This window comes from Rhizobium sp. CB3090 (genome assembly GCF_029714285.1).
Classification (GTDB): domain Bacteria; phylum Pseudomonadota; class Alphaproteobacteria; order Rhizobiales; family Rhizobiaceae; genus Rhizobium.
In genome coordinates, this window is sequence record NZ_CP121662.1 from 2,910,001 (window position 1) to 2,965,960 (window position 55,960).

The window sequence follows — 55,960 nt, forward strand, 5'->3', positions numbered from 1 at the left end:
GCCAGCCCTTCGCGCATGTGAAGATCGCGCTCGCCACCAAGCGCGTCGCCACCGAGAGCTATCCTGCCTTCGATCCGCTGGCGATCTTTTCCGCCGATGAAAATATCCCGCCGGCGGCCAATCGCACGGGTGCGATCTATGGTTCCGATGTGGAATCCGAGGTCAGCCTGAAAACCGTGCCCTTTCCGGCCAAGGATGTGCCCTTCCCGCTTGCCGGTTCGATGTCGCTCGATGAAGTCGAGGCGAATGTTCGTTCCAACGGCTCCGTGCTGATTGACGGCAACACCCAGCTTTCCGCCCTCTATTATGTCGATCCGCGCCGCTTTGCGACCGACGACACCGATGTCGATCTGACAGCCGGGCTTGCCGCCCGCGTCGTCGAAGAGAACATGTCGGTATCCGCTCCCGAAGCGGTCACGCCGCAGACGCAGGAATTTGCCGACGACATCATTCCGGTGCGCGAAGATACGCCGATCGAGACGGCGCTTACCAATGCCGGCTACCTCAAAGCGGATGCCGGCGACATCGCGGCCAAGATCGAGCCGCTATTCGGCTCGTCCGAGCTTTCCGGCGGCGACGTACTGCGCATCGGCATCCTGCAGAAAGGTGAGCAGGCAAAGATCATCCGCGCCAGCATCTACCGCGGCACCAAGCATGTGCTGACGGTCGCTGAAAATGATCATGGCGATTTCGTTGCCGGCAGCGAACCTCCGATGCTCGATGCCATTGCTACCGCCTTCGACAACGACGCGCCCACAACCACAGCCGGCCGCGATTTGCCGAGCGTCTATGACGGCATTTACCGGGCCGCCCTCTCCTACGGCATGACCCAGCAGATGGTGGCGCAGATCGTCAAGCTGCTCGCCAGCAATGTCGATTTCCAGGCGCAATTGAAGCCGACGGATTCGCTCGAAGCCTTCTTCTCCGTCGCCGACGAAAACGGCCAGGCGACAGCCGATTCCGAACTGCTCTACGTCAACGCCAAATTCGGCGACACCGTCACCCGTTTCTATCGTTTCGAAGGTCCCGACGATCATTCGATCGATTACTTCGACGAAAACGGCAAGAGCATCCGCCAATTCCTGCTGCGCAATCCTGTCCCGACCGGTATCTTCAAGTCCGGCTTCGGCATGCGCCGCCATCCGATCCTCGGATTTGCGCGCATGCATACCGGCGTCGATTGGGCAGCCCCGCGCGGCACGCCGATCATCGCCGCCGGCAACGGTATCGTGGAAAAAGCCGGCTGGGATTCTGGCGGCTTCGGCAATCAGACATTGCTCCGTCACGCCAACGGCTATGTCTCCTCCTACAACCATCAGAGCGCCATTGCCAAAGGTATCGTACCCGGCGCAAAAGTGGTGCAGGGTCAGGTCATCGGCTTCATCGGCTCGACCGGTCTCGCAACCGGGCCGCACCTGCATTACGAACTGATCGTCAACGGCACCAAGGTCGACCCTCTGCGCATACGCCTGCCCGGCGGCAAGACGCTGGATGGCGAGGCGCTCGCCAAATTCGAGGATGAGCGCAAGCGTATCGACACGCTTCTGAGCGACGACAAGTCCAAGCAGGTTGCGAGCAAGGATTGATACAGGCCGGGAATTTCTAAGCGACATCGCGCCGTAGCAGAGCAATCAGCTCGCCAACTGCATCGTCAGCGTTCTTATAGGCGGTATCGACGACGATCTGTCGTCCGCCCCAATCGTCATAGGTTCGGTTGACGATCTCATCCCAGGACGGCTTTACGAGGCCTTCGACATCCGTCAAACGGGTTTCGGCGCGCCGGCGATGCTCGGCCTTGTCAGAACAGACGACCTCCACCTCAATGGCGCGCGTGCCGGCCCGTTTTGCGACCTGCAGCCAGGCATCACGCGTTATGCCGATGGGGTTGACCGAATCCGCGATTACCGTTCTTCCCAGTCGAAGATTGTCTTCGGTGATCCCATAGGCAACCATATAGCCGGCAGGCCCTACCTCGGCGTTTAACATGCCCGAATCTCGCAAGGCCTGCTCGATCGTGTCCACCCGAACATGCACGGCTTGCAGCCGCTCCGCCAGCGAGAGCGCGATCGTGGTTTTTCCGCTGCCCGGCAAACCGCCGAAGATAACAAGCATGATCCGCCTCCGAACATCCTCCAAAGTCTACGGCAGCATCACAGAAGCGGATTGCAGCAGCAAGACGATTGCGAACAGGTCTGAAAAACAAAATGGCGGCCCGAAAGCCGCCATCTCGTGGGTTGATGTGCTGACGCAGCTATTATGCTGCGGCGCTGACCGGTTGGCGCGGGCGGAACAGCAGCCTGTCCGTACCGCTGGTCACCTTGACTACCGATCCATCGGGCACCTGGCCGGATAGGATCTGCTCCGCGAGCGGATCCTGGACATATTTCTGAATCGCCCGCTTCAGCGGCCGTGCGCCGTAGACCGGATCATAACCCTTGTTGGCGAGCCAATTGCGGGCATCGTCGTCGAGCTCGAGCGTAATCTTGCGTTCGGACAACAAGGTCAGCAGCCGCTGCAGTTGGATGTTGACGATCGCCCCCATCTCTTCGCGCTTCAGGCGATGGAACAGGATGATCTCGTCGACGCGGTTCAGGAACTCCGGCCGGAAATGCGTCCGCACCACATCCATCACCTGCTCTCGCACCAGATCGCTGTCATCCCCTTCCTTCAGTTGGGTCAGATATTCGGCGCCGAGATTCGAGGTCATGATGATCATGGTATTGCGGAAATCGACCGTTCGGCCCTGGCCGTCCGTCAAGCGTCCGTCGTCCAGAACCTGGAGCAGGACGTTGAAAACATCGGGATGGGCCTTCTCGATCTCGTCGAACAGCACGACCTGATAGGGCCGGCGGCGAACGGATTCGGTCAGCGCGCCGCCTTCCTCATAGCCGACATAGCCGGGAGGAGCACCGATCAGCCGGGCAACGGAGTGCTTCTCCATATATTCCGACATATCCATACGCACCATCGCCGTCTCGTCGTCGAAGAGGAAGCGGGCGAGCGCTTTGGTGAGCTCCGTCTTGCCGACGCCGGTTGGGCCGAGGAAGATGAACGAGCCGATCGGCCGGTTGGGATCCTGCAAACCGGCGCGTGAACGGCGAACGGCACGTGATACCGCCTGAACGGCATCGCCCTGTCCGACGACCCACTTCGCGAGTTCGTCTTCCATCCTGAGCAGCTTGTCGCGTTCGCCTTCCAGCATCTTGTCGACGGGAATCCCAGTCCAGCGGGAGACGACATGGGCGATATTGTCGGCGGTGACGACTTCCTGCACCATGGAATCGCGACCGCCATCCTGCTCTTCGGCAGCCTGGAGATCCTTTTCCAGATTCGGGATCACGCCATAGGCAAGCTCGCCGGCACGCTGGAATTCACCCTTGCGCTGAGCAATCGCCAGTTCGTTGCGGGCTTCGTCGAGCTTTTTCTTCAGATCGGCGGCAAGGCCCAGCTTCTGCTTCTCGGCCTGCCAACGCGCGGTCAGCGCATCGGCTTCCTCTTCCAGCGCCGCAAGGTCGGTTTCCAGCCGCTTTAGCCGGTCGGCCGAGGACTGGTCGGTTTCTTTCTTCAGCGCTTCGCGCTCGATCTTGAGCTGGATGATCCGTCGATCGAGTTCGTCAAGCTCTTCCGGCTTCGAATCCACCTGCATGCGCAACCGCGCGGCGGCTTCGTCCATCAGGTCGATGGCCTTGTCCGGCAGGAAACGGTCGGTGATATAGCGGTTCGACAAGGTCGCGGCAGCCACCAGGGCGGCATCGGCAATGCGGACCTTGTGATGCTGCTCGTATTTTTCTTTCAAGCCACGCAGGATCGAGATCGTGTCCTCGACGGTCGGTTCTTCGACCATGACGGGCTGGAAACGACGGGCGAGCGCGGGGTCCTTCTCGACATGCTTGCGGTATTCATCGAGCGTCGTTGCGCCGACGCAATGCAGCTCACCGCGGGCAAGCGCGGGCTTCAAGAGGTTCGAGGCATCCATGGCGCCATCGGCCTTGCCAGCGCCGACCAAGGTATGCATCTCGTCGATGAAGAGGATGATCTCGCCGTTTTCCGACTGCACTTCGTTGAGCACGGCCTTCAGCCGCTCCTCGAACTCGCCGCGGAATTTCGCGCCGGCAATCAAGGCACCCATGTCGAGCGCCATCAGCTTCTTGTCCTTCAGCGATTCCGGCACGTCGCCGTTGACGATGCGCAGCGCCAAACCTTCGACGATCGCCGTCTTGCCGACGCCCGGTTCCCCGATCAGAACCGGATTGTTCTTCGTGCGGCGGGACAGCACCTGGATGGTCCGACGGATTTCGTCGTCGCGGCCGATGACCGGATCGAGCTTGCCCTCGCGAGCCTCGGCAGTGAGGTCGCGGGCATATTTCTTCAAGGAGTCGAAGCCCTGTTCCGCATTGGCGGAATCGGCAGTGCGACCCTTGCGAATATCGTTGATGACCTGGTTGAGCCCGACGGGCGTAACGCCGGCATTCTTCAGAGTGGCTGATGTCGATGCCGAGGGTTCCATCGCCAAGGCCTGCAACAGGCGTTCGACGGTGACGAAACTATCGCCGGCCTTTTTGGCGGCGTCTTCCGCGGTTGTAAACACCTTGGCGAGCGGCTGTGCAAGATAGACCTGCCCGTCGCCACCAGACACTTTCGGCAATTTGGCCAGTGCGGCATCATTGGTAAGGCGCGCGGCCTTGGCATCGCCGCCGGCGCGTTCGATCAGCGACGCGGCCATGCCCTGATCGTCGTCCAGAAGCACCTTCAGCACATGTTCGGGAGTAAATTGCTGGTGACCCTGCGCCAACGCATTGGTCTGCGCGGATTGCAAAAAGCCCCGCACCCGCTCGGAGTATTTTTCAATATTCATACCGGACCTCCATGAACCGCCCTGCCCTTAAAGGCGCAGACCGATGTTTGAGATTGAGCCCCCTGAAAAGGCAGACCCCGCCGCCGCTTACTAGGATTTGCGGCAAAGCAACTGGGAAGAATATGGGAGGAGTTTTGAAAAGTTTAAAGAGCAACGGAAATGAAAAACCCCCGAGGTTGATGTCCAACTTTCGGGGGTCAATTCACATACCGGCGTTGTGCAGAAGTGGAATTGGTGCTCCGCGTTTGCTGAAGCCACCTGTTCACACGAAGCAGCTTTTATTCCGACGCGGCGTCTGCCAAAGCGGGCGCTTCGCCCGATGCGGCCTCGCCCTTGCCTTCGCCATCGGCGTTGCGGCGCGGCTGGCGGCGGGGACGGTTGCTAGCGTTGCGGCGGCGCGGCTGACGCTCGGTCGCGGCGGCAGGCGTCTCTTCTTCGATCGCCACCTCAGCTGGAATACCCTCGATCACCGGCTGCGGGCCAGTGCCATCGATAACCTCCGGCTCGGGAGCAGGAACTGCGGCAACGGCGGGAGCAGGCTGTTGACGTGCCCGAGGCGCAGCCATCTGCGGCTGGTCGTCCATCTCGTTCGCATCGATATCATCGATGTCGCGGTCGGCATTGTCGCGATCATTGTAGTTATGATGCTCGTCGCGCTGATAGCGTTCCTGCATCTGCGCCTGAGCGCTGGCGATGATCCGATTATAGTGTTCAGCGTGCTGGAGATAGTTTTCCGCCATGACGCGGTCGCCGGAGCTTTGCGCGTCGCGGGCGAGAGCCGAATACTTCTCGGCGATATGCTGCGCGGTGCCGCGAATTTTCACATCGGGACCGGAGCTGTCGTAAGTCCTGGTCAGCGGGTTGGAGCCCTTGCGGTTGAAATTGTTATTGTTATTTCCGCCGCCGCCGCCGTTGTTGCCACGCCCCCGACCGCGCTTATTCTGCTGTCCTGGCCTCATAGATCCTTCACCTGAATTCTCTTAGTTGGGATGAAATTATACACGGCACCTGCCGCCGTGGCCGGAATCTTCCGAGCCAGGGCCTGCGTACCGCAAGCAAACTGCGCCTTATGCGCCTGTCTGCCGCTCGACTACGTCAGATTAACTGATCACGCATTGGGTTATCTTCAACCTTTGACACTCTTACCAGAGAGTGGTTCCCCGAGGCTGTCCAAGACAGGCGAATCGTCTCGCCTATTCCCAGCCGCCCAACGCGTGAGCGCAACCTATATTGCTTCCTCAGGAAATCCAAGCCTTTTCTTTGCGATAACAACAAGGTCCCATGAACCTGCAGCAAATTGTCGCGTCAATCATGATGTTTAAACACGAGAACTCGGTCGTTATGGCCGTAGTCCCGAATTGCGTCGATAAGAAAAAATCCTGCTCCTTCAAAAACCGAAGTCACCGTTTTGCGTTGATTATGGCCGATTTCCACTCCGACAATACCATCTCGGTACAGAAACCGTGCCGCATCTCTTGCGATCGCTCTATATGCATCCAGCCCATCAAGGCCGCCGTCGAGAGCTGCCGGAGGATCGAAATTCTTTACTTCTGGAGCGAGAGTGGAAATGACATTGGATTCAATATAGGGCGGATTTGAGACAATCACGTGAAATCGACCGTTGATGGCTTCAAACCAGCTTCCTTGCACAGTATCAAACCGTGCCGCCAAGCCGTTGCGCGCCGCATTCGCCCGCGCCGTTTCCAAAGCTTCGCCAGAAATATCGGAACCGATGCCCGTCGCTTGCGGGCATTCATGAAGTAACGCGAGACATATGGCCCCGGTTCCCGTTCCTAGATCCAGTATATGGATATTCCCATGTTGTTCCGCAAGGCGTCGCGCATATGGCAACACGGTATCGACCAGGATTTCGGTGTCGGGCCGCGGCTCCAGCGTCGCCGGCGACAGCGTCAAGGGCAGGCCGTAGAACTCCCGCTCGCCCAGGATACGGTGGACCGGCTCGTGATTGAGCCGTCGCGCCACCGCCGCGCGGGCCGTTTCCACCCGCTCCGGCGCCACCACATCCGAGCCACGGGTGATGAGCTCCGTCGATGAAAGATTAAGAAGACCGCCGACAAGAATGCGCGCCTCCGTGGCCGGATCATCGAGATCGGCCTCGATAAAGCGGGCACGCACCTCCTGGAAAAGCTCCGCGACCGTCGGCCTCTGCCCGCTGCTCATGCCTGTTCGCCGAGTTGGGCGAGCTGGCTCGCCTGATAATCCGCCAAGAGCGCATCGACCACCTCGTCGATCTCGCCTTCCATCATCCGATCGAGCTTATAGAGCGTCAGGTTGATGCGGTGGTCGGTAACCCGGCCCTGCGGGAAATTGTAGGTGCGGATACGCTCGGAGCGGTCGCCGGAACCAACTTGGCTCTTGCGGTCGGCGGATCGTTCGCTGTCGGCGCGCTGCCGCTCCATGTCAAAGAGACGCGACCGCAGCACCTGCATTGCCTTGGCGCGATTTTGATGCTGCGATTTTTCCGAACTCGTCACCACGATCCCCGAGGGAAGATGGGTGATGCGTACCGCCGAGTCCGTCGTGTTGACGTGCTGACCGCCGGCGCCGGAGGAGCGCATGGTATCGATGCGGATATCCTCGGGGCGGATGTCGATATCGATTTCCTCGGCTTCAGGCAGCACGGCCACGGTCGCCGCCGAGGTGTGGATGCGCCCGCCCGCCTCGGTTTCGGGCACGCGCTGCACGCGATGCACGCCGGATTCGAATTTCAGCCGCGAGAACACACCCTTGCCGCTGATGGTCGCGATGATTTCCTTGTACCCGCCCGCTTCGCCATCGCTGGCCGAGAGGATTTCGACCTTCCAGCCGTTATTCGCTGCGAAGCGCTCATACATGCGAAAGAGATCGCCTGCGAAAAGTGCTGCTTCGGAACCGCCGGTACCGGCGCGAATTTCCAGGATCGCGCTCTTCTCGTCGGCAGCATCCTTCGGCAGCAGCAGGATCTGGATGTCTTTCTCCAGCGTCTCGATCCGCTCCTTGACCTCCGGCAGCTCCATCTCGGCGAGATCCCGCATCTCGCGATCGACCGACTTGTCGTTGAGCATGGTTTCGAGATCGGAAGCTTCGGCGATCGCCTTCTCGTAGTCGCGAATCTTGGTGACCACGGGCTGCAATTCGGAATATTCGGAAGCGAGCTTCACATAAACGTCTGCCGACGGGCCGGCCGACATACGCGCTTCGATCTCACCGAAACGGCGCTCCAATTCGCGCATTTTTTCAATGGGAAGATTCGCCACCCCACACTCCGATTCTTCTTATTCGTTCTGGTCTACAATGGAATATTGTGGCTCTCGGCGAAGCGGACAAGGATATCGCGCATCGAGGCTTTCGGATGCGTGTCGTTCAACGCTTCTTCCATGACCGCGGACAATGCCTGGAGATCAAGGCCCAGCAGCATCGCCTTGACCGGGCCGATGGATGCCGGCGACATCGACACCGAGCGGAAGCCGACACCCAGCAGCGCCATGGCCGAAATCGTCTTGCCGGCAAGTTCGCCGCAAAGCGTCACCGGCGTCTTGTTGCGCTCGCCGGCGCGCACGATGTCGCGCAGGATGCGCAGGAACGGGCGCCCGAGCGGATCGAAACGATCGGCGACGCGAGCATTGCCGCGATCGACCGCCATCGAAAACTGGAAGAGATCGTTGGAACCGACCGAGACGAAATCGACCGCCGCCATCAGCTCGTCCAACTGCCACAACAGCGCCGGCACCTCCAACATCGCTCCGAACTGAAACTTCCGCGGCAGGCTATGGCCGAAGCGCGACAGGTGCTGCACTTCCTTCTGCACGAGTTCGCGCACCGCCTCGATCTCGGAGACCTCGGTGACCATCGGCACCATCATCTTCAATTCGCTGTCCGCCGCCGCCTTCAGCATGGCGCGCAGCTGCGTGCGCAGCAGGCCGGGCCGATCGAGCGACAGGCGAATGGCGCGCCAACCAAGCGCCGGATTCTCTTCCTCATGGGCGCGGAAATAGGGCACGACCTTGTCGCCGCCGATATCGAGCGTCCTGAAGGTGACGACGCGGCCGCCGGCCTGCTTCATCACGTTGCGGTAGAAGGCTTCCTGCTCCTCTGCCTTCGGCATGGTGGACGCGATCATGAACTGCAGTTCCGTGCGGAAGAGGCCAATGCCTTCCGCGCCGGATTCGGCAAGCTGCGGCAGATCGACCAGCAGACCGGCATTCATCAGCAGCGAAATGCGCTGTCCGTCCTTGGTGACCGGTTCGACCGCGCGCAGCGCCCGGAACTGCTCCTGCCGGCGGGCGCGGAAGCGCACCTTTTCCTCGTAGGAGCGCTGATGATCGGCCATCGGCCGCAGGTGCACATGGCCGCCATCGCCGTCGATGATCACGGCATCGCCGTTTTCGGCAAGTGCCACCACGCCCGCCGCCTGGCCGACGACCGGAATGCCCATGGCGCGGGCGACGATGACGACGTGGCTGGTGACCGCGCCTTCTTCCAGCACCAAACCGCGAATATTGGCGCGGGGATAGTCGAGCAGCTCGGCAGCACCCATGGCGCGCGCAAAGATGATCGCATCGTTCGGGAAACCTTCGGCGGCGGTGCGGCCGGAATAGCCGATCAACTGCCTGAGCAGCCGGTTCGCCAGATCCTCGAAATCATGCATGCGCTCGCGCAGGTAAGGGTCGGTCAGGCGCATCATCCGCGCCTTGGTGTCGCTCTGCACCTTCTCGACCGCGGCTTCCGCGGTCAGGCCGTTGCGGACAGCCTCTTCCAGCTTGCGCACCCAACCCTGGTCGTGGGCGAACATGCGGTAGGTTTCCAAGACCTCGCGATGCTCGCCTTCCATGGAAACGTCGCGGCGCGACAGCATGTCGTCGATCGAAATGCGCAGGGAACCGAGCGCATCCGCCAGCCGGCGGATTTCCTTTTCGGTATCCTCGTTCAGAAGATTGGTGACGACGATGCGGGGCTCATGCAGCACGACATAGCCGAGGCCGATACCTTCATTGTAGCTGTCGCCATCGATGGTGACCGAGCGGGTAAGATCGAGTTCGAGGCCCGGCTTGGTGATCTTCTTCAGCTCGCCGGTTGCGATCATCTCGGCCAGCACCATCGCCGTCGTTTCGAGCGCTTCCAGCTCCTCCTCGCGATAGTTGCGGCTCGCCTTGTTCTGTACGACGAGAACGCCTAGCGAGCGGCCGGTACGCAGGATCGGCACGCCGAGGAAGGAGTGATAGACCTCTTCACCGGTTTCCGGCAGGTAGCGGAAGGCGGGATGTGACTGCGCGTCGGAGAGATTGAGCGGCTGGGCGGAAGCGGCGATCGTGCCGACCAGGCCCTGGCCCATCTTCAATTGCGAAAGGTGGACGGCTTCTTTCTTCAGACCTTCGGTGGCGTAGAGCTCGAGCACACCATCGGCGCGCAGCACGTAGACCGAGCAGACTTCGGCGACCATATTGCTGGCGATCTGGCGGACGATCCGGTCAAGACGCTCTTGCGGCTCCAGCGGCTCCGCCATGAGTTCGCGCAGCCGCTTGAGCAGAACGCGTGGACCGCCGGATAGGTCTCTCATTGCGTCTCTAGCTCCCGAAATCAAGATGTCATGCCTGACTTGCCCACGTCAGGGCCGGCCGAAACTCACCTCCGTCGCGGTCCCTCGTCAGCAGTCCTGAATCAACTCTTATCCAGACCGTAGCAGGAATGCAAAGTCCTGACTGCCAGTTCTGCATAAGGACCATCGATCAGGATGGAAATCTTGATTTCCGACGTCGTAATAGCCTTGATGTTGATGCCTTTTTCGGCAAGTGCCCGGAAAGCAGTCGCAGCAACGCCAGCGTGCGAACGCATGCCGATGCCGATGACGGAGACTTTGACGAGACCTGATTCGTTTTGGATGACGTCGTAGCCGATCTTGTCCTTGTTTTCGCCAAGAACGCGCAGCGCCTTTTCGACATCGCCCGAAGGAACCGTGAAGGTCATATCGGTCTTGGAACCGTCCTCGGAAATGTTCTGGACGATCATATCGACGTTGATGTGGCTTTCGGCCAAAGGCCCGAAGATCGCAGCGGAGACGCCCGGCCGGTCGGCGAGACGGCGCAGCGAGATCTGGGCTTCATCCTTGGCATAAGCAATGCCGGTGACTACTTCCTGTTCCACGATTTCTTCCTCGTCACAAATCAGCGTTCCGGGCGGGTTCAACAGATCGCCCATGCCCGGAGCATCGGGATCCTCGAAAGATGAGCGCACGAAGGTGCGAACCTTAAAGACCATGGCCAGCTCGACCGAGCGCACCTGCAGCACCTTGGCGCCGAGCGAGGCCATTTCCAGCATTTCTTCGAAAGCGATCTTCTTCAGACGCCGCGCCTTCGGCTCGATGCGCGGATCAGTCGTATAGACGCCGTCGACGTCGGTATAGATATCGCAGCGATCGGCCTTCACGGCCGCGGCGATCGCCACCGCCGACGTATCGGAACCACCGCGGCCGAGCGTCGAGACGCGGTTGTCGGGGCCAAGACCCTGGAAGCCGGCGACGACGGCCACCTGACCCTCTTGCATGCGGCGGACCATTTCACCGCCGTCGATTTCGAGAATGCGCGCCGCACCGTGGGCGTTGTCGGTTCTGATCGGGATCTGCCAGCCCTGCCAGGAGCGAGCATTGATGCCCATCGCCTGCAGCGCGATCGCCAGCAACCCGGAGGTCACCTGCTCGCCGGAAGCGACGACGGCATCATATTCACGGGCATCATAGATCGAGTGGTCGGCACCTGCGACCTTGGGCGTATTCTGCACCCAGCCGACCAGCTCGTTGGTCTTGCCGGACATGGCGGAGACGACGACTGCGACCTCATGGCCCGCGTCGACCTCGCGTTTCACATGGCGGGCGACATTCTTGATCCGGTCCAGATCCGCGACGGATGTCCCGCCGAATTTCATAACGATACGTGCCATGTGCCTCTACCAGTACCAGTACCAGCGCCGGGCGGCCGATACGCTACGAGCCCGGCATGCAAAATCGCCCCTCCGGTACATTAGCCGGAAAAGCTTGATCTCAATGGGGGCGTCTCTTAACGAGTTTGGAAGGCGGGTGCAATAGCAGGGTCAGTCGCCTTTCCAGCCTCCGCTCCCAATACTCTACTTTCAGGCTCGGCCTGCGCCTGTTTCGGAGCGCGCTCTCGTTGGCAATGAAGGAGAGCCGATCTACTTGCCATATTAGAGCGGATGCTCTATATCACGTTTTGGAGCAGACGCTCCATAATTATTTGCCTCCAAGCAGGTTGCGAGAACTCTCCCATGGCAAGACCCCGGCAATTCGATGAGGACAGCGTTTTGGAAGCAGCGGGCGAGATATTCTGGTCGAAGGGTTATGAGGCAACCTCCACCCGCGATCTGACCGACCGCATGGGGCTGACGCATGCGAGCCTCTATAATGCTTTCGGTGACAAGCGCCGCCTCTATCTGAAGGTGCTGAAGCACTATCTCGACCGGAACCTGCGCAGCCGCATCGCGCGGATGGAGGCAGCCTATTCGCCGGGCCTCACCATTGTCGGCTACTTCCAGGAAGTCGTCGAGCGTTCCCTGGCCGATACCGAACATCGCGGCTGCATGCTGGTCAACACGGTCCTTGAGGCGCGTTCCGATGATCCGGAAATGCGGCGCGTCGTCGCTGACGAGACGGCCGAGATCGAGGCCTTTTTCCTTCGGTCGGTCGTTGCCGCTCAGGCAAGCGGTGAAATTCCGGCAAATCTGCCGCCTGACGACATCGCCAAATTGCTGCTCTCGGTACAGTTCGGTTTGCGCGCCCTTGTCCGCGTCCATCCCGAGCGCGAATTGCTGAACGGTATCCTGAGGCCGGCAATGGCTATGCTGACCTTGCCCTGGCCGCTGCCCGAAAGCAGGCCGGACGGGTAAGCTTCCGGCACAGAACTCTTTCTCCACGAAACATCGAGCCGGACGCGGCAAGACCGCTCCGAACAGAGAAGCTGCACCATGTCTGCCCCTCTACGCCATTCGAACGCCTCTCACGCCGTCGCCGAACCCGCGCCCCTCACCGCTGCAGCCTGGTATGCCACTATTGCCGGCCTCTGCGGGAGCCTCGTCGCGATCGGTCTCGCCCGCTTTGCTTATACGCCGCTGATTCCGCCGCTCATCAGCGCGCATTGGTTTTCGGCTGGCGATACGGTGACGCTGGGTGCAGCCAATTTTGCCGGATACCTTGCCGGCGCGCTGCTCGGCCGGCCGCTGGCTGCCGGTCTCGGCAACCGTCTGGCGCTGCGGCTGCTGATGGTCGCCGCGACTGCCGCCTTCTTCGCCTGCGCCTTTCCGGTCTCCGTCACCTGGTTCTTTGTCTGGCGCTTCCTTTCCGGTCTTGCCGGCGGCTCCATCATGGTGCTCGTCGCGACCACCATCCTGCCGCACATTCCGGTCTCCCGCCGCGGCTTCGTCAGCGGTATGATTTTCCTCGGCCTCGGTCTCGGCATCGCCGCCTCGGGAACACTGGTGCCGACACTGCTACGTCTCGGTCTTCGTGAAACCTGGATCGGCTTGGGGGTCCTGTCGCTCATTCTGACCGCCGTCAGTTGGTTCGGCTGGCCGGCGACCAATCCGCCACTGCCTGCTACACATGCCACCACCCACCGCCATCCCGCCGCAAAGGCCGAATGGTCGCTGCGCATCCTCTACGGCCAATATGCCGCCAATGCCCTCGGGCTCGTGCCCGTCATGGTGCTGCTGGTCGACTATGTCGCCCGTGGTCTTGGTCGTGGTGCCGATATCGGAGCGGCCTGCTGGGTGCTCTATGGCGTTGCCGCCGCCACCGGCCCGGTACTGACGGGCTATGCCGCCGACCGCATAGGCTTTGCCTCGGCCTATCGCGTCGCTCTTTTGCTTCAGGCGGTCGGAGCTGCCATTCTGGCCGCATCCGGCAATCCCTGGCTGATAGGCTTTGCCACAGTGCTGCTCGGCATCTTTACACCGGGCATCGTGCCATTGGTGCTCGGCCGCATCCAGGAAATCCTGCCGCACAGCCACGTCGCCCAACGCGCCGCCTGGAGTCGGGCAACGACGGCGTTCGCTCTCTTCCAGGCGCTCGGCGGCTACGGCTATTCCTATCTCTTCATCCATACCGGCGAAAACTACAGCATCATCTTCCTCTGCGGCGGGGCAGCGCTCGTCCTCGCCTTGCTGGCGGATGTCCTGAACGGCGTGAAGCGCAGCCGGAAACATCGCGCGCAATGAAAAGCTGCGCCGCATGCTGGTTCCGGCGCGCTGAGGATGCGACCCATGGCCGTTGAGACAGTCCAACCCTTGACATCAGCTTCCGATCGTCCGACTTCACATCTACCAGGGCGTCGCTTGCACAATCAGATGGGTGACGCCGCGTAGACCAAGGAGCGAGATCATGACCAAAGCGGCGAAAAGCACGATCGACCAGAGCGAAGTGGATCGCTTTTCCGCGATGGCTACGGAATGGTGGAGCCCGACCGGCAAATTCAAGCCGTTGCATAAGTTCAATCCGGTGCGGCTCGCCTATATTCGTGACCATGCCTGCAGGAATTTCGGCCACGACCCGAAGAGCGGCCGGCCGCTAGAGGGGCTGCGCGTGCTCGATATCGGCTGTGGCGGCGGATTGCTGTCGGAGCCGGTGGCGCGCATGGGTGCCTCGGTCGTCGGCGCCGATCCTTCCGAAAAGAACATCGGCATTGCCTCGACCCATGCGAAAGCCTCCGGCGTTCCCGTCGACTACCGAGCCGTCACCGCCGAGCAACTGGCTGAGGCCGGCGAGACTTTCGATATCGTTTTGAATATGGAAGTGGTGGAACACGTTGCCGATGTCGAATTTTTCCTTTCGACCTGCGCTAAGATGGTGCGCCCCGGCGGCCTGATGTTCGTCGCCACCATCAATCGGACCATGAAAGCCGCGGCACTCGCCATCTTCGCCGCCGAAAACGTCCTGCGGTGGCTGCCACGCGGCACGCATCAATATGAAAAGCTTGTCCGCCCGGAAGAGATCGAAAAGCCACTTGCCGCAAACGGCCTAGACATCATCGCCCGCACCGGCGTCTTCTATTCGCCGCTGCAGGACCGATGGAACCTGTCGAAGGACATGGACGTGAACTATATGCTGCTGGCAAAGCGGGCGGAATGAAAGTGTCCTTTCCGCCAGCGATCTATCGTGTCGTCGCGTCCACATGGCGACTACTTGATCTTCTACCGAATCAAAGAATCGGTCGTAGAAGTATTGCGTGTTTTGCGCGGCGCTCGGGACTACGAGCGCGTGTTGTTTCCGGAAAGTTAATATTCACTCAGCTTGCGAGGCTCGAACCCTCAGCTTTAAAACATGCGTCAACAAATCGCTTTGACCTTCAGCGTTCTCAGCGGTTAGCCGTTTCACCCGCTCACGGTCAATCACTGTCATATTCCCGTCAGCGCCATACGGCTGCTTGAACGAAAACGCCGCCGCGCTCGGCCCTTCATCGTGAAGCCGCTCCAGCCGCTTGGCACCGTCTTTCCATTCCGGAATGACACCGCCATCCATCCACCACAGAACCAGCGCCGGCCAACGTTGTTTCACGTTCCAGTGCCGCGCATGCTTCAGCGCATCGGCGTGAACGCCGCTATAGCTGAAGGCCATGAGGGATTCGATATCGGTCCAAAGAGACAGCGAAGACGGCGCCGTCGCAAAGCCGCTACCGTCGATGAATCGCGGAAAAACCTGCTTGCCCCAACTTGCCGGTCCCGGGTCGCCATCGTAGCCGGAGCGGCCGATGAAGCCGTGGGCGCGGGCGGCTGCCTCGAAATTTGCCGCTTCCCGCAAGCGAAAACCTTCGACCGCGGGGCTGCCGTAAGGCGCGACATGCAGCCCGAAATTATACATTGCCAGATGCTTGCCGCTGGGCATCAGTTGATGTCGTCCGGCAATACCGGGATAGCGGCGATCTCGATGCCCTCTTCGACCAGCGCCTGCGCCTCATCCGGCGTCGCCTTGCCGATGATGCCTCTCGCGTCCGCCTCGCCATAGTGGATCTTGCGGGCCTCTTCCGGGAATTTCGTGCCGACGTCCTCGGTATTGGCCTTGATGGCATCGACGGCCTCTTTGAGCTTGGTCAGGGCCTCCTTGCGCGCGATATCCATGGCAAGCGTCTGCAATTCCTCCTTCTTGCGCCCCGTGGAAACCGACGGCGCCATCAGGAGTTTCGAGATCGCACCCGAATTGCAGACGGGGCAGGTCAGGAAACCGCTTGCGACCTGCCGGTCGAAATCGGCGCTTTCCGAAAACCAGCCCTCGAACTCATGGGCACTGTCACATCTCAGCGAATAGCGGATCAAGCAGCGACGCCTCCAGCCGCCGGCGTCGCGATCTTCTCCAGCGAAAACTCGCGCGCATTCTTAAGATTTGGGATCTTGTCGTGAGCGGATTTGACCGCTGCGACATCGATCTCGGCAATGACAACTGCTTCGCCCGTGCCGCCGGCCGATGCCAGGACCTTACCCCAGGGATCGATGATCATCGAATGGCCGAAAGTCTCGCGGCCATCCTCATGCGTACCTGCCTGAGCAGCCGCAATAACGAACATGCCGTTTTCGATGGCGCGGGCCCGAAGCAGGATTTCCCAATGCGCCTCGCCCGTCTGTCTTGTGAAGGCGGCCGGCACCGTCATCACCTCGGCGCCGGCAACGGCCTGGGCGCGGAAGAGCTGCGGAAAGCGCACGTCGTAGCAAATGGAAAAGCCAAGTTCGGCAAAGGGCAACGACACGATGCGCGCCTCGGAGCCGGGACGATAAACAGCGCTTTCGCGCCAGCTCTCGCCATTGTCGAGATCGACGTCGAACATGTGGATCTTGTCGTAACGGCTGAGCAGCTTGCCGTCCGGGCCGAAGAGAAAGCCGCGATTGGCGATCTTGCCATCATCGAGCGCGATCGCCGTCGAACCGACATGTACGTGGATGCCGAGTTCCTGAGCGAGCTCCGCTGCCGTCTTGACGACGATATCATTGGCTTCGTCGCGCAGCACCGCGCGCAGACCCGGCCGATCCTTCTGCACCGCTCCGGTCATTTCCGGCGTCTGCACATAGACCGCACCTTTTGCCGCTGCTTCGCGAACCAGCCGCGCCATGTCGGCGGCGTTCCTCACCGGATTGACACCGGAGCACATCTGAATGGCGGCGGCCTTGAAGGTCATTGTTCTCTCCCCATTTTGTCCGGCTCAGGCAGCAAGCAGCAGATCGAGCTTGCCCGCCTGGTCGAGCGCATGAATATCATCACATCCGCCGACATGCTCGCCATTGATGAAGATTTGCGGGAAGGTCGAACGACCCTTCGCCTTGGAAATCATCTCCTGGCGCAACTCGGGCGAATAGGTGGCGTTGTGTTCGACATAATCGACGCCCTTGGAGTCGAGCAGCGATTTTGCCCGGGTACAATAGCCACAGAATTCACGCGTATAAATGACGACGGATGCCATGATCCACTCCGAAAAAAGACAGGTTTACTGTCATATAGGATCGCCGACAGCCCTTGCAAAGGTTAAAACGGTTACGTCCGCCACGCCGGCTTTTTTCAACACGCGTGTCGCCGCGGTAACCGTGGCGCCGGTCGTATAGACGTCATCGACCAGCACGATCCGACGGCCGAAGACATCGCCAGCCCTGCCTTCCGGGATCGCGAAAGCGCCGCGCACATTGTCCTCGCGCGCCCTTGCCCCGAGGCCGACCTGCTGGGTCGTCCGCTTGGTGCGCAGCAATGTCGCCGCCAGCAGCGGTTTGCCCGAAAGCCGCGCCAAGTGGCGGGCAAGTTCCGCCGCCTGATTGTATTTGCGCGAAAAGAGCCGCGTCCGGTGTAGCGGCACCGGAATGATGGCGTCGCAGGCGGCAATCGTGCCGTCGCTGGCGCGCAGCATCCAGCCGGCCATCATCGGCGCCAGATCGGTGCGGTCGCGATATTTCAATCCAAGCACGAGATCGCGCACCACCCCGTCGTGAATGGCAGCCGAGCGCAGCCGATCGAACACGGGTGGATCGGCGATCGCCTCGGCGCTCAAAATCCCCGTGCCGAGATCATGGGAAAACGGGCTTCCCAGCACTTCGCAATAGGGCCGCTCGATGAATCGGATGCCGGACCAGCAGGCGGGGCAAAGGCTGCGATGCGCGCCCGTCAAGGTGCCGCAGCCGGCGCAAGCGGGCGGATAGATGAGATCGGCCAGTGCCGACCACGGCTTTATCAAGCCGGCCCGCAGCATCGATACCGTGATTTCGCGTCCCATCATCCCCATATGATTGACACTAGCTTTTTCCTGGCGCCTTTGCGAAGGAAAACCGCGTGGCCGCTATGCCCCATCAATGATTGCAGGAAACCGTCATGGAAATTGTCTTCGACCAATCGCTGCTCGCCGCCCGCAGGCGCCGCGCGCTTGCCCAGGGAGACCAGAAGGCGACCTTCCTGCTGGACATCGCCGCCCACGAGCTGGCCGAACGGCTTGCCGTCATCGAGCGACATTTCGACGAGGCAGTGGAACTGCACGGCGCAACCGGGATTGCCGCACGTGAGGCCTTCGCGACCGGCAAGATCGGTAGTATCAGGCGCCTCGAAAGCGAGGCCGGTTTCGCCGCGGCCGGCGAGGAATTGATCGAAGCCCCGTTGGAGGAGCTGCCGCTGGAAGCGGAATCGGTCAACCTCGTCCTGTCGCCGCTCAGCCTGCATCTCACCAACGATACACCCGGCGTCTTCATCCAGATCCGCCGCGCGCTGAAGGCCGATGGCCTGTTTCTGGCCGCGATCCCTGGCTCCGGCACACTGCAGGAATTGCGCGAGGTGCTGCTCGCAACCGAGATCGAGCTGACCGGCGGCGCGAGCCCGCGCGTCATCCCCTTTGCCGATGTTCGCGATGTCGGTGGCCTGCTTCAGCGTGCCGGTTTCACTTTGCCGGTCATCGACGCTGAGACGTATACGGTGCGCTACGACAATCTCTTCGCGTTGATGCGGGACCTGCGTGCCATGGGCATGACCAATCCGCTCGCCGATCGCAGCCGCAAGCCGCTGACGCGCGCTTTCTTCCTGCGCGCTGCCGAACTCTATGCCGAACGCTATTCCGATCCCGACGGGAGAATAAGGGCGACATTCTCGATCATCTATGTGTCCGGCTGGACGCCGCATGAAAGCCAGCAGAAACCGCTGCAACCCGGCTCAGCCAAAGCACGGCTTGCCGACGCGCTGAAGGTCGAAGAACACAAGCTGAAACAGTGAATGGATCGGACCCGGGTTCGCTGAGCTCAGTGAGCCGCGTCAATTAGCCGGCGAGTTCGTGACTGTGTCAGAGATGTAATTGAACATCGCTGACAGGCTGTTGCCGAAAGCGCCGACGCCGCTGATGATCGCTACCGACATCAACGCGGCGATCAGGCCATATTCGATGACCGTGGCACCGGTCTTGTCATGAAAAAAACGCTGTACGGTACGCATACGCTTCAAACTCCTAAAGCAATGCCGGGAAAAGTGCGAAGCGGTTTTCCCTTCGGAATTGCGTAAAAACAAAGGAACAGAGCGGGAAAGCATTCCGCTCCAGCATCTGAAAACGAGCGTATCCGGCGCCATCATGCACCCGATAGGCTTTACCAGTATAACAGTCAGCAGCCGCTGTCGGCGCCATAGCCTTGGATGATGCAGACCGAACCGGGCTCCTGCTGCAGCACGCTACGGCGGATCGTGTAACGCTTGCCGTTTTCCGTCTGCGGGATGGAGCCGGTGGTGATGTTGTCGAAATCAGGCGCGCTGGCGAGCACGCTGGACTTGGATTTGTCGGAAAGCATTGGCGTCAGGATAAGAGAAAGCGCAACCGCCGCCGTTCCGAACAGCAAGGCGATATTCAACGCGCCCGTCTTGCGCGACGAGGAATACGACTGCTCTTTTTCCTGAACAGCTTTCCAGAAATCGTCGTCCATAATGTCAAGCCTTCTTTAACGCCCACACCAACCGCTTGATTGAGCTCATTCAATGCCAGAAGGTCATAAACGATCCCTTAATATCCACATGCAAATTAAAGAGACCTAACACTCTGGGACAGTGCCCGATTCGGGTTACTGGGCTGATTCCAAATGGCTAATTTTTGTTAACCATATCTGCTGTCTGCGCCCCTGACGCGTTAAACATACGCGCGGCAGACGCCAAAGAGATCCAGCACATCATTCGACGCCAAATCCCTTTGGAGCTCACACGCAATGAAATAATTCTAATATGAAATACACCAATAAATTGATATTGATGTTTGCTCGCAATGATCTACTTTATGAAAATAGTATTATTATTAGTTGTAGAGGAGCTGATTTATGGCGGGTTGTTTAAAGTCGTCGGCGGCCTCGTTATAGCCCTAGCGGTCGTTGTAGCCATTTCGATGCTCGCCATCGGAGGCATCGGTGGCTTTTTCGCCGGACTGGTCGCTGCACTTCTAAACGCATTTCGCGGCGCCGCGATTTTTGCCTTTGGATTGATGCTCGAACATCTGGAGGCAATTCGCTGGGATTCGGCCAGACAGTCGGAAATGCTGAGGGAGTTGCTGCGGGGAGCATCGAAGGCGGATCCGTCTGGCAGAGATCCGAAAGCAAACAGCCTCGATCAACTTGAGAAATCGAAGTTCCGCTTCAGGGAAATCTGATCCTAAAGCAGATCCTGCAAGAACGGGATCAACGGCTCATCCGCCGGCGGCATCGGGTAGTCGCGCAGCGCCTGAGGTCGTACCCATTTGATCGCCTGGCCCTCCCGGCCATGCGGTATGCCTTCATAGCGACGGCAGATATAAAGCGGCATCAGCAGATGGAAGGTTTCGTAGGTATGGCTGGCGAATGTCAGCGGCGCAAGACAAGCGATCTTCGTCTGGATGCCAAGCTCTTCCTGAAGCTCGCGCACCAAAGTCTCTTCCGGCGTCTCGCCGGGCTCGACCTTGCCGCCCGGAAATTCCCATAGGCCGGCGAGCGATTTTCCCTCCGGCCGCTGCGCCAGAAGGATGCGGCCATCGGTGTCGATCAGCGCGCAGGCAGCGACCAGAATGATCTTGCGGCCGGCTTCGCTCATGCTTCACTCGCAGGGCGCCAGTAGCAATACCGATAGGCCTCACGGAAACCGAAGCGGGCATAGAGCGCCAATGCCGGGTCGTTGCAGGCACCGACTTGCAGCCAGGCGGTCCGGGCGCTGCGCATACGCGCCCACCGCAGCGCCGACGTCAGAATCTCGATTGCCAATCCCTTGCGCCGGTGCTCGGCCGCCACCGACACCGACATGATGCCGGCAAGGTCGTTGTCCTGCACGCAAAGCGTCGTTGCCACCGGTCCAGCCTCGTCATTCTCGATAACGAAAAGACCCGAGGGCGGCTTGATACCGCTCACAACCTCTGCCAGGGCAGGCTTGAGAACGGGATCGGCTTTATCCACCAACAGGCTCGCGTCGACATAGCGGCCGACATCGTGGCTCGGCAGATGATCCAGCGTATCGGGAAGTTCGAGATCGATCAGATCGGTGGTCATGACGATGGTCTCGTCGAACCGCGTCCAACCCTGGCGCTGCAACAGCTCGATCAGCATTGGCGAGGCGAGCGGCGTCTCGCGCACCACCATCGGCCGGCCATAGGCCTCGAACTTGCGCTGCGCCTTCGTCAGCCGGATATCGAGATCGCGGCTGTCGGAGGGATCGAGCGGTACGACGCAGTTCAGCCGTTTCGACGGATGGCCCGCCGTCAACCGCACCTGCCAACTGCCATCATACTGCACGGACGAGGCAGGCCATGCCCGGAAACCGACGGCTTCGAGCCTGCGCACCAAAGGCAGCTTGTTCATCGTGGACTGCGCATGCATTGGAAGGATATCAGCTCCGGTAGTCGCCATTGATGGCAACATATTCCTTGGTGAGGTCGCAGGTCCAGACCGTCGCCCGGCCATTGCCCAGTCCGAGGTCGACTTTCACAGGAATATCCTGCTGCTTCATCACATTGGAGGCTGCTTCCTCGGAATAGGAGGCATCGCGCTCACCGTTGACGGCGACGCGGACGTCGCCAAACCAGATGGCGAGCCTGTCGCGGTCGGCCATTTCGCCGGCCTTGCCGACGGCCATGACGACGCGGCCCCAATTGGCATCCTCGCCGGCGGCAGCGGTCTTGACCAGCGGCGAATTGGCGATCGAGAGCGCAATGCGCTTGGCGGCAGCGTCATTTTCAGCGCCGGTCACGGTGATCTCGAGCATCTTGGTGGCGCCTTCGCCGTCGCGGACCACCTGGATGGCGAGATCCTTCAGGAGCTCGTTCAGCGCCGTACGGAACGCGGCAAGCTTGGGATCCTCGGCGCGCTCGATGCGAGCCTGACCGTCAGCGGCGGCAGCGCCGGTGGCGAACAACATCAGCGTATCCGATGTCGACGTGTCGCTGTCGACCGTCATCGAATTGAAGCTCGGGCCGACGCCTTCCGACAGGAGGGTCTGCAATGCAGCGGAAGAGATATCGGCATCGGTGACGACGAAGGACAGCATGGTCGCCATGTCGGGCGCGATCATGCCCGCACCCTTGGCGATGCCGTTGATGGTGACCTTGACGCCATCGATCTCGGCGCTGCGGGTGGCAACCTTCGGATAGGTATCCGTCGTCATGATCGCCTTGGCGGCCTCGAACCAGAAATCGCTGGTCGCGTCCTTTGCCATGGTGTCGAGCACGCCGGCGAACTTGGTCGCGTCCAATGGCTCGCCGATCACACCCGTCGAGGCGAGATAGACTTCGTTCTCGCCGCAACCGACAGCAGCCGCTGCCGACTTGGCGGTGAGCTCGGTCGCCTGACGACCCTTGAGGCCGGTGAAGGCGTTGGCATTGCCGGAATTGACGACGACGGCGCGGGCGCTGCCATGCGCCAGGTTCGACCGGCAGAAATCGACGGGAGCCGACGGGCACTTAGAGCGGGTGAAGACACCCGCGACGGCGGCCGGCCTGTCGAAAACCATGAGCAGGACGTCGGTCCGGTTCTTGTATTTGATACCGGCGGATGCCGTGGTCATGCGCACGCCGCGCAAGGCCGGCATGGCAACGAAGGATTTAGGAGCGAGCGGGGAGACGGAACCGGACATGAGGCCACACCTGAAAGAGCATGATGCCGAAAAGTACAGGCGGTTTTCGGACTACATCATGCTCTGTTTCTTTGATTCTGGAGCGGATTCAGATTTTAGGTCGATGCGACCTAAAATCATCCGACTCCAGTGAAGGGCCCGGAAGAACCGGGCCCTGATGGTTTAACTGCTGCGACTTACTGCTGCGGCTGGGCGCCAGGGGCGACCGCGTCGTCTGCCGGCGCCTGATCCTGCTGCTTCTGCGCATCATCATAGGCCTTGCTCAGCGCCGGGTCATTGATGACGACCTTCGATTCCTGCTTGGCCTTGGCCAGGAGCTCAAGATACTTGTCGCGCATGACGAGCTGACGAACCTGATCCTTCACCTGATCGAACGGCGGCGGCGGAGCGACGCGCTTGTCTTCGACCTTGATGACGTGCCAGCCGAAGTCGGACTTCACCGGGGTCTTGGTGTAGGTGCCGACGGGCAGCGCGAAGGCTGCATCTTCGAATTCCTTGACCATCCGGCCACGGGCGAAATAGCCGAGATCGCCGCCATCGCCCTTGTTCGGATCGGTCGACTTTTCCTTGGCGAGTTCGGCAAAATCCTTGCCGGCGTCGAGTTCCTTGATGATTGCCTTGGCCTCGTCCTCGGTCTTCACCAGGATGTGGCGTGCATGAACCTCTTCCTGCTTCGGCAGGGCCGCGACTTCCTTGTCGTAGCGGGCCTTGACCTCATCGTCCTTGATCGCGTCCGCGACATGCGCCTTGAAATAGGCATTGTGCAGCTCGCGGTCGCGCAGATAGGCCATATGCGACTGGAAGTCCGGCGTCTGGTCGAGCTTTTCGGCAGCCGCATCCTTGGCGAGCAGCTTGACGTCGATCGAAGCCGAAAGTGCCGCGACCTTCTTCTGATCGTCGGGAAGCTGGCCGAGCTGCGGGTCGAGATTGGCGATCGCGAGATCGAGCTCGGACTGATGGATTTCGACATCGCCGACCTTGGCGACAACGGGATCTTTGGCGTCAGCGGCAAAGACCGGCGCCTGCAAGGTGACGAATGTTGCGAACGCAGCCGCAGCAAGTTTGTTGTAGCTCAACATAAAATAACCTTTCGGTGGTCTCGACCGGCTCAAAGTAATGAATCCGGCAGGAAAAGCCTTCAGCAGGAGAATGTGGCCTTTCTGTATCGGCCAATTCCCGTTGACATCAATCGACCCCCCTCTTATCTGTCACGCAACCTCGCGTCCAGAACAGTTTCCGGGCGTTTTGTGCTATACTCCCGATTTTTTCAGGGGCGGATGAAGCAGAAAACGACAGGATGAAATCTCAGAAAGGACCAGTCATATGGTCAGCCTAGGTGGAATTGCCCGCAAGTTGTTTGGCTCGTCCAACGACCGCCGCGTCAAGTCGTTCCAGCCGAATGTCGTTGCGATCAACGCGCTCGAAGAACAGATGCGCGCTTTGTCTGACGAAGCCTTGGCCGCCAAGACGGTCGAGTTCCGCCAGCAGCTTGCCGACGGCAAGACGCTCGACGACCTTCTTGTACCCGCCTTTGCCGTGGTGCGCGAGGCCTCGCGGCGCGTTCTCGGAATGCGACCTTTTGACGTACAGCTCATCGGCGGCATGATCCTGCATTCGAATGCAATCTCCGAGATGAAGACGGGCGAAGGCAAGACGCTGGTCGCGACGCTGCCCGTCTATCTGAACGCGCTTGCGGGCAAGGGCGTCCATGTCGTCACCGTCAACGATTACCTGGCGCAGCGCGACAGCGGCCACATGGGCCGCATTTACGGCTTCCTCGGGCTTACCACCGGAGTCATCATTCACGGCCTGTCGGATGAAGAACGCCGCGACGCCTATGCCTGCGACATCACTTACGGCACCAACAACGAACTCGGCTTCGACTATCTGCGCGACAATATGAAATACGACCGCGCCCAGATGGTGCAGCGCGGTCATAATTTCGCGATCGTCGACGAAGTGGACTCGATCCTCATCGACGAGGCGCGCACGCCGCTCATCATTTCCGGCCCGCTCGACGACCGTTCCGATCTCTATACCACTATCGACGCCTTCATTCCGCGCCTGTCGAAGGACGATTACGAAATCGACGAGAAGCAGCGCTCGGCCAACTTCTCCGAGGACGGCACCGAGAAGCTGGAAAACATGCTGCGTGACGCCGGTCTTCTGAAGGGTGAATCGCTCTACGACATCGAAAACGTCGCGATCGTCCACCATGTCAACAACGCCCTGAAAGCCCACAAGCTCTTCCAGCGTGACAAGGACTATATCGTCCGCAACGGCGAAGTCGTCATCATCGACGAATTCACCGGTCGCATGATGCCGGGCCGCCGCTATTCGGACGGCCAGCACCAGGCGCTGGAAGCCAAGGAACGGGTGCAGATCCAGCCGGAAAACCAGACGCTGGCGCAGATCACCTTCCAGAATTATTTCCGTATGTACGACAAGCTTGCCGGCATGACCGGCACGGCATCCACGGAAGCAGAAGAATTCGGCAACATCTACGGCCTTGACGTGGTCGAGGTGCCGACCAATCTGCCGATCCAGCGTATCGATGAGGACGACGAGGTCTACCGTACGCACGACGAAAAATATAAGGCGATCATCGCCGAGATCCTTGACGCCCACAAGCGCGGCCAGCCGGTGCTCGTCGGCACCACCTCGATCGAAAAGTCCGAGCTTCTTGCCGACCGCATGCGCAAGCAGGGCTTCAGCAACTTCCAGGTTCTGAACGCCCGCTACCACGAGCAGGAAGCCTATATCGTCGCCCAGGCCGGCGTTCCCGGCGCCGTGACGATCGCCACCAACATGGCCGGCCGCGGTACCGACATTCAGCTCGGCGGCAACCTCGAAATGCGCGTAGAGCGCGATCTGGAGGAGATGGAGCCCGGCCCTGAGCGCGATGCGGCGATCGCCAAGATCGCCGAAGAGATCAAGGAGCTCAAGCAGCAGGCGCTTACCGCCGGCGGTCTCTATGTCATCGCCACCGAGCGCCATGAAAGCCGCCGCATCGACAATCAGTTGCGCGGCCGTTCCGGCCGTCAGGGCGACCCTGGCCGTTCGAAATTCTACCTGTCGCTCCAGGACGACCTGATGCGCATCTTCGGCTCCGACCGTATGGACGGCATGCTGCAGAAGCTCGGCCTCAAGGAAGGCGAGGCGATCGTCCATCCCTGGATCAACAAGGCGCTGGAACGCGCCCAGAAGAAGGTCGAAGCCCGCAACTTCGACATCCGCAAGAACGTCCTGAAGTATGACGACGTGCTGAACGATCAGCGCAAGGTCATCTTCGAGCAACGCGTCGAGCTGATGGATGCGACGGATCTCTCCGAAACTGTCGGCGACATGCGCCACGAGGTCGTCGAAGATCTGGTTTCCAGGTACATCCCCGAGCGCGCCTATGCCGAACAGTGGGATGCTGACGGCTTGAAGACGGCTGTCGCCAACTTCTTCGATCTCGACATGCCGGTGCATGACTGGGTCAAGGAAGAGGGCATCGCCGAAGACGATATCCGTGCCCGCCTGACGGAAGCAGCAGACAAGGCCGCCACAGAAAAGGCCGAGCGCTTCGGCCCCGAAATCATGACCTATGTCGAGCGCTCCATCGTGCTGCAGACGCTGGATAATCTCTGGCGCGAGCACATCGTCAACCTCGATCACCTGCGCTCCGTCATCGGCTTCCGCGGCTATGCCCAGCGCGATCCGTTGCAGGAATACAAGGCCGAGGCTTTCGAACTCTTCCAGTCGCTTTTGAACAACCTGCGCCAGGCCGTCATCGCTCAGTTGTCGCGTGTTGAACTGGTGCAGCAGCCGGCCGAGCCGCAGGCAATGCCGATGCAGGCACGCCATATCGACGCCACGACCGGCGAAGACGAATTTGCGCCGCTCAGCCTCGTCAACGACAACGTCGTCGCACCGGAAAACCGTGATCCACAGAATCCGGCAACCTGGGGCCGCGTCGGCCGCAACGAGACTTGCCCCTGCGGTTCCGGCAAGAAATACAAGCATTGCCACGGGGCGTTCGAGAGCAGCGAAGTCGTTTGAGACTTCGCAGTCCCTCGGCCATGACCAAATGCCGCCTTCGGGCGGCATTTTTATGCGCGATTTTGCCTGAAGGCCGAGCAATATATGTCGGAAACTATTCGGCAGGTGCGCCAAAGCGTTTCAGCAAGAAATCGATCATGCTGCGCAGTTTCGCGGTGGGTCGACGATCGAGGGCATACAGCAAGTGCATTGGCGAGGCGACCGGCATCCAGTCGGGCAGCACCTGCACAAGGCGACCTCTGGCAAGATCCTCGGCAAGCATGACTTCCGGCTGAAGGACGATACCCGCGCCATTCAAGGCGGCGACGCGCAGTGCATCACCATTGTCGGCAGACAATCGCCCGCTTACGTCCGGCCGCCATTCGCCATCAGGGCCAAACAAATACCACTGGTCGCGGCGACGCCAGTAGGAGAGGCCGAGGCAATCATGCGCGGACAAATCCCTGGGGTGCGTCGGTGTACCCCGCCGCTCCAGATAGGCTGCAGACGCCGCCATTATTCGTCGGTATGGCTGCAAAGGGCGTGCGACCAGATCGAGCTCGGCGACGTCCCCTATGCGAATTGCGAGTTCGCACCCCTCCCGCGAAAGGTCTGGCACTCCGTTGTCCAGCATGACGTCCACACTTACGGCTGGATACATAGCGAGATAGTCGGCAAGTGCCGGCATCAGGCGATGACTTCCGAACGTAACAGGGGAGACGATGCGCAGGAGACCGCGAGGTTCGGACTGCAATTCGCTCGCGCTGGCGTCAGCCAGTTGCACATCGGCGAGCACTTGCTTGCAGCGCTCGTAATACAGACGGCCGATTTCGGTTAGTTGCTGACGCCGGGTGGTTCGATGAAGCAAGCGAGCTCCGAGGCGCGCTTCTATTGCCCGCACTTGCTTGCCTGCCATGGTGGGAGACACGCCTGCAGCGTCGGCGGCGGCACTGAAACTGCCGTGTTCAACCACCCGCACGAACATCGTCATCGCGGACAATTTGTCCATATTATAAACCTAGCGGTTCTAAATGAATGAACATAAAGCACGTTTATTCCAGGGAAGCCAGCGGCCATAGTTCCTTTGCCTCAGTCCTTCTCAATTGGAGAAGGCAACCAAACAGGAGCTTTCCAATGCCAACAATTCATCTCGAAATGCATCCGGGCCGAACCCTTGAGCAAAAGCGTGATTTCGTCCGCAAGGTCACACAGGTTGCCGCCGAGACGCTTGCTTGCCCGACGGATAGTGTGGACGTGTTGATCAGCGAGATTCCTCGCGAACACTGGGCCAAGGGCGGCCAACTCGTAGCGGATAAGGACACGCTTCAGAAAATCGCACGATGACGCGCTGACGGGTAACTGATTTTCACCTCCGTCTCTCGCGACGGACCAGCCACGGCAGCCATTGCCATCAACGTTCGAGGGCAACGAGGTCATTTAGGCTTCGCATCTTCTTGCCGATCCAAAGTGTCGCCTTCGGGCGGCATTTTATTGATGCGCCGGCACCGTCTTCGCATGCTTTTCATGTGTTCGAGGAACCGATTCTTAACCCCCTTCTGCGAAAACTATCCTTAGGTTAGATCATGTTTTAAGTATTGCGTATCGACATGGCGGTCTTTCAAACAGCAGAGAAAATGCTGCCGTCCGGGCTGCGGACTGTGCTGTCGCCGCACCTGCGCAAACTCGTGCCCCTCTTCACCGGCAATGACGAAAAGGCCGTCTCGCAGCGTATGGCACTGGTCGCTTTCGCCATCCGCATTGCCGGCGCCGCCCTTGCTTTCGTCTCGCAGATCGTTCTCGCCCGCATGATGGGGCGCTTCGAATATGGCGTCTTCGTCTTCGTCTGGGTGCTGATGATCCTGTTCGGCAATCTCGCCTGCCTCGGCTTCCCGACAGCCATCATCCGTTTCCTGCCGCAATATGATGCGAGCGGCGATCACGATGCCATCCGCGGTGTGACCGCCACGGCACGCCGCTTCGTCCTGGCAGTTGCCGGCGGATTGGCTCTGATCGGCATGGCGGCGCTCTATGCGTTCAGCGGCATGGTCGAAAACTATTATGTCGTGCCGATCTTTCTCGGCCTGATCGCCGTGCCGATGATCGCGCTTGGCGACGTGCTGGATGGCACGGCGCGCGCCAATCATTGGCCGGTCATGGCGCTGAGCCCGACTTTCCTCATCCGCCCGACGTTGATCCTGCTGTTCATGCTGGCCGCCATCCTTTTCGGCGCGGCCCATAGCGCGGTGACGGCGATGGCGGCTGCCCTTGCTGCCGCTTTCGTCACCGTCTTTTGCCAATATCTCGCCCTCACCTTCCGCCTGCGCCGCCATTATCCCAACGGCCCGAAAACGATCGAATTCAACGCCTGGCTTGCCGTCGCTTTCCCGGTCTTTCTGGTGGAAGGCGTCGGTTATCTCCTGACCAATTCCGATGTCGTCGTGGTCGGCATCTACCTCGATCCCGCTGAGGTCGCCGTCTATTTCGCCGCTGCCAAGATCATGGCGCTGGTGCATTTCATCTCTTTCGCCGTCAAGGCTGCCATTGGCCCGCGTTTTGCCGCCATCATCGCCGAGAACGATCGGGAAAAACTCGCGGCCTTCGCCACGGAAGCCGCGCGCTGGACCTTCTTCCCGGCCCTCGCTGTCGGTCTTGTCGTGTTCGCGGCCGGACAATTCCTGCTCTCGCTCTTCGGCGCAGCCTTTACCGAGGGCCAGGTGGTCATCGCCATCCTGCTTGCCGGCGTTCTCGCCAAGGCGCTTGTCGGTCCGGCCGAGATGCTGCTGCTGATGGCGGACCGGCAGATGCTCTGCGTCTATCTCTATGCCGCGGCGCTGATCGCCAATATCGGCCTCAACGTCGCTCTCATTCCGCATTTCGGCATCGAAGGCGCGGCCATTGCTGCGGCCAGTGCCATGATGGTCGAGGCCATGTTGCTGCATTTCGCCGTCCGCCGTGCGCTCGGCATCGTGCTCTTCGCCCTTACCCGTCAGCCGGCGACATCAGCTACGAACGGGGCACTCTGACCATGGCGCGCCCTCCTTTTACCGAAAGCACCGACAGCCAAGTGAATGCTCTGACGCATACGCTGGCAGCGCTGCATTTCGAGCGACCCAAGGCCGAGGCCCGCGTCGAGGTCGGACGGGCCGGCCGTGAACTCTGCCTCTATCCCGGCAAGCTCGGCTATGAACTGCAGGATGAACTGGATTTTCTCTCCAATCGTGCCATGGAGCCGAACGTCTTCTTCTCCGGTCGCTTCCTGGCGCCTGCCATGCCGCGCCTGGAGGATCGGCAGATCCGCCTCGCCCTGATCCGCGACGACAATAGCGCCCGCAGCCGCATGCGCCTCCTGGTGCCCTTTACTGTCGACAAGCCGGGTTTTGCGATCGGTCCTTCGATTATCCGTGTCTGGTCGAATTCATTCGGTCCGCTCGGCACTCCCCTAGTGGACGCCGAAGAGGCCGGCGAAACGCTCGACAATCTCTTCGAGGCGCTGACCCGGCGGGAACTGCACCTGCCGACCACGCTGGTGCTGCCGGATATCCGATTGAACGGCCGTTTCGCCCAGATGGCAAAGGCAGTCGCCATCGGCCGCAACCTGCCGCTCACTGTCGCCAATTCCTATCAGCGGCCGATGCTCGACAGCAGCGAGGATGCGCTCGCCTATCTCAAGCGAACGATCTCGAACGCGCATCTGCGCGAAATGCGCCGCCAGTGGCGTCTCCTGGAAAATCTCGGTGAGGTCGTCTACAGCGTCGCCCGCCAGCCCCGCGACATTCACCTGCGCATGGAGGAATTCATGGCGTTGGAAGCGAGCGGCTGGAAGGGTAAGAAACGCAGCGCCATGGTCACTGACCGCCACCATGCGGCCTTTGCCCGCGAGGCCATCTCCAATCTCGCCGCCGTCGATGCCGTGCGCATTCACACCATCGACCTCAACGGCAAGGCCATCGCCTCGATGATCGTGCTGATGATGGGCGGCGAGGCCTATACCTGGAAGACGGCCTATAACGAGGATTACGCCCGCTATTCGCCGGGCAAGCTGCTGATGGGCGAGCTGACCGAGTGGCATCTCGACGACGCCAACATCGTCCGTTCGGACTCCTGCGCGGTGCCCAATCATCCGATCATGAGCCGCTTTTGGCAGGAGCGCGAAGACATGGGCACGCTGATCATCGGCCTGACGCAGAACGGTGACCGCGACGTCCGGCAAGTGGCAACGCAACTGCATATGTACCGCAGCACCCGCAACATGGCGAAGCTGCTGCGCGAGAAGATATTGTCGCTTACGAAGCGCTAGACATCCGGTTTGCTTCCAGAGCCTCGGCCACCGCGCGGTCGCGCAGCAGGCGGCGGATGACCTTACCCGATGTCGTCAGCGGCAGGGCATCGACAAACTCGATCTCGCGCGGATATTCGTGCATGGAAAGCCGCGTTTTCACCCAGTCGCAGATTTCGGCGGCCAGCGCCTCGCCCGGCTCGAAGCCGGACGTGAGAACCACATAGGCCTTGACGATCTCCGTGCGCACCACATCCGGCTTGCCGACGGCGGCGGCCAGTTGCACGGCTGGATGACCGCCGAGACAGTCCTCGATCTCGCTGGGGCCGATGCGATAGCCCGACGAGGTGATGACATCGTCGTCGCGGCCGATAAAGGAAATATAGCCGTCCGCATCCTGCCGGCCGAGATCACCGGTCAACAGCCAGTCGCCGGCGAATTTCGCCTCCGTCGCCTTCTCGTCCTGCCAGTAGCCGAGGAACATCACCGGATCGGGCCACTGGATAGCGATCTGCCCGCTCTCACCGACCGGCATCTCCCTGCCATCCGCATCGACGATCGCAACGCGATGGCCGGGCACGGGCTTGCCGGTCGACCCGCCACGGCTGACGCCGAAGGCGGCGCTGGAGGAGAGAACGAAATTGCATTCGGTCTGGCCGAAAAACTCGTTGACGGTGACCCCGAGGGCGGAACGCGCCCATTCATAGGTCTCGCGCCCGAGCGCCTCGCCGGCCGAGCCGACGGTGCGCAGCTTGAGATCGTAAAGCGCCCGGGGATTGCTCACCGACTTCAGCAGCCGCAAGGCGGTCGGCGGAATAAAGGCGTTTCGCACGCCCATCTCGGCCATGATGCGGAAGGCCATGTGCGCATCGAATTTCTGCGCCGGCGAGGAGACGACGGGCACGCCGAGCATCAGGCTCGGCAGCAGCGCATTCAGCAGACCGCCCGCCCAGGCCCAATCCGACGGCGTCCAAAGTTTATCGCCCGCTTGCGGAAAACCTTCGTGGGCGAACTGCATGCCGGGAATATGCCCCGGCAAAACGCGATGCCCGTGCAACGCACCCTTCGGCGGGCCGGTGGTGCCTGAGGTGAAAATCATCAGCGCCGGATCGTCAGGTCCGGTATCCGCCACCTCGAAAAGCGGCGGATGCGCCGCAACGAGCTCGGCAAAACCGGCGACACCCTCCCCGACGCCGTCGATGCTGATCACATGCGCGAGGGCTGGCAAGCGATCGCGGATCGGCCGCAGCCGCGTGAGGCCGAACTGATTAGTGACGATCGCCGAGGTTCCCGAAACTGTCAGCCGGTATTCCAATGCTTCCGCACCGAAAAGCAGCGCCAGCGGCAGGGCAATTGCTCCCATCTTGTAGATCGCGACATGCGCGATGACTGTCTCGAAACTCTGTGGCAAAAGCAGCGCCACCCGATCGCCTGACCGCACGCCGAGCGCCGTCAACGCATTGGCAAAAGCGGCGGAACGGTCCCGCAGCTCGCCATAGGTCATCGCCAGATGGCTGCCGTCCGGGCTGAAATGCTCAAGGCAGACCCGGTCCGGCTCTCGCTCCGCCCAATCGTCGCAAACCACGCGCCCGATATTGAATTTCGCCGGAATGTCCCAACGAAAATCGCGATATAGGGCGTCATAGCTGTTGCGAGGGGGCAGTTTCATACCAAAATCCAGAAAAATGCTGCAGTGCAGCTAACACCTGTCGCGCCTGGGGTTCAAGGAAACATTTGCAATCGTCGCCTCCGCGCCCGCGGAAATCGCCGTATTTATTTAGCGCTGCTTCAAAGCCTATTGCGAATTATTGAGCTAATCGCCGAAGCTACGCTCCGCTAGTCTCCCTTCGACAACACATCCACTCTGCCTCCAGTCCGGCGGCGGAGCGTTTCCGTGTCGGACCCTAAAGATGGAGACTACCGATGGAATATGTGAAGCTTGGCAAAACCGGCCTTGAAGTGTCCCGCATCTGCCTGGGCTGCATGACCTATGGCGATCCCGGCAAGGGCACGCATGCCTGGTCGCTGAAGGAAGAGGAGAGCCGTCCGCTGCTTAGGCAGGCGATCGAGGCCGGCATCAACTTCCTCGATACGGCGAACACCTATTCCAACGGCTCGTCGGAGGAGATCGTCGGCCGCGCCATCAAGGATTTCGCGCGCCGCGAGGATATCGTCCTGGCAACCAAGGTGTTCAACCGCATGCGTCCCGGCCCGAACGGCGCCGGCCTGTCGCGCAAGGCGATCTTCGATGAGATCGATAACAGCCTGCGCCGCCTCGGCACCGACTATGTCGATCTCTACCAGATCCATCGCTGGGACTATACGACGCCGATCGAGGAAACGCTGGAAGCGCTGCACGATATCGTCAAGGCCGGCAAGGCCCGCTATATCGGCGCCTCCTCGATGTATTCCTGGCAATTCGCCAAGGCGATCTTCACCTCGCGCCTCAACGGCTGGACCGAATTCGTCAGCATGCAGAACCACCTGAACCTGCTCTATCGCGAGGAAGAGCGCGAAATGCTGCCCTTCTGCGAAGACCAGAAGATCGCGGTCATTCCCTGGAGCCCGCTTGCCCGCGGCCGCCTCACTCGCGACTGGGACGAGACGACGGCCCGCACGCAAAGCGACGAATTCGGCAAGACGCTTTACACTCAGGCAATCGACGCCGACCGCAGGGTTGTCGAAGCCGTCGGCGCCATCGCCAAGGCCCGCGGCATCGCACGCGCCCAGGTCGCCACAGCCTGGCTCCTGCAGAAAAGCGCCGTCACCGCCCCGATCATCGGCGCCTCCAAACCCGGCCACATCGCCGACGCCGTCGCCTCGCTTTCGGTGAAACTGACGCCCGAGGAGATCGAAGCGCTGGAATCGCCTTACATTCCGCATGGGGTTGCCGGCTTCAAGTGATCTGGGATTTGGCGCTGGTCAGGTTGGGCCAATGATGCCGCACCTGCTTGCTTGGCCTCTCATCCCGCATGCATCAGGGCAATCGCAGGTGCAGGATTATTGAAAAATAGAGCTGCGGCTCCTCCTTCTCCCCTCGGGGAGAAGGTGCCCGAAGGGCGGATGAGGGGGACGTGCGGCAAAGTAAGAATTCATTAAAACAATAGCATTTTTGCTCGGGGAGACACCCCCTCATCCGACCCTTCGGGCCACCTTCTCCCCGCTGGGGAGAAGGAGTAACCCTCGCGGCAAACCGGTTATCATTCGATTCTTCAACAATCTCGCATATACGATTTCCCTGCCCATGCGGGGAGAGGGCTAGGGTGAGGGGCGGCAGTCCCGAACTCTAAAGCCATTTCCTGAGCCCTTTAGAAACAAGCGCTCGGGCTTTGAGCCGCAGAGAATAACGGTGCCGCTGAATCCCCCGCAAATCGCGCAAAAGTTACTTCACGAGCCGGTCACTGTTGAGGCTTAACAAGTCAAGATTCCCCCACCCCCGAGGATGGCAATCCATGATCACAGTTCCCTTCGAAGCGCGGCGCTTTCAGTCGACCGCGGCCGACTACCTGCGCTATCGCATCCCCTATCCGGACAGCCTGATCGCCCGTGTCGCCGAGCAAAGCGGCCTGAAGGCCGGCGACCATGTGCTTGACCTCGGCTGCGGCCCGGGACAGCTCGGGATCGCGTTTGCGCGGCTTCGGGGCGCTGCCGTCACTGCCATGGACCCCGAGCCGGAAATGCTCGCCGCAGCCGAAGCCGGGGCGAAAGAAGCCGGTGTCGAGATTACCCTGCGTCAAGGGTCCTCCTACGATCTCGGGCCGGATATCGGCAGGCTGCATCTCTGCGTCATGGGCCGCTCCTTCCACTGGATGGATCGCCCGGCGACACTTGCGGCCCTCGACAGGCTGATCGAACCCGGCGGCGCGGTCGTGCTGTTCCATGACCGACAGGTGCTGGCGACCCCGGATTGGCGCAGCATCGTAGATAGACTGGCGGAAACTTTTTCGCCGGAGCGACATGAGCAGCGCTTGCTGAGGAAGAGCAAGGCATGGGCGCCGCATGAGGCAGTGCTCCTCGCCTCGCCCTTCCGCAATCTCGAGCGCATCGGCATCGTCAGCGAATATCAGAGGGATATCGACGATATCGTCGGCCGCGTCTTCTCGATGTCCTCCACATCGCCGCAAGCGCTCGGCGACAAGCTTGCCGATTTCGAGGCGGCATTGCGCGCCGAGCTGCTGGAAACGGCCCCCGACGGCAAAATCACTGAGATCGTCGAATCGAACGGCCTGCTCGCTTTCCGCGGCTGATCGAAGCGGGCTTTAACGCGAAGCGAGCTCCTGCCGGGTTGCGGCCAGAAGCTCTTCGGAAAGCGCCGGCGTATCCATGGCGCGGGCGAGAATGACCGCGCCGACCATGGTAGAGAGATCAGCAAGCGCCTTGCGCCGCCGCTCCTCCTGCGTTTCTCCGGGCGTGATCTCTTCGAGGATCGCCGCCATTCCCATCAGGCCGTTGGTGAAGGTGGACTGCATTTCCGGACCGTAGCGGCTGACCTCCTGCGTCAGCGCCGCAAAGACGCAGCCGGTGCCATGTTCGACGACATTGCGATGCGAGAGATAATGCGTGAGCAGTGCATCGCGCGGCGCTTCCGGTGCTCCCTCGACCACCTGCTGCCAGCGCTCCTGCGAGCGCGCCACCAGCGCCTTGCTGGCTTCACAAGCCAGCTCATCTTTCGATTCGAAATGGCCGTAGAAGCCGCCATGCGTCAGCCCGGCCGCCTTCATGATGTCGGCGACGCCGATGCCGTCGAAACCCTTCTCGCGAAAGAGCTCCCCTGCGACAGCAAGGATCTTCTCGCGATTTTCAGCGAATTTTTCCCGGCTCACTCTCATCAAAAAACTCCATCAGAGCATCAATAAATCTGTATTGACAATTTATATGATGGCCATCATCAATATGCAACAAATATGACAGCAATCATCTAAATGCCTTTACACAAACGTTCAAGCCGGGAGCACGGTATGGCGCTAGGAGCGGACACGGCACACCTGGACGTCTGCGATCGAGCGCTTTCGCCACCCTTCTGATCCAGACGTCAAGACACGCAACTTTATCGGAACGCACCCCATGGTTTCCACAGTCCTTGCTTCGACGCTTGCCCGGCGCAACATCCACTATGGATGGGTCGTCGTCGGCGCCACTTTCCTCACCATGCTGGTCACCGCCGGCGCCATGGGGGCGCCCGGCGTGCTCATCAAGCCCCTGGAAGACGAATTCGGCTGGAGCACATCCTCCATCTCCTCCGCGCTTGCCGTCCGCCTGGTATTGTTCGGCCTAATGGGTCCGTTCGCCGCAGCGTTCATGAATCATTTCGGTGTCCGCAAGGTCATCGTCTTCGCGCTGATCACCATCTGCGCCGGCTTCATCGGCTCGCTGTTCATGACGCAGGTCTGGCAGTTGCTGCTCTGCTGGGGCATCGTCATCGGCTTCGGCACCGGCCTTACCGCCATGGTACTGGCCGCAACGGTATCGACGCGCTGGTTCACCAAGCATCGCGGCCTCGTCGTCGGCATGCTCTCGGCAAGCTCGGCCACCGGCCAGCTCGTTTTCCTGCCGCTGATGGCGGAGCTGACGCAACGTTACGGCTGGCGCACCACCGTACTCTTCGTCTGCGCCATGATCGTCATCGCTGCTTTGGTCGTGCTGCTGCTGATGCGCGACCGCCCGGCCGACGTCAATCTGCCGCTCGTCGGTGAACTCCATGTTTCGCCGACGCCGCCCGCCACCAAGAACCTCAAGGCGGCCCTGGCCTCGCCCCTCGTCATCCTGAAGGAAGCATCCACGAGTTCCACTTTCTGGATCCTCGCCGCCACCTTCTTCATCTGCGGCCTTTCGACCAACGGCCTGATCCAAACGCATTTCGTCACGCTCTGCGGCGATTTCGGCATCGTGCCGGTGGCCGCCGCCAGTGTGCTTGCCGTCATGGGCATCTTCGATTTCTTCGGCACGATCGGCTCCGGCTGGCTGTCCGACCGCTTCGACAATCGCTGGCTGCTCTTCTGGTATTACGGCCTGCGCGGCCTGTCGCTGATCTACCTGCCCTTCAGCAACTTCACTTTCTACGGCCTGTCGATCTTCGCCGTCTTCTACGGTCTCGACTGGATCGCCACCGTGCCACCGACCGTCAAGATCGCCGCCGACCGCTTCGGCCGCGAAAAAGCCGGTCTCGTCTTCGGCTGGGTCTTCGCCGCCCACCAGCTCGGCGCCGCCACAGCAGCTTATGGCGCCGGCCTGTCGCGCACCGAACTCAGCACCTACCTGCCCGCCTTTTTCATCGCCGGCGCCTTCTGCGTGCTCGCCGCAATCCTGGCGCTGACGATCAGCCGCTCCGGCTCGACTGACAAGGCCCCGGCAATGGCCCACTGAGGCAGCGCCGCAAGAGACAAAACGGCCCATGGCGCCCGCTGCCGCCATGGGCCGAATTGCAAGCCCCGGAAAACAAGACGCATTCCTTCGCAACCCGTCTTGCGCGCCCGGCCAATCACATGTTAGACACCCGCCTCGTTGCGATCCGTTGCCCCATTGGCGGAATTGGTAGACGCGCTCGACTCAAAATCGAGTTTCGAAAGAAGTGCTGGTTCGACTCCGGCATGGGGCACCAAATCTCAGAACCTTCCTTAACTGGATATAACCCCGCGGCATCAAGGTGCTGGCAGAGAATGAAAAAGGTTCGATACCGAAGTCATTAACGTCCTCCCCCGGGTGAGGGCGGATCGGCCAAAACATCATCCTCAAACGAACGTGGTTTTTTTACTATACCCAGCCATTCTTCGTAGGCACTGTTCAGAATTTTGACTCGCTCTAAATGTGAAGAGCGATCGTTAATATTGCGAAGCGCGCCCTTGTAGCGCGCGATGTCGTCGTTGCTGGTAAGGAACGCGATTGTTTTTTCTTTTAGCTCTTCATAAAACGCTTCCAAGAACGGTCGTACGAGTCGCAACTGATCAACTTCAATGGATCGAACAAACCAATAGAAGGCCGGCACGCTTCCTGCCGATCTAAGCAATTTGTCTTTCGCGCCGAAAACGACTGCGAGCTTGTCTAGTGTCTGCTGGGCATCGAGTTTTGCTACCTCAAGCTTTTGATGTTCATTAGCAAAGTCTGTGACAACCTTATCTAGATTTACGCGTTTCGTTTCCGTAACATCGTCTTGCAACTCGAATGCCAAGATTTTCGCAGCATTATTTTGATTCTCTCCTCGGTCATCTTTATACGATGTGCATTGAACAAAGAAATCATGTTGCGCAATTTCGGCGATTACGGAGGGAACGGTTCCAATCATTGCGTTGCGCTTTTCCGGTCCTGTGAGCACGATTCCTTTATTCAGGCGCAAAAACAATTCACGAATTCTAGCCGCATCGTCTGTTACAACGTGCACCACGGGCATTGGAAATTCTTCAACTCGCTCGGCAAACGGAAATGCAATTTCTACAATATCCCTATAGTACAACCCTGCGAGCTTTAGTTTTGGATTCTCTTCCAATACAAAACTATCGGACAACGGCATTTCATTACTTAGAAAATCAAATATTGCTTGAAGTCTCTGTTTTCCATCAACCACAGCATACCTCATACCGGCAGAATTTAACTCCGACTTAATTGTCGTGAAGTCGGCAAAATAGAGCTTAGGCATATCATAGCCATTGATCATGGTGTCGATAAGCGATTGCCTATCACCAATCCTCCAAAGTCCCCCCTTGCGCTGATATGGCGGGTTCATATCAATTTGTGACCGCCGGGTAAGCCAGTAGCGTGCGGATTTGAATTGTTGGTGCTGAATCTCAAACATGTGCGCCTCCGTGGCGGCGCCTTATCTCGATGGCCAGCCCTTCCAGATCCGGAAATATAGTTGAATAAGTTATGCCATAGCTTTCCAAATCAGAAAGCATCTGGGGCTTCATACTCTTATCTATAATAAGCTTTGTAAGTATAGTTGGCTTCACACGATAATCTTGAGCGAAATTCTCCAGAGGCGCTGGTTGGGGCGCAAAAATCACAAACCGACCTTTTTGCGCGTTTATACGTGGATTGTTCATGATTCCCTGAATAGCCAATGGCTCATTGCGATTGCTTTTTTCCTTAAACGTTGGGTGATATTGCTTTACCAAGCCGTCATCAGTGGTAAAAATACGCGGCGGCTCTTTGATATCATCCAGTACTACTCCATTCCATGCCGCCGGGTCGAAGCACCATACGACTGAATTTTCCTTCGAATTTCCTGACATCAAAGCAAAGTAGAGCGCGATAAGTGGACTAGCGGTCCAGTCCAACAGCCTTGTGGGCGCTCTATAATGCTGCATTAAGAAAAGCAGATCCCATTGATCACGCCGATGCGCATCAAAAAGAGGAGATCTCCTTAAGAATTCATCGTAGACCGCACTTTCCATCGTCGCGATGTCATTTCTGTCCTCCGGCTTGCGGCCACGGTGAATGAACGGCTCGAGCAAATAGCTCTCTGCACTGTGTCCCCGATACCAAAGCTCATTTACGGCAACGCGACCTGCCCGAAACTTTTCGATGGCTTTAATGAAATCGCTAAAGCGGGATATTTTCATGAGGATCCCCTCTAATATTTCGCACAGGTTTACAACGGAAAAGCGAATAAATTTTTAATCGGTTGCATATTGGTGCAGTGAGTTATCGCGAATAACCGAATACAAAAAGGCTAAAGGCGCTAATCAATTTCCTTACCTGCGGCGCTTTGGACAACGTGTTCACCGAAAAGCATCTCACCCACCCATCACGAAAAATTTTGCCTTTCCGCCACTTCCGTCATCCCCCGACCATTTACAGCCATAATCCTCCCCCCTAAAGGTGTGCAACGCAGCAAAAGGGGGCAGAATGCTTCGTAGACTTTACGACTGGACCATGTCGCTGGCTCGCCGCAAATCGGCGGAAGTCTGGTTGGCCATTATCGCCTTCGTTGAAAGCTCGATCTTCCTCGTGCCCGCCGACGTTTTGTTCCTACCGATGTCGCTCGCAAAGCCCGAGCGTGCCTGGCGCTATGCGCTGACGGCGACGGTTGCCTCCGTGCTGGGCGGCGTTGCGGGCTGGGCGCTCGGCTATTACGCCTTCGAGGCCATCGCCAAGCCGATCCTGATCTTCTACGGCAAGCTCGACGCCTTCAACCAGATGAGCGCCGGCGTCACCTACGGGTGGGTCGTTCTGCTGCTCGTCACGTCGGGTCTGGCGCATCTGCCGCCGATCAAGGTGGTCACCATCCTGTCCGGCGTCGCCCATATCGATCTCGGCCTCTTCATCATCTCGGCCATCGTCGCCCGCGGCGCCCGCTTCTTTTTCCTCGCCTTTCTGCTGCGCCGCTATGGCGAATCGATCCGGCATTTCATCGAGAAGCGCCTGGGCCAGATCACCATGGCGGCCGCCGCCGTCCTCATTCTTCTCTATATCCTCTTCCATTATGTGCTGGCGCACTGACGACGGAGCCCTTGCATGTCTAAGACCTTGACCTCTCGCGCCGGCCTCACCTATTCCGCGCTGCTTGCTATCGGCATGATCATCGTCATCGGCTCGGCGCTCGGCTTCCAATATATCGGCGGCTATATTCCTTGCGCGCTCTGCCTTGAGCAGCGCCAGCCCTATTATTACGGCATTCCCGTCGCGATCGTCGCCGCTCTAACGGCCGTCGCTGGCTTGCCCTCCTGGATCACCCGCGCGCTGCTCGCCATTGCCGGCATCATGATGGTGGTCGGCGGCGGCATCGGCGTCTATCACGCCGGCGTCGAATGGCACTTCTGGGCCGGCCCGACGACCTGCTCCACATCCGCCAGCAGCATGACGCAGAATGCCGGCGACCTGCTGAACGAACTCAGCACCATCAAAGGCCCGTCCTGCACGGAAGCGGCACTCCGCGTTCTCGGCTTGTCGATGGCAGGATGGAATGTGATCGCGAGTGTGATCCTGGCGGCGATTGCGTTTATGGGTGTGAAAAAGGCCGGTTGATCGTCGGCAGGGCCGCGACCTTTCATGTGCCGGGCCTCTGGTACCCCCCTCTGTCCTTTTCGGGACATCTCCCCCACAAGGGGGAGATTGTAGGGAGATTGCCGCTCGCCATCACCAAAACAAAGTCCTCGGTCTCAGCGGATGCAATGTCTGCTTAAGGCGAGGGAGTGCCACGCGTTACCAATCTCCCCCCTTGTGGGGGAGATGTCACGAGAGTGACAGAGGGGGTACCGCACCCTCCGCAACCGATACGGCCGCATGCCGAGGAACATTCCTTACGGCTGCAGTTCCGTATCCCAATAGAGATAGTCGAGCCAGCTATCGTGCAGATAGTTCGGCGGAAACAGGCGGCCGTTGTTGTGCAGGTCCTGCACGGTCGGCTGATAGGGTTTCTGCGCCGGGAACATGCCGGCCTGCTTCGGTAGCTTGCTGCCCTTGCGCAGGTTGCATGGCGAACAAGCCGCGACGACATTTTCCCAGGTCGTCTCGCCGCCGTGGGCGCGCGGGATGACGTGGTCGAAAGTCAGATCGTCATGATTACCGCAATATTGGCACTCGAACCGGTCGCGCAGGAAGACGTTGAATCGGGTGAAGGCCGGATTGCGGGAGGGCTGAACGTAAGTCTTGAGGCAGACGACGCTTGGCAGCCGCATCGAGAAGCTCGGCGACGATACGGATTGATCGTATTCAGCAATGATATTCACACGGTCAAGGAAGACCGCCTTGATCGCGTCCTGCCAGGACCAGAGCGACAAAGGGTAATAACTCAGCGGCCGATAGTCAGCGTTCAGCACGAGCGCTGGCAGGGACTGCGGTGAGACTGCAATCGTCAAGGAACCCTCCTGATCGATTCGGCATCTACATCTGTATATTAGGCCGGTTGTTACAGGATTGTGAAGTCCAATAAATTCAGTGCATAGCGGCGAATCGATGAGAGCAGCCGATCAATCGATAGGCAGCGCGTCGCGCCGGGTCTTGACGGCGTAATAGGCCCAGAAAAGCCGGGCAGCGACCGAGCGCCAGGGCATCCATACCGCCGCTTCCCTGGCCAAAGCCTTGGGCAAGGGCCGGACCTCATGCCCGAAAGCCATGCCGACAGCCGCCTGCAAGGCCACATCACCGACCGGAAACACATCTGCGTGACCGCCGCAGAACATCAGATAGACCTCCGCCGTCCAGGGACCGATTCCCTTGATGGCGGTCAGCTCGGAAAGCGCCTTTTCCGGGCTTTCGGCACTCAGCGAGTGAAGGCCGAGGCCGCCGCTGACCACGGCGTCGGCAACGCGCGCCAGCGTGTCGTGCTTGATTCGCGACAGACCAAAGCCGCGCCAGGCATCCGGTTCCAGCCCGTGATAGGCCTCGGCGGTCACCTTCCCCATCCTCGCCATCATCCGCCCCCAGATCGCATCGGCGCTCGCCCGCGACACGACCTGCGACACGATGATATGGGCCAGCCCCTCGAAGCCCGGTTCGCGCAGACGCAGCGGCACCGGACCCGCCTCGGAGACAATCTGTCGCAGGCGCGGGTCGAGATCGACCAGCGCCGCCAGCCCTTGCTTGATATCGTCTTCGCCGCGGATGATGTGCATGGCTTCTCGTAGTGTGGGATTAAAATTCGTGGCAGAAGAAAGCATGAACGCGATTCCCCGTCAAAAGCCGATATTCCGTTTTGCGCCGAGCCCGAACGGCCCGTTGCATCTCGGCCACGCGCTGTCGGCGATTCTCAATCACGACATGGCGGATGAGGCCGGCGGCCGTTTCCTGCTGCGCATCGAAGACATAGATCAGGCCCGCTGCACACCCGAATTCGAAGCGGGCATATTTGCCGATCTCGCCTGGCTGGGCCTTTCCTGGGAAAAACCGGTGCGCCGGCAGTCCGAACATCTCCCGGCCTACGAAGCCGCCATACAGTCGCTCATCGCGCGCGACCTCGTCTACCCCGCCTTTCTGACGCGCGGCGAGGTGAAGGCGCGGGTCGCAGCCGGCGCCGCCAGCGGCAGCCCGTGGCCGCGTGATCCGGACGGCACGCCGCTTTACCCGCCCGACGATCGCCTGCGCAGCAAAGAGGAAAGGAAGCAATTGCTGGGCACCGGCCTCAAGCATGCCTGGCGGCTCGACATGGAAAAAGCCGTCGCCGCGGTCGGGGAGCCGCTGCATTGGCAGGAAAGCGGCGATGGCGAGAGGGGCGATATTCTTGCCAATCCCGGCGCCTGGGGCGATGTCGTGCTGTCACGCTCCGATGCGCCGTCGAGCTATCATCTCTCCGTGGTCGTCGACGATGCGGCGCAGGGCGTCACCCATGTCGTCCGCGGTCTCGACCTCTTTCACGCCACCTCGGTCCACCGGCTGCTGCAGGCTCTGCTCGATCTGCCGCAGCCGCTCTATCATCATCATCGGTTGATTCTCGGCGAGGATGGCAAGAAGCTGTCGAAGAGCCAGGGCGACACCGGCATTGCCGAATGGCGCCGGCATGGCTGGTCACCTGCGGAGCTTCGCCGCCGCATCGGCCTCTGATATTTTGTCTGCTTCTCGTCCATTCGCTTCGGGACTGCCCATTCCCTTGCGAAAGAGCATGCGCCGCACCTTGAATTTCATCAGCGCCGCATTGATCTCCGCGCCCAGGATGAAGATCACCGCCAGCATGTAGAGGAAGATCAGCACGATCATGACCGAGGCGAGGCCGGCATAGGTGGCCGTGTAATTGGCGAAAGTCGCGAGGTAATAGGCGAAAATCAAAGCGCCGAGCGACCAGAAGAGCAATGTCAGGAACACGCCCGGGATGACATCGAGCAGCCGCCGCCGTCCGGCTGCCAGCCACAGATGCAGGATCAACAATCCCGCGAGCAGCAGGAAGACGGTGCCATAGATGCGCCAACTGAAGACGACATCCAGAATATCGGCAAGCCGCGGCACCCACTCCCGCGTATAGTTCAGCACCAGCGGCACTGCGACCAGCATGATGCTGAGAAGCGCAAAGATCAAAACCGCCATTAGCACATAGCCGAGGCTCGCAAGACGGTTGAAATACCAGGGCCGGTTTTCCAGCACACGGTAGGCGCGATTGAGGGAGATGCGCAGTGCTTCGACGCCGTTGGAAGCGAAATAGGCCGCAGCCAGCACGGAGACGGTCAGCAGCCCGCCGCGCGGAATGGTCAGCACCTGCACCACCTGATCCGCCAGCGGCTTGGCGATCGCCTCCGGCCAGGTGTCGAAAATCAGATGCACCGCCGTCGAGGAAAACTGGCTGGCGCCAAGGAAGCTCGCAAGCGCCGTACCGAAGATCAGAAATGGAAAAACGGCCAGCAGCGTCGAGAGCGCCACATGGCTTGCCATGGCAAAACCGTCGTCCTCGACGAAATGAAACACCGCGTCGTAGACGACCCTGTAGAGCGTACGGACGAATATCGGCATTCCATCTCCGCTTCAGCCCGGTTCTCGTCTGCCGGTAGTCGATTGTGTCGAGTCTTTGAATATGGGAAACGACTCCCGTTTGTACAGGAATCATTCCATGGCAGATCAACGCACTATCATCGCAACGGGTTGCTCTTCCGGCATCGGCGCTTTCTGCGCCCGTGCACTGACAGCCGACGGCTGGCGGGTTTTCGCAACCGTACGCAAGGAGGCTGACCGCGCTTCCCTCGAGGCCGATGGGATCGAAACGCTGCTGATGGACTATGCCCGGCCGGAAACGATCTCCGCCCTGGTCGCAACCATGTGCGAACGGACCGGCGACCGCATCGACGCCCTATTCAACAATGGCGCCTATGGCCAGCCGGGCGCGGTCGAGGACCTTTCGACCGATGTGCTCCGCGAACAGTTCGAGACGAATTTCTTCGGCTGGCATGAGCTGACGCGGCAGGTGATCCCGCTGATGCGCAAGCAAGGTCAGGGCCGCATCGTCAACGTATCCTCCATTCTCGGGCTCGTTCCCTATCGTTTCCGCGGTGCCTACACGGCTTCGAAATTCGCGCTGGAGGGCCTGACGATCACGCTCAGGATGGAGCTGCAAGGGAGCGGCATCCATGTCAGCCTGATCGAGCCCGGTCCGATCGCCTCGCGCTTTACCGCCAATGCGCTCGCCAAGATCGAGGAGCATATCGACCTCGAACGTTCAGCCCATGCGGTCGAATACCGGCGGCAATTGGCGCGGCTGAATGGCACAGGCCCGGTCAACCGGCACAAATTGGGACCCGAAGCGGTCTATGCCGTGTTAAAATCCGCATTGAACGCCAAAAATCCACGTCCGCATTATGTTGTGACCACACCTGCAAAACAGGGTGTTCTTCTGAAAAGGTTGTTGCCGGCTGACCTTTTCTATCGTCTGATGCGCCGGTTGGATTGAAAGACGAAGGCCCGAAGCAATGTCTACCGTTACCTATATCGCCGCCATCATCCTCATGGGTCTGGTCGCGATCGTCCTCATTCGCGGCCTGTTCAACATGATGAAGGGCGATAATCCAAATCTCTCCAACCGGCTGATGCAGCTTCGCGTGCTGCTGCAGGCAATCGCGGTCATCCTGATCATGCTGACGCTGTGGCTGACCGGCGGCGGCCGCCCGGGCTGACAACGGGGTTACCATGGTCAAGCTCAACAAGATCTACACCAGGACCGGCGATGACGGCACCACCGGTCTGGTCGCCGGCCCCCGCCGGCTCAAGCACGATTTGCGGGTCGAAGCCTATGGCACCATCGACGAAACCAACTCCGTCATCGGTGTTGCCAGGCTCCATACCACCGACATGCCCGAACTGGATGCCATGCTGATGCGCATCCAGAACGATCTTTTCGATCTCGGCGCCGATCTCTCAACACCGGAAACGGACAAACCGCTCTCCTATGAGCCGCTGCGCATCATCGACAGTCAGGTCGAGCGCATCGAACGGGATATCGACACACTCAATGCCGGTCTCGAACCGCTGAGATCCTTCATTCTGCCCGCCGGCAGCCGCGCCTCGGCGCATCTCCACCTCGCCCGCACGGTCGCGCGGCGCGCCGAGCGGCTGATGGTCGCCCTGTCGCGCAGCGAGGGCGAGCGGGTGAGCCCGGCAGCCATGAAATACGTCAATCGTCTCTCGGACTTCCTGTTCGTCGCCGCGCGCCATGCGAATGATCAGGGGCGCGCTGACGTTCTATGGGTGCCGGGGAAGAATCGCTAGGCGAGGCAGACGACGTCTATAAGCAGCCCGCCTTATTGACGTTGACGTAAACGTTATTTATGTCGCTAAAAGCAATTTGCCGTTCTGCGCCATGCAAGCGTTGTAATTGGGGGAAAAACGCGTATCCATGTCGCCATTCGACAAATGGAACGGCGCTGAACAGGCCATGTTCATGAGCGCAGTGTTGAAGGAAGGAACCCATGAAAATTCTCGTCCCAGTGAAGCGGGTTGTTGATTACAACGTCAAGATCCGGGTGAAGCCGGATGGCACGGGCGTCGAGCTCGCCAACGTCAAGATGTCGATGAACCCGTTCGACGAGATCTCGGTCGAGGAAGCGCTCAGGCTGAAGGAGGCCGGCAAGGCCGAGGAAGTGGTGGTGGTGTCGATCGGCCCGGCCAAGGCCGAAGAGACGCTGCGGACCGCGCTTGCCATGGGTGCGGACCGGGCGATCCTGGTCGAGACCGACGATCAAGTCGAGCCGCTGGCCGTTGCCAAAATCCTCAAGGGCGTGGCCGATGCCGAGCAGCCGGGCCTGATCATCGTCGGCAAGCAGGCGATCGATGATGACTCGAACCAGACCGGCCAGATGCTGGCGGCATTGCTCGGCACGGCGCAGGCAACCTTCGCCTCGAAGATCGAGATCGGCGAGGGAAGCGCTCAGGTCACCCGCGAGGTCGACGGCGGCCTGCAGACGATCGAGGTCAAGCTGCCGGCGGTAGTGACGACGGACCTTCGCCTCAACGAGCCGCGTTATGCCTCGCTGCCGAACATCATGAAGGCGAAGAAGAAGCCGCTCGACAAGAAGAGCCCGGCCGACTTCGGCGTTTCGACCGAGCCGCGCCTGAAGGTGCTGAAGACCGAAGAGCCGTCCGGCCGCAAGGCGGGCGTCAAGGTCAAGTCGGTCGCCGAGCTCGTCGAAAAGCTTAAAGTCGAAGCCGGTGTGCTTTAAACCAGTCCGAACGAGGAGTTAGACATCATGGCCATTCTTCTTCTGGCTGACCACGACAACCAAAGCCTGTCCGACCAGACCGCCAAGGCGCTGACGGCTGCCGTAAAGATCGGCGGCGACGTGCATGTGCTGGTGGCCGGCAAAGCCGCCAAGGCTGCCGCCGATGCCGCGGCAAGGCTCTCCGGCGTCTCAAAGGTGCTGCTCGCCGAAAGCGACGAGCTTGCCAACAATCTCGCCGAGCCGCTCGCCGATCTCATCGTGTCGCTGGCGGCAAGCTACGACACCATCCTGACGGCTGCCACCTCGGTCGGCAAGAACGTCATGCCGCGGGTTGCCGCCCTGCTCGATGTCGCCCAGGTCTCGGAAATCATCGAGGTGGTGTCATCCGATACCTTCAAGCGGCCGATCTATGCCGGCAATGCCATCCAGACGGTGCAGGCAAGCGACGCCAAGCGAGTGATCACCGTGCGCACCGCCTCGTTTGCCTCGGCCGCAGAGGGCGGTTCGGCTGCGATCGAAGCCATCCCGGCGGTCGCCAATCCCGGCCTGTCGACCTTCGTCAAGGATGCACTGTCGACCTCGGACCGTCCGGAACTGACCTCTGCGAAGATCATCATCTCCGGCGGCCGCGCCCTCGGTTCGGCGGAGAAGTTCAAGGAAGTGATCCTGCCGGTTGCCGACAAGCTAGGGGCTGCCGTTGGCGCTTCCCGCGCTGCCGTCGATGCCGGCTATGCGCCGAACGACTGGCAGGTCGGCCAGACCGGCAAGGTGGTGGCCCCGCAGCTCTATATCGCCTGCGGCATTTCCGGAGCGATCCAGCATCTGGCCGGCATGAAGGACTCAAAGGTCATCGTCGCCATCAACAAGGACGAGGAGGCGCCGATCTTCCAGATCGCCGACTACGGCCTCGTCGCCGACCTCTTCGAGGCATTGCCGGAACTCGAAAAGGCGCTGTGATCGCGCCGACTCTCTTTCGCAGTTGCGAAAGACTGGAAAATCATCCTTTATAGAGCTATCAATCTTGCCGGGCTAGAAATAGTCCGGCAAATTTGTGATGAAAAGTATGGCGCGCCTTCAAGAACGCGCCGCCGGGGAGTTGGCAATGAGTTCGCTGAAGACGATCGGTATTATCGGCGCGGGCCAGATGGGCTGCGGTATTGCTCACGTGTCCGCCTTGGCAGGCTACAAAGTTCACATCTACGATCTGTCGCAGGATCGTATCGAGAGCGGTCTTGCCACCATCAACGGCAACCTTGCCCGCCACGTCGCTTCCGGCAAGATGAGCGACGAGGACCGCAAGGCGGCGCTGTCGCGCATCACCGGTTCCGCCGACCTCAACGACCTCGCTCATGTCGATCTCGCAATCGAAGCCGCGACCGAGGATGAAAGCGTCAAGCGCAAGATCTACGCCCAAGTCTGTCCGATCCTGAAGCCCGAGGCGATCCTCGCCACCAACACCTCATCGCTGTCGATCACGCGGCTCGCATCCGCGACCGACCGGCCTGAGCGCTTCATGGGCATCCATTTCATGAACCCGGTGCCGGTGATGAAGCTGGTCGAGCTCGTGCGCGGTATCGCCACCGAGGAATCGACCTTCTCCGCCGCCAAGGAATTCGTCACCTCGCTGGAAAAGACGATCACGGTGGCCGAAGACTTCCCGGCCTTCATCGTCAACCGCATCCTGCTGCCGATGATCAACGAGGCGATCTACACGCTTTACGAAGGCGTCGGCACCGTCGATGCCATCGACACCGCCATGCGCCTCGGCGCGAACCATCCGATGGGCCCGCTGCAGCTCGCCGATTTCATCGGCCTCGACACCTGCCTGTCGATCATGCAGGTGCTGCACGACGGCCTCGCGGATTCGAAATACCGCCCCTGCCCGCTTCTGGTGAAATATGTCGAAGCCGGCTGGCTCGGCCGCAAATCCGGCCGCGGCTTCTATGATTATCGCGGCGAAGTACCGGTTCCGACTCGATAAAAGACCCTCCCCCAGCGGGGAGAGGGTCGCGCGCCAGCGCGGGGCGAGGGGGCGTTACCGGCAAAGCCGCGCTTCTTTGCCCGATAAACTTGTCCGAATATGACGCGGCACCCCCTCATCCGCCCTATCGGGCACCTTCTCCCCGAGGGGAGAAGGAGGAACGTCAAATCCCCGCCGCAGCCTTCACCAAATTCTTCGCATCCTCGCTGTCCCAGGCCGCCGGGCCGTTCATGGCCGAGATGAGGCAGCCCTTGCTGTCGATCAGCAGTGTCACGGGTAGGCCGAAGGCGAGTCCCTGCTTCTTCAGGGCGTTGAAGACGCCCATGGTGCTGTCGCGATAGTAGCCGAGCTTGTCGATGCCGTAATCCGTGCGGAAGGCCTTCGGCTTTTCGTCGTCGCCCGTGTCGATGTTGACGGCGACGACCTCGAACTTGCTGTTGCCCATGCTTTTCTGCAGCGCGTTCAGCGCCGGCATTTCCTCACGGCAGGGCACGCACCACGTCGCCCAGACATTGAGCAGCACGGTCTTGCCAGAGAAATCGCCAATCGACAGAGGCTGGGCATCCGGACCCTTGAAGGCGATGTTCTGCAGCGAGATCGGCGTCTGTGGCGCGGCCATTGCGGCAACCTGCCCCTTGGTAAAGGGCGTCAACGTCGCGGCGCGATCCTTTGCGGTCTCGCACTGTCCGGATGAGGCCGTTTCACCAATGCCATTGCCATACCCCGCCTCCTTCACGTATACCGCTGCCGCACCCGCAATAATCCCAGCGACGGCGGCAAGCAGAACGAGTTTCATGGACGGCAGACCGAACGGCTTCTTTGCTGTCATTACATTCTCCAGGTAGGCATCTCATGGCTGACGGCACGGACACCAAATCCTCCAACCAGATGTGGGGCGGACGTTTCGCTTCCGGTCCCGCGGCGATCATGGAGGAGATAAATGCATCGATCGGTTTCGACAAGAAGCTGTTTGCACAGGATATCCGCGGCTCAATCGCGCATGCCGGCATGCTTGCCCATCAGGGCATCATTTCAGCCGAGGATAAAGACAAGATCGTTCACGGCCTGAACACGATCCTGTCAGAGATCGAGAGCGGCAATTTCGAATTTTCCCGCCGCCTCGAAGACATCCACATGAATGTCGAAGCGCGGCTCGCCACGCTGATTGGCCCGGCGGCCGGACGTCTGCACACAGCCCGCTCGCGCAACGACCAGGTGGCACTGGATTTCCGCCTCTGGGTCAAGGAAGAGCTGCAGAAGTGCGAACAGGCGCTGACTGACCTGATCGCCGCCTTCCTCGACCGCGCCGAAGAACATGCCGAAAGCGTCATGCCCGGATTCACCCATCTGCAGACGGCGCAGCCCGTCACCTTCGGCCATCATTGCATGGCCTATGTCGAAATGTTCGGCCGCGACCGCTCGCGCGTGCGCCACGCCATCGAGCATATGGATGAATCGCCGATCGGCGCCGCAGCCCTCGCCGGCACCGGCTTCCCGATCGACCGTCACATGACGGCCAAGGCGCTTGGTTTCCGCGAGCCGACCCGCAACTCGATCGACACCGTTTCCGACCGCGATTTCGCCATCGAATTCCTGTCGATCGCCGCGATCGCCGGCATGCACCTGTCACGGCTGGCCGAAGAGATCGTCATCTGGTCGACGCCGCAGTTCGGCTTCGTGCGCCTTTCGGATGCCTTCTCCACCGGCTCCTCCATCATGCCGCAGAAGAAGAACCCCGATGCGGCCGAACTCGTGCGCGCCAAGACCGGCCGCATCAACGGTTCGCTGGTGGCACTCCTGACCATCATGAAGGGCTTGCCGCTCGCCTATTCCAAGGACATGCAGGAAGACAAGGAACAGGTCTTCGACGCCGCCGAAAGCCTGGAACTGGCGATTGCCGCCATGACCGGCATGGTGCGAGACATGACTGTCAACACCGCCCGCATGAAGGCGGCCGCCGGCTCCGGTTATTCGACAGCGACCGATCTTGCCGACTGGCTGGTGCGCGAAGCGGGCCTGCCTTTCCGCGATGCTCACCACGTCACCGGCCGCGCCGTTGCGCTTGCCGAGAGCAAATCCTGCGATCTTGCCGAACTGACGCTCGAAGAACTACAGGCGATCCATCCTGATATTACAGCCAAGATCTTCGACGTTCTGACGGTCGAGGCCTCGGTCGCCAGCCGCAAGAGCTACGGCGGCACGGCGCCGTCGGAAGTGCGCAAGCAGATCGCCTTCTGGCGCGGCCGTAACTGAGAAAATCGCCGAAAATCACAATCAACAATCAGGGTGCACAAGGCCCGGAAACTTCGCTATGAAGGACTGCTTCCGCGTTTGCCGCCCAAGAGGATTTCGATGCAGATCAACATGCCGCATATCATCCGCCTGACCGTCGTGCTCTCGGTCATCGGCCTTGCCGTCGTCGGATGTGGCCGCAAGGGCGATCTCGATCCGCCAAGCGCAGCAGCAACCAAGGGCGGTGACGTCAACAAGCCGACGAAACAGCCGGGCACGGAGGACAAGAAGTTCCTCCTCGATCCGCTTCTCTAAACAGGCCTCGACCGTGAACCATTTTCAATATCGCGACGGCATTCTCTACGCCGAGGACGTTCCCGTTCCGGAGATCGCCAAGGCGGTCGGCACGCCCTTCTACGTCTATTCGACGGCAACGCTCGAGCGTCACTACCGCGTCTTCTCCGAAGCCTTCGGCGATGTCGACGCCATGGTCTGCTACGCGATGAAGGCCAATTCCAACCAGGCGGTGCTGAAGACGCTCGGCCGGCTCGGCGCCGGCGTCGACGTCGTTTCCGTCGGCGAGCTGCATCGTGCGCTGGCCGCGGGCATTCCGGCAAGCCGCATTATGTTCTCCGGCGTCGGCAAGACCGCTGAGGAGATGGATGTCGCGCTGGAAGCCGGCATCTACTGCTTCAACGTCGAATCCGAGCCGGAACTGGAAGTGCTGAACCAGCGGGCCGTCCGCGCCGGCAAGGTTGCACCCGTTTCCTTCCGCATCAATCCCGATGTCGATGCCCGCACGCATGCGAAGATTTCGACCGGCAAGAAGGAAAACAAATTCGGCATCTCTTGGGAACGTGCCCGTGCCGTCTACGGCCGCGCCGCCAATCTGCCGGGCATCAAGGTCACCGGTATCGATATGCATATCGGCAGCCAGATCACCGAGCTGCAGCCCTTCGAGGACGCTTTCAAGCTGCTGCGCGATCTCGTCGAAACGCTACGCGGCGACGGCCACGATATCCACCATGTCGATATCGGCGGCGGCCTCGGCATTCCCTACCGCGACGACAACGATCCGCCGCCGGCACCGGAAGCCTATGCCCATATCGTCAAGAACCAGTTGAGCGGCCTGAACTGCAAGATCGTCACTGAGCCCGGCCGCCTGATCGTCGGCAATGCCGGTATCCTGGTGACCGAGGTGATCTATGTGAAGGACGGCGGCCATAAGACCTTCGTCATTGTCGACGGCGCCATGAACGACCTGATCCGCCCGACGCTTTACGAGGCCTATCACGAAATTCGCGCCGTCGAGATCACCGCCGCCAATGCCCCGCGCATCAAGGCTGATGTGGTCGGCCCGGTCTGCGAGACCGGCGACTACTTGGCTCTCGACCGCGAAATGGCGATGCCGAAGCCCGGCGATCTGCTGGCCATCAGCTCCGGCGGCGCTTATGGCGCGGTACAGGCCGGCACCTATAACAGCCGGCTTCTGGTGCCCGAAGTGCTGGTCAAGGGCAGCGATTTCCACGTCATTCGCCCACGCAAGACCTATGAAGAGCTGATCGGTCTCGATTCGATCCCGCCCTGGTTTGAAGCGTAAGTTCGAAAATCCGAGCGGATTTTCGGTGGGATTCACGCGCTATGCCCGATCAAACAGCTTGATCACGTTTCGGCGAAATCCGATGAAAAAGCGGCCATTACTGCCGCTTGCCCTCGTCTTCGCCACAAAGAATGTTATCTTCCTGTGAAAGGCGTCTCGCCGGGCGCCGCGATTGCGGGCCTATGCGACGCCCCAGCGTCTCCAACGGAGAGATAGCCATCAACGTCAGATCGGGGAGAAAGCCGGACCGATGACCAGCCCCAGCAACCTCAAGAAGGGCGCTCTCGCCACCCGTCCGGCGCTGGCGCGGCTGGTTGCGGTCAAGCGTCTCTTCGCGCGGCTGGTCCTGACATCGGAACAGATCCTGCCGCTGCTGCTGGTGCCGCTCTCGATCCTGGCTCTTTTCGTCTCAGCAGCCTGGTTCGGCATTTTCCGCATCGCACCGGATGCTCTGCGTCTCGTCCTGCTTGCCGTTTTCACCATCGCCTTCGCCATTTCCGTTGTCCCCTTCCGCCGCCTGCGCTGGCCGACGGTTGCGGAAGCCGACCGGATGCTGGAGGAGCGCAACGGCCTTGCCCACCAGCCGGTCACCGTGCAGGAGGACGAGCCGGCTTTCGACACGCCCTTTGCCAGAGCGCTGTGGCGGGAGCATCAGACGCGCATGGCGGCGCGGATCGCAGCTCTGGACGCCGGCCTGCCGCGTCCTGACATCGCCCGCTACGACCGTTTCGCGCTTCGCACCATTCCGGCACTGCTTCTGGTGACGGCGTTCAGCTTTTCCATGTCCAACAGCGGCGGCTCGCTGACCGATGCCTTCACCGCCCCGGCCATCACGTCCGTCAATCCGGACCTGCGCGTCGACGCTTGGGTGACGCCGCCCTATTACACCGGTGAAGCGCCTGTCTACCTGACGGGGGGTGCCGCCAACGGTGGCGACAGCGTCAACGTACCGCAATTCTCAGAACTGACCGTGCGCGTCACCGGGGCTTCGACGGATGAGAAGGTATTGTTCCGGGCCGCCGGCGCCGGCACGGAAGCCGAGATCCCCGAACAGGCCGCGGATGCGAGCAAGCAGCCGCCGGCAAGCGGCAATACCGCCACGCCCCCGACCATTCAACCGGTGTCGAACAATACCGCCACGCCGGCCGGCGCCGGCGCCATGGTCGCCCGCACCCATGTGCTGAAGCTCGAAAAGGGCGGTAAGCTGACCGTCAACGGCAAATCATGGTCTTTCAAAGTGGTCGCCGACAAGCCGCCGGAAATCGCCTTCGACGGCATTCCACATGCGACCGCCAACGGCGCGCTGGAAATCGGCTTCAAAGTCAAGGACGATTACGGCGTCGAGGAGGCCCATGCCGAAATCGTGCCTGTCGATACCGATCCTCAGGCCACGCCGCTTTACGGTCTGCCGGAATACCGACTGGAGATCTCGCGCCGCGACCGCCGGAACGGCAAGGGGCTGGCGAACCACGACCTGACGCAGGACCCGCTTGCCGGCAAGCAGGTGCGCATCAGCCTCGTCGCCCGCGACGGCGCCGGCCAGACCGGCCGCAGTGCACCCTATGAAATGACCTTGCCCTCGCGCAATTTCAGCCAGCCGCTCGCCGCTGCCGTTGCCGAGGAACGCCAGGTTTTCGCGCTGGACACCCGTAAGATGCCGGAGGCGATTGAACTCAATCAATCGCTGACCGTCCGCCCGGACGAGACGATCCCGGATCTCGGCAACTACCTGCTGATCGAATCCGCACTGGCACGCATGAAGCTTGCCCGCGGCGATATCGCGCTGAAGGATACCGCTGATTACCTTTGGCAGATCGCGCTCGGCATGGAAGACGCGCAGTTGACCGATGCGGAGAAGGCTCTGCGTGACGCGCAGCAGAAGCTATCCGAGGCTCTGCAGCGCAATGCGTCCGACGCCGAGATCAAGAAACTGACGGACGAACTGCGCAAGGCGATGAACGCCTATATGAAGGAGCTCGCCGAGCGCATGAGGAACATGCCGGCGCAGCCGAACCAGAAGTCGGCCAATATCCTGCGCCAACAGGATCTGCAGCGGATGATGGATCAGATCGAGAATCTGGCCCGCTCCGGCAACCGCGAGGCGGCGCAGCAATTGCTCTCCGAACTGCAGCAGATGATGAACAACCTGCAGGCCGGCCGGCCGCAGCGCGGCCAGAACCAGCAGCAGGGTGAAGCAAACGATAAGATGCGTCAGCAGATGGACAAGCTCGGCCGCATCCTGCGCGATCAACAGAAGCTGATGGAGCAGACGTTCAAGCTCGACCAGGCCATGCGCGACCGCATGCAGCGCGGCGACCCCAATGAGGATGGCGACGATGCGCTGAACCAGCCTATGCCGGAGCTGAACGATCCGACACAGCCGAACATGGGACAGCAGGATCAGGGCCAACAGAATCGGCAGCAAGGGCAGCAAGGCCAGAACCAGCAGGGCCAGAAGCAGCAGGGCGACAATCAGACGGATAACATGACCGCCGATCAACTGCGCGATGCCCTGAAGCAACTACGCAAACAGCAGGATGAACTCGGCAAGCAGCTCGGCGAACTGCAAAAAGACCTGGGCTCCATGGGCATGAAGCCGAACCAGAATTACGGCAAGGCCCAACAGGAAATGAAGGGCGCCTCCGGAGATCTCGGTCGGGGCAATGGCGAAGCCGCCGTGCAGGACCAAGGCCGCGCACTCGACGCATTGCGCAAGGGCACGCGCGACATGATGAACCAGCTCATGGCGCAGATGCAACAGCAGGGTCAGGGCCAAGGGCAGCAGCAAGGTCAGGCTGGCCAGGGTAATCAAAACGGCCGCGATCCGTTGGGACGTCAACGCAGCGACGGCAATTT

General features: G+C 60.4%; 54 protein-coding genes and 1 tRNA gene (2 of these 55 running past the window's edge). 28 read left to right on the plus strand and 27 right to left on the minus strand.

From position 1 onward, the window contains the following. Nucleotides 1-1,586 carry the 3' portion of a M23 family metallopeptidase gene (locus tag QA646_RS13975; RefSeq protein WP_283056023.1) on the plus strand. It extends 364 nt beyond the left edge of the window, so 1,586 of the gene's 1,950 nt are visible here — the last part of the coding sequence; its start codon lies off the left edge, out of view; its stop codon occupies nt 1,584-1,586. Between the two features lie 16 nt (nt 1,587-1,602). On the opposite strand, the gene QA646_RS13980 is transcribed toward QA646_RS13975, so the two are convergent. From QA646_RS13980 to QA646_RS14010, 7 genes are all read right to left on the minus strand, one after another. Continuing rightward, nucleotides 1,603-2,112, minus strand: a complete 510-nt coding sequence (locus QA646_RS13980; protein WP_283056024.1) for an AAA family ATPase — start codon at nt 2,110-2,112, stop codon at nt 1,603-1,605. A 142-nt stretch (nt 2,113-2,254) separates the two neighbouring features. Continuing rightward, a complete protein-coding gene (clpB, locus tag QA646_RS13985; RefSeq protein ID WP_283056025.1) occupies nt 2,255-4,855 on the minus strand; it encodes an ATP-dependent chaperone ClpB in 2,601 nt (866 codons plus the stop codon). A 278-nt stretch (nt 4,856-5,133) separates the two neighbouring features. Beyond that, nucleotides 5,134-5,814 carry a DUF4167 domain-containing protein gene (locus tag QA646_RS13990; protein ID WP_283056026.1) on the minus strand — a complete coding sequence of 227 codons (681 nt, stop codon included), beginning with the start codon at nt 5,812-5,814 and terminating at the stop codon, nt 5,134-5,136. A gap of 346 nt (nt 5,815-6,160) precedes the next feature. Further along, the gene (gene prmC, locus QA646_RS13995) at nt 6,161-7,036 is read right to left on the minus strand and encodes a peptide chain release factor N(5)-glutamine methyltransferase (protein ID WP_283056027.1); all 876 of its coding nucleotides are present in this window, start codon (nt 7,034-7,036) and stop codon (nt 6,161-6,163) included. After that, complete coding sequence (gene prfA, locus QA646_RS14000; protein ID WP_283056028.1) at nt 7,033-8,112, minus strand: peptide chain release factor 1; 1,080 nt, start codon at nt 8,110-8,112, stop codon at nt 7,033-7,035. The genes prmC and prfA overlap by 4 nt, the downstream gene beginning before the upstream one ends. 32 nt (nt 8,113-8,144) lie before the next feature. Beyond that, nucleotides 8,145-10,412 (minus strand): phosphoenolpyruvate--protein phosphotransferase, encoded by a 2,268-nt coding sequence (ptsP, locus tag QA646_RS14005; protein WP_283056029.1) that lies wholly within the window; start codon nt 10,410-10,412, stop codon nt 8,145-8,147. 101 nt (nt 10,413-10,513) lie between these two features. Continuing rightward, on the minus strand, nt 10,514-11,788 hold the full coding sequence (locus tag QA646_RS14010; RefSeq protein ID WP_104824476.1) for an aspartate kinase: 1,275 nt from the start codon (nt 11,786-11,788) through the stop codon (nt 10,514-10,516). A 342-nt stretch (nt 11,789-12,130) separates the two neighbouring features. Here QA646_RS14010 and QA646_RS14015 point away from each other — a divergent pair, with 342 nt between their 5' ends. The 4 genes from QA646_RS14015 (at nt 12,131) to QA646_RS14030 (ending at nt 15,134) form a co-directional block, all read left to right on the plus strand. After that, a complete protein-coding gene (locus QA646_RS14015) occupies nt 12,131-12,748 on the plus strand; it encodes a TetR/AcrR family transcriptional regulator (protein WP_283056031.1) in 618 nt (205 codons plus the stop codon). Between the two features lie 78 nt (nt 12,749-12,826). Further along, complete coding sequence (locus tag QA646_RS14020) at nt 12,827-14,074, plus strand: YbfB/YjiJ family MFS transporter (protein WP_283056032.1); 1,248 nt, start codon at nt 12,827-12,829, stop codon at nt 14,072-14,074. Between the two features lie 163 nt (nt 14,075-14,237). Further along, nucleotides 14,238-14,984, plus strand: a complete 747-nt coding sequence (gene ubiG / locus QA646_RS14025) for a bifunctional 2-polyprenyl-6-hydroxyphenol methylase/3-demethylubiquinol 3-O-methyltransferase UbiG (RefSeq protein WP_283056033.1) — start codon at nt 14,238-14,240, stop codon at nt 14,982-14,984. Nucleotides 14,985-15,011: 27 nt separating this feature from the next. Beyond that, nucleotides 15,012-15,134, plus strand: a complete 123-nt coding sequence (locus QA646_RS14030) for a type II toxin-antitoxin system RelE/ParE family toxin (RefSeq protein WP_283056034.1) — start codon at nt 15,012-15,014, stop codon at nt 15,132-15,134. A 3-nt stretch (nt 15,135-15,137) separates the two neighbouring features. Here the strand turns inward: QA646_RS14030 and QA646_RS14035 are convergent, their stop codons facing one another. Genes QA646_RS14035 through QA646_RS14055 form a run of 5 tightly spaced genes read right to left on the minus strand, consistent with a single transcriptional unit; the run spans nt 15,138 to nt 18,108 of the window. Beyond that, nucleotides 15,138-15,737 carry a DUF3291 domain-containing protein gene (locus QA646_RS14035; RefSeq protein WP_283056035.1) on the minus strand — a complete coding sequence of 200 codons (600 nt, stop codon included), beginning with the start codon at nt 15,735-15,737 and terminating at the stop codon, nt 15,138-15,140. Beyond that, nucleotides 15,737-16,165 carry a DUF1178 family protein gene (locus tag QA646_RS14040; protein ID WP_283056036.1) on the minus strand — a complete coding sequence of 143 codons (429 nt, stop codon included), beginning with the start codon at nt 16,163-16,165 and terminating at the stop codon, nt 15,737-15,739. Before QA646_RS14040 ends, QA646_RS14035 begins: the two co-directional genes overlap by 1 nt. Beyond that, the gene (locus QA646_RS14045; RefSeq protein WP_283056037.1) at nt 16,162-17,019 is read right to left on the minus strand and encodes a carbon-nitrogen hydrolase family protein; all 858 of its coding nucleotides are present in this window, start codon (nt 17,017-17,019) and stop codon (nt 16,162-16,164) included. The genes QA646_RS14040 and QA646_RS14045 overlap by 4 nt, the downstream gene beginning before the upstream one ends. Nucleotides 17,020-17,043: 24 nt before the next feature. Continuing rightward, nucleotides 17,044-17,301, minus strand: a complete 258-nt coding sequence (gene grxC / locus QA646_RS14050) for a glutaredoxin 3 (protein ID WP_283056038.1) — start codon at nt 17,299-17,301, stop codon at nt 17,044-17,046. A gap of 30 nt (nt 17,302-17,331) precedes the next feature. Then, nucleotides 17,332-18,108, minus strand: a complete 777-nt coding sequence (locus QA646_RS14055; protein WP_283056039.1) for a ComF family protein — start codon at nt 18,106-18,108, stop codon at nt 17,332-17,334. Nucleotides 18,109-18,194: 86 nt separating this feature from the next. Here QA646_RS14055 and QA646_RS14060 point away from each other — a divergent pair, with 86 nt between their 5' ends. Next, the gene (locus QA646_RS14060) at nt 18,195-19,079 is read left to right on the plus strand and encodes a methyltransferase domain-containing protein (RefSeq protein ID WP_283056040.1); all 885 of its coding nucleotides are present in this window, start codon (nt 18,195-18,197) and stop codon (nt 19,077-19,079) included. 39 nt (nt 19,080-19,118) lie between these two features. On the opposite strand, the gene QA646_RS14065 is transcribed toward QA646_RS14060, so the two are convergent. After that, nucleotides 19,119-19,295: a Flp family type IVb pilin gene (locus QA646_RS14065; RefSeq protein WP_283056041.1), complete on the minus strand. Its 177-nt coding sequence runs from the start codon at nt 19,293-19,295 to the stop codon at nt 19,119-19,121. Nucleotides 19,296-19,459: 164 nt separating this feature from the next. After that, nucleotides 19,460-19,774: a hypothetical protein gene (locus QA646_RS14070; protein WP_283056042.1), complete on the minus strand. Its 315-nt coding sequence runs from the start codon at nt 19,772-19,774 to the stop codon at nt 19,460-19,462. 344 nt (nt 19,775-20,118) lie between these two features. On the opposite strand from QA646_RS14070, the gene QA646_RS14075 reads away from it, so the two are divergent. Further along, a complete protein-coding gene (locus QA646_RS14075) occupies nt 20,119-20,484 on the plus strand; it encodes a hypothetical protein (protein ID WP_283056043.1) in 366 nt (121 codons plus the stop codon). Between the two features lie 2 nt (nt 20,485-20,486). Here the strand turns inward: QA646_RS14075 and mutT are convergent, their stop codons facing one another. The 4 genes from mutT to QA646_RS14095 form a co-directional block, all read right to left on the minus strand. Beyond that, nucleotides 20,487-20,900 carry an 8-oxo-dGTP diphosphatase MutT gene (gene mutT, locus QA646_RS14080; RefSeq protein ID WP_283056044.1) on the minus strand — a complete coding sequence of 138 codons (414 nt, stop codon included), beginning with the start codon at nt 20,898-20,900 and terminating at the stop codon, nt 20,487-20,489. Next, nucleotides 20,897-21,706, minus strand: a complete 810-nt coding sequence (locus QA646_RS14085) for a GNAT family N-acetyltransferase (RefSeq protein ID WP_283056045.1) — start codon at nt 21,704-21,706, stop codon at nt 20,897-20,899. The genes mutT and QA646_RS14085 overlap by 4 nt, the downstream gene beginning before the upstream one ends. Next, a complete protein-coding gene (argJ, locus tag QA646_RS14090; protein ID WP_283056046.1) occupies nt 21,687-22,928 on the minus strand; it encodes a bifunctional glutamate N-acetyltransferase/amino-acid acetyltransferase ArgJ in 1,242 nt (413 codons plus the stop codon). Before argJ ends, QA646_RS14085 begins: the two co-directional genes overlap by 20 nt. 176 nt (nt 22,929-23,104) lie before the next feature. Continuing rightward, a complete protein-coding gene (locus QA646_RS14095) occupies nt 23,105-24,007 on the minus strand; it encodes a peptidylprolyl isomerase (protein ID WP_283056047.1) in 903 nt (300 codons plus the stop codon). 244 nt (nt 24,008-24,251) lie between these two features. On the opposite strand from QA646_RS14095, the gene secA reads away from it, so the two are divergent. Beyond that, nucleotides 24,252-26,972 carry a preprotein translocase subunit SecA gene (secA, locus tag QA646_RS14100; RefSeq protein ID WP_283056048.1) on the plus strand — a complete coding sequence of 907 codons (2,721 nt, stop codon included), beginning with the start codon at nt 24,252-24,254 and terminating at the stop codon, nt 26,970-26,972. Between the two features lie 94 nt (nt 26,973-27,066). On the opposite strand, the gene QA646_RS14105 is transcribed toward secA, so the two are convergent. Next, a complete protein-coding gene (locus QA646_RS14105) occupies nt 27,067-27,960 on the minus strand; it encodes a LysR family transcriptional regulator (RefSeq protein WP_283056049.1) in 894 nt (297 codons plus the stop codon). 125 nt (nt 27,961-28,085) lie between these two features. Between QA646_RS14105 and QA646_RS14110 the strand changes: the two genes are divergently transcribed. The 3 genes from QA646_RS14110 (at nt 28,086) to QA646_RS14120 (ending at nt 31,248) form a co-directional block, all read left to right on the plus strand. Next, nucleotides 28,086-28,295, plus strand: coding sequence for a 4-oxalocrotonate tautomerase (locus tag QA646_RS14110; RefSeq protein WP_283056050.1), 210 nt, complete (start codon nt 28,086-28,088; stop codon nt 28,293-28,295). A 263-nt stretch (nt 28,296-28,558) separates the two neighbouring features. Then, nucleotides 28,559-29,974, plus strand: coding sequence for a lipopolysaccharide biosynthesis protein (locus tag QA646_RS14115; protein WP_283056051.1), 1,416 nt, complete (start codon nt 28,559-28,561; stop codon nt 29,972-29,974). A gap of 2 nt (nt 29,975-29,976) precedes the next feature. Further along, nucleotides 29,977-31,248 (plus strand): GNAT family N-acetyltransferase, encoded by a 1,272-nt coding sequence (locus tag QA646_RS14120; protein WP_283056052.1) that lies wholly within the window; start codon nt 29,977-29,979, stop codon nt 31,246-31,248. Here QA646_RS14120 and QA646_RS14125 read toward each other — a convergent pair. Next, the gene (locus QA646_RS14125) at nt 31,235-32,896 is read right to left on the minus strand and encodes an AMP-binding protein (RefSeq protein WP_283056053.1); all 1,662 of its coding nucleotides are present in this window, start codon (nt 32,894-32,896) and stop codon (nt 31,235-31,237) included. The two genes, QA646_RS14120 and QA646_RS14125, sit on opposite strands and share 14 nt — an antisense overlap. 254 nt (nt 32,897-33,150) lie before the next feature. Here QA646_RS14125 and QA646_RS14130 point away from each other — a divergent pair, with 254 nt between their 5' ends. Together QA646_RS14130 and QA646_RS14135 are read left to right on the plus strand one after the other, a co-directional pair. Continuing rightward, nucleotides 33,151-34,131, plus strand: a complete 981-nt coding sequence (locus QA646_RS14130; protein ID WP_283056054.1) for an aldo/keto reductase — start codon at nt 33,151-33,153, stop codon at nt 34,129-34,131. A 548-nt stretch (nt 34,132-34,679) separates the two neighbouring features. After that, a complete protein-coding gene (locus QA646_RS14135) occupies nt 34,680-35,474 on the plus strand; it encodes a methyltransferase domain-containing protein (RefSeq protein ID WP_283056055.1) in 795 nt (264 codons plus the stop codon). Between the two features lie 12 nt (nt 35,475-35,486). Here the strand turns inward: QA646_RS14135 and QA646_RS14140 are convergent, their stop codons facing one another. Then, nucleotides 35,487-36,056, minus strand: a complete 570-nt coding sequence (locus tag QA646_RS14140; RefSeq protein ID WP_107109423.1) for a TetR/AcrR family transcriptional regulator — start codon at nt 36,054-36,056, stop codon at nt 35,487-35,489. Nucleotides 36,057-36,291: 235 nt separating this feature from the next. Between QA646_RS14140 and QA646_RS14145 the strand changes: the two genes are divergently transcribed. Further along, entirely contained in the window at nt 36,292-37,590 is a 1,299-nt protein-coding gene (locus QA646_RS14145; protein WP_283056056.1) for an MFS transporter, read from the plus strand. Nucleotides 37,591-37,740: 150 nt separating this feature from the next. Further along, nucleotides 37,741-37,825, plus strand: a tRNA-Leu gene (locus QA646_RS14150). Between the two features lie 84 nt (nt 37,826-37,909). Here the strand turns inward: QA646_RS14150 and QA646_RS14155 are convergent. Both QA646_RS14155 and QA646_RS14160 read right to left on the minus strand, forming a co-directional pair. Then, on the minus strand, nt 37,910-39,013 hold the full coding sequence (locus tag QA646_RS14155) for a DUF262 domain-containing protein (RefSeq protein ID WP_283056057.1): 1,104 nt from the start codon (nt 39,011-39,013) through the stop codon (nt 37,910-37,912). Further along, the gene (locus QA646_RS14160; RefSeq protein ID WP_283056058.1) at nt 39,006-39,779 is read right to left on the minus strand and encodes an FRG domain-containing protein; all 774 of its coding nucleotides are present in this window, start codon (nt 39,777-39,779) and stop codon (nt 39,006-39,008) included. Before QA646_RS14160 ends, QA646_RS14155 begins: the two co-directional genes overlap by 8 nt. A 286-nt stretch (nt 39,780-40,065) precedes the next feature. Here QA646_RS14160 and QA646_RS14165 point away from each other — a divergent pair, with 286 nt between their 5' ends. Both QA646_RS14165 and QA646_RS14170 read left to right on the plus strand, forming a co-directional pair. Then, on the plus strand, nt 40,066-40,659 hold the full coding sequence (locus tag QA646_RS14165) for a YqaA family protein (protein ID WP_283056059.1): 594 nt from the start codon (nt 40,066-40,068) through the stop codon (nt 40,657-40,659). 15 nt (nt 40,660-40,674) lie between these two features. After that, nucleotides 40,675-41,184, plus strand: a complete 510-nt coding sequence (locus QA646_RS14170) for a disulfide bond formation protein B (protein ID WP_283056060.1) — start codon at nt 40,675-40,677, stop codon at nt 41,182-41,184. Between the two features lie 275 nt (nt 41,185-41,459). On the opposite strand, the gene QA646_RS14175 is transcribed toward QA646_RS14170, so the two are convergent. Together QA646_RS14175 and QA646_RS14180 are read right to left on the minus strand one after the other, a co-directional pair. Continuing rightward, on the minus strand, nt 41,460-42,017 hold the full coding sequence (locus QA646_RS14175) for an HNH endonuclease (RefSeq protein ID WP_028754837.1): 558 nt from the start codon (nt 42,015-42,017) through the stop codon (nt 41,460-41,462). A gap of 111 nt (nt 42,018-42,128) precedes the next feature. Next, on the minus strand, nt 42,129-42,773 hold the full coding sequence (locus QA646_RS14180) for a DNA-3-methyladenine glycosylase (protein WP_283056061.1): 645 nt from the start codon (nt 42,771-42,773) through the stop codon (nt 42,129-42,131). Between the two features lie 43 nt (nt 42,774-42,816). Between QA646_RS14180 and gluQRS the strand changes: the two genes are divergently transcribed. After that, nucleotides 42,817-43,698, plus strand: a complete 882-nt coding sequence (gluQRS, locus tag QA646_RS14185; protein WP_283056062.1) for a tRNA glutamyl-Q(34) synthetase GluQRS — start codon at nt 42,817-42,819, stop codon at nt 43,696-43,698. Here gluQRS and QA646_RS14190 read toward each other — a convergent pair. Further along, nucleotides 43,663-44,595 carry a YihY/virulence factor BrkB family protein gene (locus QA646_RS14190; RefSeq protein ID WP_283056063.1) on the minus strand — a complete coding sequence of 311 codons (933 nt, stop codon included), beginning with the start codon at nt 44,593-44,595 and terminating at the stop codon, nt 43,663-43,665. The two genes, gluQRS and QA646_RS14190, sit on opposite strands and share 36 nt — an antisense overlap. 97 nt (nt 44,596-44,692) lie before the next feature. On the opposite strand from QA646_RS14190, the gene QA646_RS14195 reads away from it, so the two are divergent. The 6 genes from QA646_RS14195 to QA646_RS14220 all read left to right on the plus strand — a co-directional run bounded on the left by QA646_RS14195 (nt 44,693) and on the right by QA646_RS14220 (nt 49,272). After that, nucleotides 44,693-45,526, plus strand: a complete 834-nt coding sequence (locus QA646_RS14195; protein ID WP_283056064.1) for an SDR family oxidoreductase — start codon at nt 44,693-44,695, stop codon at nt 45,524-45,526. Between the two features lie 19 nt (nt 45,527-45,545). Further along, the gene (locus tag QA646_RS14200; RefSeq protein ID WP_283056065.1) at nt 45,546-45,749 is read left to right on the plus strand and encodes a twin transmembrane helix small protein; all 204 of its coding nucleotides are present in this window, start codon (nt 45,546-45,548) and stop codon (nt 45,747-45,749) included. A gap of 13 nt (nt 45,750-45,762) precedes the next feature. Further along, complete coding sequence (locus QA646_RS14205) at nt 45,763-46,341, plus strand: cob(I)yrinic acid a,c-diamide adenosyltransferase (protein WP_283056066.1); 579 nt, start codon at nt 45,763-45,765, stop codon at nt 46,339-46,341. Between the two features lie 200 nt (nt 46,342-46,541). Further along, nucleotides 46,542-47,291 carry an electron transfer flavoprotein subunit beta/FixA family protein gene (locus QA646_RS14210; RefSeq protein ID WP_283056067.1) on the plus strand — a complete coding sequence of 250 codons (750 nt, stop codon included), beginning with the start codon at nt 46,542-46,544 and terminating at the stop codon, nt 47,289-47,291. Nucleotides 47,292-47,318: 27 nt separating this feature from the next. Then, nucleotides 47,319-48,248 (plus strand): electron transfer flavoprotein subunit alpha/FixB family protein, encoded by a 930-nt coding sequence (locus tag QA646_RS14215; RefSeq protein WP_283056068.1) that lies wholly within the window; start codon nt 47,319-47,321, stop codon nt 48,246-48,248. A gap of 145 nt (nt 48,249-48,393) precedes the next feature. Next, the gene (locus QA646_RS14220) at nt 48,394-49,272 is read left to right on the plus strand and encodes a 3-hydroxybutyryl-CoA dehydrogenase (RefSeq protein ID WP_283056069.1); all 879 of its coding nucleotides are present in this window, start codon (nt 48,394-48,396) and stop codon (nt 49,270-49,272) included. Between the two features lie 163 nt (nt 49,273-49,435). Here QA646_RS14220 and QA646_RS14225 read toward each other — a convergent pair whose 3' ends face one another. Then, nucleotides 49,436-50,101 (minus strand): TlpA disulfide reductase family protein, encoded by a 666-nt coding sequence (locus tag QA646_RS14225; protein WP_283056070.1) that lies wholly within the window; start codon nt 50,099-50,101, stop codon nt 49,436-49,438. Nucleotides 50,102-50,124: 23 nt separating this feature from the next. Here QA646_RS14225 and argH point away from each other — a divergent pair, with 23 nt between their 5' ends. The 4 genes from argH to QA646_RS14245 form a co-directional block, all read left to right on the plus strand. After that, nucleotides 50,125-51,525: an argininosuccinate lyase gene (gene argH, locus QA646_RS14230; RefSeq protein ID WP_283056071.1), complete on the plus strand. Its 1,401-nt coding sequence runs from the start codon at nt 50,125-50,127 to the stop codon at nt 51,523-51,525. A 99-nt stretch (nt 51,526-51,624) separates the two neighbouring features. After that, entirely contained in the window at nt 51,625-51,819 is a 195-nt protein-coding gene (locus QA646_RS14235) for a lipoprotein (protein ID WP_028754825.1), read from the plus strand. A 13-nt stretch (nt 51,820-51,832) separates the two neighbouring features. After that, a complete protein-coding gene (lysA, locus tag QA646_RS14240) occupies nt 51,833-53,104 on the plus strand; it encodes a diaminopimelate decarboxylase (protein WP_283056072.1) in 1,272 nt (423 codons plus the stop codon). 250 nt (nt 53,105-53,354) lie between these two features. After that, nucleotides 53,355-55,960 carry the 5' portion of a TIGR02302 family protein gene (locus QA646_RS14245; protein ID WP_283056073.1) on the plus strand. The gene runs 154 nt beyond the window's last position, so 2,606 of the gene's 2,760 nt are visible here — the first part of the coding sequence; it begins with the start codon at nt 53,355-53,357; the stop codon falls past the right edge of the window.

What these genes read in the sequence shown, in the direction of transcription:
- QA646_RS13980 (WP_283056024.1), bottom strand. Translation starts at nt 2,112, where the DNA reads ATGCTTGTTATCTTCGGCGGTTTGCCGGGCAGCGGAAAAACCACGATC.
- clpB (WP_283056025.1), bottom strand. Translation starts at nt 4,855, where the DNA reads ATGAATATTGAAAAATACTCCGAGCGGGTGCGGGGCTTTTTGCAATCC.
- QA646_RS13990 (WP_283056026.1), bottom strand. Translation starts at nt 5,814, where the DNA reads ATGAGGCCAGGACAGCAGAATAAGCGCGGTCGGGGGCGTGGCAACAAC.
- prmC (WP_283056027.1), bottom strand. Translation starts at nt 7,036, where the DNA reads ATGAGCAGCGGGCAGAGGCCGACGGTCGCGGAGCTTTTCCAGGAGGTG.
- ptsP (WP_283056029.1), bottom strand. Translation starts at nt 10,412, where the DNA reads ATGAGAGACCTATCCGGCGGTCCACGCGTTCTGCTCAAGCGGCTGCGC.
- QA646_RS14010 (WP_104824476.1), bottom strand. Translation starts at nt 11,788, where the DNA reads ATGGCACGTATCGTTATGAAATTCGGCGGGACATCCGTCGCGGATCTG.
- QA646_RS14015 (WP_283056031.1), top strand. Translation starts at nt 12,131, where the DNA reads ATGGCAAGACCCCGGCAATTCGATGAGGACAGCGTTTTGGAAGCAGCG.
- QA646_RS14020 (WP_283056032.1), top strand. Translation starts at nt 12,827, where the DNA reads ATGTCTGCCCCTCTACGCCATTCGAACGCCTCTCACGCCGTCGCCGAA.
- ubiG (WP_283056033.1), top strand. Translation starts at nt 14,238, where the DNA reads ATGACCAAAGCGGCGAAAAGCACGATCGACCAGAGCGAAGTGGATCGC.
- QA646_RS14035 (WP_283056035.1), bottom strand. Translation starts at nt 15,737, where the DNA reads ATGCCCAGCGGCAAGCATCTGGCAATGTATAATTTCGGGCTGCATGTC.
- QA646_RS14045 (WP_283056037.1), bottom strand. Translation starts at nt 17,019, where the DNA reads ATGACCTTCAAGGCCGCCGCCATTCAGATGTGCTCCGGTGTCAATCCG.
- grxC (WP_283056038.1), bottom strand. Translation starts at nt 17,301, where the DNA reads ATGGCATCCGTCGTCATTTATACGCGTGAATTCTGTGGCTATTGTACC.
- QA646_RS14055 (WP_283056039.1), bottom strand. Translation starts at nt 18,108, where the DNA reads ATGGGGATGATGGGACGCGAAATCACGGTATCGATGCTGCGGGCCGGC.
- QA646_RS14060 (WP_283056040.1), top strand. Translation starts at nt 18,195, where the DNA reads ATGGAAATTGTCTTCGACCAATCGCTGCTCGCCGCCCGCAGGCGCCGC.
- QA646_RS14065 (WP_283056041.1), bottom strand. Translation starts at nt 19,295, where the DNA reads ATGCGTACCGTACAGCGTTTTTTTCATGACAAGACCGGTGCCACGGTC.
- QA646_RS14070 (WP_283056042.1), bottom strand. Translation starts at nt 19,774, where the DNA reads ATGGACGACGATTTCTGGAAAGCTGTTCAGGAAAAAGAGCAGTCGTAT.
- QA646_RS14075 (WP_283056043.1), top strand. Translation starts at nt 20,119, where the DNA reads ATGAAAATAGTATTATTATTAGTTGTAGAGGAGCTGATTTATGGCGGG.
- mutT (WP_283056044.1), bottom strand. Translation starts at nt 20,900, where the DNA reads ATGAGCGAAGCCGGCCGCAAGATCATTCTGGTCGCTGCCTGCGCGCTG.
- QA646_RS14085 (WP_283056045.1), bottom strand. Translation starts at nt 21,706, where the DNA reads ATGGCGACTACCGGAGCTGATATCCTTCCAATGCATGCGCAGTCCACG.
- argJ (WP_283056046.1), bottom strand. Translation starts at nt 22,928, where the DNA reads ATGTCCGGTTCCGTCTCCCCGCTCGCTCCTAAATCCTTCGTTGCCATG.
- QA646_RS14095 (WP_283056047.1), bottom strand. Translation starts at nt 24,007, where the DNA reads ATGTTGAGCTACAACAAACTTGCTGCGGCTGCGTTCGCAACATTCGTC.
- secA (WP_283056048.1), top strand. Translation starts at nt 24,252, where the DNA reads ATGGTCAGCCTAGGTGGAATTGCCCGCAAGTTGTTTGGCTCGTCCAAC.
- QA646_RS14105 (WP_283056049.1), bottom strand. Translation starts at nt 27,960, where the DNA reads ATGGACAAATTGTCCGCGATGACGATGTTCGTGCGGGTGGTTGAACAC.
- QA646_RS14110 (WP_283056050.1), top strand. Translation starts at nt 28,086, where the DNA reads ATGCCAACAATTCATCTCGAAATGCATCCGGGCCGAACCCTTGAGCAA.
- QA646_RS14115 (WP_283056051.1), top strand. Translation starts at nt 28,559, where the DNA reads ATGGCGGTCTTTCAAACAGCAGAGAAAATGCTGCCGTCCGGGCTGCGG.
- QA646_RS14120 (WP_283056052.1), top strand. Translation starts at nt 29,977, where the DNA reads ATGGCGCGCCCTCCTTTTACCGAAAGCACCGACAGCCAAGTGAATGCT.
- QA646_RS14125 (WP_283056053.1), bottom strand. Translation starts at nt 32,896, where the DNA reads ATGAAACTGCCCCCTCGCAACAGCTATGACGCCCTATATCGCGATTTT.
- QA646_RS14130 (WP_283056054.1), top strand. Translation starts at nt 33,151, where the DNA reads ATGGAATATGTGAAGCTTGGCAAAACCGGCCTTGAAGTGTCCCGCATC.
- QA646_RS14135 (WP_283056055.1), top strand. Translation starts at nt 34,680, where the DNA reads ATGATCACAGTTCCCTTCGAAGCGCGGCGCTTTCAGTCGACCGCGGCC.
- QA646_RS14140 (WP_107109423.1), bottom strand. Translation starts at nt 36,056, where the DNA reads ATGAGAGTGAGCCGGGAAAAATTCGCTGAAAATCGCGAGAAGATCCTT.
- QA646_RS14145 (WP_283056056.1), top strand. Translation starts at nt 36,292, where the DNA reads ATGGTTTCCACAGTCCTTGCTTCGACGCTTGCCCGGCGCAACATCCAC.
- QA646_RS14155 (WP_283056057.1), bottom strand. Translation starts at nt 39,013, where the DNA reads ATGTTTGAGATTCAGCACCAACAATTCAAATCCGCACGCTACTGGCTT.
- QA646_RS14160 (WP_283056058.1), bottom strand. Translation starts at nt 39,779, where the DNA reads ATGAAAATATCCCGCTTTAGCGATTTCATTAAAGCCATCGAAAAGTTT.
- QA646_RS14165 (WP_283056059.1), top strand. Translation starts at nt 40,066, where the DNA reads ATGCTTCGTAGACTTTACGACTGGACCATGTCGCTGGCTCGCCGCAAA.
- QA646_RS14170 (WP_283056060.1), top strand. Translation starts at nt 40,675, where the DNA reads ATGTCTAAGACCTTGACCTCTCGCGCCGGCCTCACCTATTCCGCGCTG.
- QA646_RS14180 (WP_283056061.1), bottom strand. Translation starts at nt 42,773, where the DNA reads ATGCACATCATCCGCGGCGAAGACGATATCAAGCAAGGGCTGGCGGCG.
- gluQRS (WP_283056062.1), top strand. Translation starts at nt 42,817, where the DNA reads ATGAACGCGATTCCCCGTCAAAAGCCGATATTCCGTTTTGCGCCGAGC.
- QA646_RS14190 (WP_283056063.1), bottom strand. Translation starts at nt 44,595, where the DNA reads ATGCCGATATTCGTCCGTACGCTCTACAGGGTCGTCTACGACGCGGTG.
- QA646_RS14195 (WP_283056064.1), top strand. Translation starts at nt 44,693, where the DNA reads ATGGCAGATCAACGCACTATCATCGCAACGGGTTGCTCTTCCGGCATC.
- QA646_RS14200 (WP_283056065.1), top strand. Translation starts at nt 45,546, where the DNA reads ATGTCTACCGTTACCTATATCGCCGCCATCATCCTCATGGGTCTGGTC.
- QA646_RS14205 (WP_283056066.1), top strand. Translation starts at nt 45,763, where the DNA reads ATGGTCAAGCTCAACAAGATCTACACCAGGACCGGCGATGACGGCACC.
- QA646_RS14210 (WP_283056067.1), top strand. Translation starts at nt 46,542, where the DNA reads ATGAAAATTCTCGTCCCAGTGAAGCGGGTTGTTGATTACAACGTCAAG.
- QA646_RS14215 (WP_283056068.1), top strand. Translation starts at nt 47,319, where the DNA reads ATGGCCATTCTTCTTCTGGCTGACCACGACAACCAAAGCCTGTCCGAC.
- QA646_RS14220 (WP_283056069.1), top strand. Translation starts at nt 48,394, where the DNA reads ATGAGTTCGCTGAAGACGATCGGTATTATCGGCGCGGGCCAGATGGGC.
- QA646_RS14225 (WP_283056070.1), bottom strand. Translation starts at nt 50,101, where the DNA reads ATGACAGCAAAGAAGCCGTTCGGTCTGCCGTCCATGAAACTCGTTCTG.
- argH (WP_283056071.1), top strand. Translation starts at nt 50,125, where the DNA reads ATGGCTGACGGCACGGACACCAAATCCTCCAACCAGATGTGGGGCGGA.
- QA646_RS14235 (WP_028754825.1), top strand. Translation starts at nt 51,625, where the DNA reads ATGCAGATCAACATGCCGCATATCATCCGCCTGACCGTCGTGCTCTCG.